We start from the raw sequence: 57,671 nt of genomic DNA, 5'->3' as shown, positions 1-57,671 counted from the left end.
GTTGCCGGGTTGGAGCGCGGCGTACGGCCGATCGGCGACTGGTCGATATCGATCACTTTCTCGACATGCTCAAGTCCCTTGATCTCACGGTACTGACCCGGGCGTACTTTTGCTTTGTTCAAATCCCGAGCAAGCGTCTTATACAGAATCTCGTTCACCAAGGTCGATTTCCCTGAACCGGACACGCCCGTTACCGCCGTAAAGACGCCAATCGGAAACTTGACGTTGATGTTCTTGAGGTTATTCTCCTTCGCTCCCTTGATTTCGAGCCAGCGTCCATCCGGCTTCCGGCGCTCCAGATTAACCGGGATGAACTTGCGGCCGCTCAAGTATTGGCCGGTCAGAGAATTCGGGTCCTCCATAATTTCCTTCGGCGTTCCTTGGGCAATAACCTGCCCGCCATGAATACCTGCACCCGGGCCGATGTCAATAATGTAATCGGCAGCCATCATCGTGTCCTCGTCATGCTCAACAACGATGAGCGTGTTCCCGAGATCACGCATATGCTCCAGCGTGGAAATCAGGCGGTCATTATCCCGCTGGTGCAGACCGATGCTGGGCTCGTCCAAAATATACAGTACGCCCATCAAGCTTGAGCCGATCTGCGTCGCGAGCCGGATCCGCTGCGCTTCGCCGCCGGAGAGGGTCCCTGCCGAACGGCTGAGGGTCAAATAATCCAGACCCACGTTGACGAGGAAGCCCAACCGGCTATGAATTTCCTTCAGAATCAGATTGGCGATCTGCCGCTCTTTCTCGGACAAATCCAGCGATTCGAAAAACTTCAGCGACTCTCCGATCGACAGGCTGGTAACATAAGCCATGTTACGGTCATTGATCGTAACGGCCAAGCTCTCCTTGCGGAGACGGTGCCCTTTACATACATCGCACGGCTTGCTGCTCATGTAGCCTTCGATATATTCGCGAATGCCCTCGGAATTCGTATCGCGATAACGGCGCTCCAGGTTCGGGATGATACCCTCGAAGGTGACATACGCTTCCTTTCGCTGTCCGAAATCATTCTCATAACGGAAGTGCACCTTCTCGTTGCCCGTTCCGTACAGCAGCTTATTCATCTGCTCCTGGCTTAATTCGCTCACAGGCACATCCTGCGGAATGCCGTAATGCTGGCATACCGATTTCAGGAATTGCGGGTAATACGTCGATGTGCCGCCGCTCCAGGCCAAAAATGCCCCTTCCTCGATGCTCTTGCTCGTGTCCGGCACCAGCAGCTCGGGATCAACGATCATCTCCACGCCCAAGCCGTCGCAATCCGGACACGCACCGAACGGGGTATTGAAGGAGAACATTCTCGGCGTCAGCTCTTCCATGCTGAATCCGCAGATCGGGCAGGCAAAGTTCGAGCTGAACCGCAGCTCCTCCTGGCCGATAATATCGACCAGCAGCTGCCCGCCGGACAGGTTAAGCGCGGTCTCGATGGAGTCTGCCAGGCGCGCCTCGATATCCTCTTTAACGACGATGCGGTCAACGACAACCTCGATGGTATGCTTCTTGTTCTTCTCGAGCTCAATACTCTCGGACAGGTCGCGAAGCTCGCCGTCGACCCGCACGCGGACGAAGCCCTGCTTCGCAATGTCCGTGAACAGGTTCTTATGCTCGCCTTTGCGTCCGGAAACGACCGGGGCCAAAATTTGCAGCCTTGTCTTCTCCGGGTACTGCATAATGCGGTCCACCATCTGCTCTACCGTCTGGGACGTTATCTCCACACCGTGCTCCGGACAGTGGGGATGCCCGATCCGGGCAAACAGAAGCCGCAGATAATCATAAATTTCGGTGACCGTACCTACGGTCGAACGCGGGTTGCGGCTGGTCGTCTTCTGGTCGATCGAGATGGCCGGGGACAGACCGTCGATCGAATCCACATCCGGCTTCTCCATCTGCCCAAGGAACTGCCGGGCATATGCGGAGAGCGATTCGACATACCGGCGCTGCCCCTCGGCATAAATGGTGTCAAACGCGAGGGAGGATTTGCCCGAGCCGCTAAGTCCGGTCAGCACAACAAACTTGTCGCGCGGGATCGTGATGTCGATATTCTTCAAATTGTGTGCGCGTGCGCCTTTTATCACAATATTCTCACTGGCCAAACGATATCATCTCCTACTCCGTGCATAAAAATATAAGCCTGTATATATGAACCAAGAAGAACGACCTCCTTGGGCCGTCCTCCTTGTTATCCAAATCCAAAATCCAGCATAATCATAATGCCCGCGGGAAGCTAATTGCCGGGCATGACTCGCCTAATACGGAGCTCCGATAAGATAAGCTTCTTACTCGGCTTGCAGCTCCAGCAGCGCATCACGAAGCTCTGCCGCCCGCTCGAACTGGAGATTCTTCGCCGCGTCCTTCATCTCGGCTTCCAGACGCTGAATCAGGCTTTGACGCTCCTTCTTCGACATCTTCTGCTTGTCGCCGGCCAAATAGTCCGCTTTGCCCTCGGCCACCTTCGTCGCTTCAATGACGTCCCGCACCTTCTTGCGGATCGTCTGCGGCGTAATGCCGTGCTTCTCGTTGTAGGCAACCTGAATGCTGCGGCGGCGCTCCGTCTCCTTAATCGCCCGATCCATCGAATCGGTGATCTTGTCTCCGTACATGATGACCTTGCCGTCCGAGTTCCGGGCGGCGCGGCCGATCGTCTGGATCAGGGACCGGTCGGAGCGGAGGAAGCCTTCCTTATCCGCGTCCAGAATCGCTACGAGGGACACCTCCGGCAGGTCAAGGCCTTCCCGCAGCAGGTTAATCCCGACCAGCACGTGGAATGTCCCCAGGCGCAGGTCGCGCAGGATCTGCATCCTCTCCAGCGTCTTGATATCGGAGTGCATGTAGCGGACCTTGATGCCGATCTCCTTGAGATAATCGGTCAAGTCTTCCGCCATCTTCTTCGTAAGGGTCGTAATCAGCACACGTTCGTCACGGTCAACCCGCTCCCGGATCTCGCCGATCAGATCGTCGATCTGTCCTTCCGTCGGCCTCACGTCAATGATCGGATCAAGCAGCCCGGTCGGCCGGATGATCTGCTCGACCATCGTATCGCAGTGCTCAAGCTCATAAGGTCCCGGCGTTGCGGACACATAGATGATCTGGTTGACCTTCTCCTCGAACTCCTCGAACTTCAGCGGACGGTTATCGAGCGCCGACGGCAGACGGAATCCATGCTCCACGAGCACTGTCTTCCTGGCGCGGTCCCCGTTGTACATAGCCCGGATCTGAGGCAGCGTCACGTGCGACTCGTCGATCACGATCAGCATATCGTCCGGGAAATAATCGAGCAGCGTATACGGGGTTGCCCCCGGCTCCCGGAATGTCAGCGGCCCCGAATAGTTCTCGATGCCGGAGCAGAATCCGACTTCCTTCATCATCTCGATATCATAGCGCGTACGCTGCTCCAGCCGCTGCGCTTCGAGCAGCTTGCCCTCGGAACGGAGCTGCTCAAGGCGCTCCTCCAGCTCCCGCTCGATATTGATCAGCGCAACCCGCATCGTCTCTTCGCGGGTTACGAAGTGGGAGGCCGGGAAGATCGCAATATGCTCGCGCTCTCCGACCAGCTCTCCCGTCAGGACGTCAATCTCCGTGATCCGCTCGATCTCGTCGCCGAACAGCTCGACGCGAACCGCATGCTCGCCCTTCGAGGCCGGGAAAATCTCGATGACGTCTCCGCGGACGCGGAACGTGCCGCGGACGAAATTGATGTCGTTGCGCTGGTACTGAATATCAACAAGCCGCGCCAGAATCTGATTGCGCGGCTTCTCCATGCCTACCCGGAGCGAGAGCAGCAATTCCCCGTACTCCTTCGGCGATCCCAAGCCGTAAATGCAGGATACGCTCGCAACGATGATGACGTCCCGCCGCTCGAACAGCGAGCTGGTGGCCGAGTGGCGAAGCTTATCGATCTCTTCGTTGATGCTGGAATCCTTCTCGATATACGTATCGGAAGAAGGGATGTACGCTTCCGGCTGATAGTAATCGTAGTAGCTGACAAAGTAATCAACCGAGTTGTTCGGGAAAAACTCCTTGAATTCGCTCGCCAGCTGTGCGGCAAGCGTCTTGTTATGCGCAATGACAAGGGTCGGCCGGTTTACTCTGGCGATGGTCTGCGCGATCGTAAACGTCTTGCCGGTTCCTGTTGCGCCCAGCAGCGTCTGGTGCTTCTTCCCCTGGCGCAGCCCTTCAACCAACTGCTCGATCGCAGCCGGCTGGTCGCCTTGCGGCTGGAACTCGGACTCAATCTCAAAGGATTTGGTACTGACAACTAAATCGCTCATTGTCCATCATCACCCTTATGCTCTAAAATGTAATTCGTACTAAAAGATATGTCGAAATTTCCCGATGATATAGATATTGGGAAATTAGTGGTGTCGGTTATCAGGAATAAGAATATCTGTTCCCGTCTCATTATACCCTTTACGTTTTTTTGATGCAAACAATTTCACGGAATATTCGGCAGCCCGCGATCCGGTAAATCGAGCGCGGGCACACGCGCCCTTTTCGGCTGTTTTTTAATTGCCTTAAACGGTTTCCAGCGAGTTCAATCATGTTTTAACTATACATAAAGGAGATGATAACTGCATTATGGACATAACCATTATTATCGGCATCCTGGCCGGACTCGCGGCGCTCATCGGAGGCTTTCTCTGGGAAGGCGGGCATATCGGCGGTCTCATGCAGGGCGCGGCAGCGCTGATCGTGTTCGGCGGAACCCTTGCTGCTGTGCTCATCAGCTTCCCGCTCTCCCGTCTAAGAACCATCCCCGCCGCCCTCCGGCTGGCCTTCGGCCGCAGCGTACGTTCACCGGGGGAGCTTATCGATTCGCTGGCCGATATGTCGGTCATTGCCCGAAGAGACGGCGTTCTGGCCCTGGAAAGCGTATCGGACGGGCATGCCGATCCTTTTCTGAGAGAAGGGATGCAGATGGTCGTCGACGGCACCGACCCCGAAATGGTCCGCCAAATCCTTGAGCTTGAGATTCAGGCCGCCGAGCAGAAGCACGAGGGCTATGCCAAAATTTTCGAATCCGCCGGAGGCTATGCGCCCACGATGGGGATTATCGGAACCGTCATGGGATTGATCCATGTGCTCGGCAGTTTGCAGGAGCCCACGAATCTCGGCCCTTCGATTGCCGTCGCGTTCACAGCCACTCTGTACGGTGTTGCGAGCGCCAATATTATCTTTTTGCCCATTGCAACGAAGATTAAAGCACGTTCCGAAGAAGAAATTGTAAATATGGAGCTCTTGTTGGAAGGGATACTGGCCATTCAGAACGGAGAGCACCCGCTTATCGTCCGCAAGAAGCTGGCCTCCTTCGCATCGGCGGGCCGGACCGATGGACCGGCATCAAGGGGGTTCGCCCATGAGTGGACCGAATAGACGGAGGCGGCGCTACCGTCCGCAGGCGGGCGGCGATCAGCGCGACCGCTGGATGATCACCTATGCGGATCTGATTACGCTGCTGCTGATATTTTTTGTCGTCATGTACGGGATGAGCCGTTTGGATCCGGAAAAATATCAATTGGTCACCGAGTCGCTGCAGGCCACCTTTCAGAGCGGGGACAGCATTCTGGAGATGGGCTCCGGCATCACCGGCACGGCCGATACGGAGAACCACAAGAACCCTCCTTCCAAGGCTGAGGAAGACAGCAGCGATGATGCCGAAGACGCCGGGCCGTTAAGCGAGCGTGAGCTGGCCTTCCGGGCTCAGGAGGAGGAGCTGGCGAGCTTCATGGGACTCATTCAGCAATATGTAAAGGACAACCAGCTCGAGGACGAGATTTTCATCTCGGACGAGCCCCAGGGAATCGCCATTACGCTCAGCGACCGGTTCCTGTTCGATGTCGGCCGGGCGGAATTGAAGCCGGGCGCCGCTCCCGTGCTCGGCAAGCTGGCGAGCCTGTTCGAGGATTTGGATTCCACCGTCAGCATCGAAGGCCATACGGACGATGTCCCGATCGGACGCGGCTCCATCTACAAGGATAATTGGGAGCTTTCCGGCGCACGCGCCATGTCGGTGCTCCGATTCTTCCTGGAGAAGGAGGGGCTCGATCCTGCGGACTTCCAGTATGCGGGATATGCGGATACAAGACCGGCTGCGGATAACGCCACTCCTGAAGGCCGACAGAAAAACCGCCGGGTCGAGATCACCGTGCTGCGACAGCTTCGCCAGTAGCAGCCAGACCCCGGCTCTCGACGTCAGCGCGGCATTCCAATCTGGCGAGCTGCCGGTAAAGCGCCGCCTTTCACATCATCATCAAAGGCCAGGCCGCAGGTTGCGGTCTGGCCTTTGATTTTACTAGCTATCATGATCGGTACTCGTCAACGAAGCTCGACTAGATGAATCATTACAAGAACCCGCTCTAAGCGGCGGTTCCTGTCCCGCTCTCGCTTGGCCGAAGAACGGCAGAGCCCACGGCGAGCAAAATGATCGCCATCAAGCCGAGGACCGCGAGCGGCAGGCTGATATCAGCGAGCGTGCCGCCGGTCGCGGCGATCTCCACCGCTTCAATCGCCCACTTTTGCGGAATAAAGTTGGCGAGCTTCTGCATGAACTCCGGCATAATGGCCAGCGGCCAGAAGCAGCCGCCCAGCATGCAGCTCGGCGTAACGATCATGGAATTGATCATCGCGGCATTCTGATCGTTGCGGATGAGTCCCGCGATCGTGCTGGCAAGCCCGAGCGACACCAGCATGAAGGCCATCAGGATAAGAAAATGCAGCATGAACGGAATGCCGTACTCGTAACGCAGCACATACCGGCTGAGCAGAAGCACGATGATTACCTGCAGCGAACCGACGACAAGGCTGCCCAGAAAGTTACCGAGCGCGATCTCGTATGCCCGGACCGGTGCCGTATACATCCGCGACAGCGTGCGCTGCCTCCGGTCGTCCAAGATCATCGCCACGACGCTCGAAATCAGGGTCATCATGAACATAAGCGTAAATCCCGTCACATTCGACAAGCCCGGCTTGGCGTACAGGTTCAGATCCGTGACTTGCGTATCCACCCGCTTCTTGGCGGATTGCTCCAGCACCTGGCTCAGCGCTTGCACGCGATCGGCACCCGAGTCAGACATTTCCCGGATTGCCGCGGCCGACCCGTTCAGACGCTTAACCGTAGAGTCGGCGGTCATGCGGATCATGACCGATGCTTCCGACGTTGATACTTCATACACCTTGACGCTCGGCGATCCCCCTTCCATGATTCCATCGCTGAAGTTCCGGGGGACATAAACGCCGACCGTGCTTTTATTCTGAAGCAGCTCCTCGCGCAGCACCTCCTCGGAAGCCGACTCCTTCAGCACATATTGTCCGCTTTGCTGCAGCTGCTCCATCAAGTATTTCCCTGCAGGACCTTCGTCCTCATTTATATAGGAGACAATAATGCCGGCTGCCGTCGTCCTGCCCAGCAGAAACACCGTCAGCGTGACGACGACGCAGGGCACCAGGACAAAGACAATCCAGCCCCGTCTCCGCCCAAGCGTCCGTTTCACCATATTCCAGGCGATAATCAAGCTAGGCATGGTATCCCACCTTTCGGTACGTGATCATGGCAAAGGCCGAAAGCACGGCCGTTATGAGCGCCAGCATCCCGATGCAGGAGAGGACGAGGCCGGTCTCGCTGTCCAGCATCATCCGCAGCATGCTCTGCATCGCCCAGTGGTTGACCGTAAAGGCTGCGATCTTCTGAAAAAACTCCACCGGCAGCGGCATAAAGCCTCCGCTGACAAACGTCATGGCGATGACCAGGGCCTGCATCAAGCCCCTGGCTCCGGCCGCCGTCCGGGACACGAACGTAATGAGCGCAGCAATCGTCATGGACGACAGGGTGAGAAGGACACATACCGTGATCAACAAGAGCGGATGCCCTCCCCACTTCACGCCATAAAGCCACATCGAACCAAGCACAATGACAGCGGCTTTCCCAAACGTGATCAGACTGCATCCAATGATTTTGCCGGCAAAAATCGAGCCGGGGGATACCGGTGCACTTTGCAGCCGGTGCAGGGTCCGGCTCTCCCGCTCGCCCAGCAGGCTGCTGCTTGCCATCAGGCCCGAATACAGCAGAAACATGACCAGCATGGAAGCCGCATAGTATTGAGCGGCAGAATAAGACCCGCCCTTTTCGCTCAATTGTCCAACCTCCACGCTGGCTCCGCCTTCTTCTCCATCTGATGCCGAGGCGGGTACCGCCAACGGCGGCGCGCCGCCGAACACGATCGCCTCCGCCTGTTTATGATTCGCGTCCGCCATAAATGTTGTAAAGACGGTATCCGCCACGAGATTCAGATTATGGTCTCTGCCGGGAAGCAGCTCCAGCTTCACCGCTTCTCCCCTTCCCATCCGCTCGTCGAACGCTTCCGGGATCACAACCGCATAATCCAGCTCTCCCCGGCGGAGCTTTCCTACCCCCTCCTCGCGATTCGATAGGATGTGCTGGATAACAATATCCTGAATTTCCGGCCCATTCACGAGTCCCTGCATGATTGCAGGAAGCTCCCCCTGCCCTTCGGGCAATATGAAGCCCACATTCACCGGCGGCTGCTCAAATTCCTCTTCGTTGCCGAACCAGCCGGATAGCGCGTTACCTAATATAAAGATCAGTATAAGCGGCAGCAAAAATTGATTGATCAGCACGGTCCGGCTCGTAGCCATTCGCTTGAGCTCAAACCAGGCGATAATCGCAGTGTTCATGGTTTGTTTTCTCCCTTCATGTATCCGGAGACCTCCGGCCTGTTCAGTCCCGCAGCTTCCGTCCGGTCAGGCTGAGAAACAGTGTCTCCAAGTCAGGCTCCTCGCACTGCAGCGATCGGAGCGTCGTGCCGTGCTTGCCGCAAATGAACAGAATATCCTGCAGCTCCTCTTGCGCCGATGGAACATAAATCTCCAGCCGATGATCATATTGCGTAACGCGCCCGACGCGCGGATGAAGCTTCATCTCCTGGATAAGCTCCTCCGTGATCCCGTCTGCCGTGAGGATAATGCGCTCCTCTTGAGCCACCCTAGCCCGCAGCTCCTGCTGCGTACCGCAGGCGATGACATGGCCTTGGTCCATAATGGCCACCCGATCGCTGATCGCGGCAACCTCCTCCATATAATGGCTGGTATAAATGACCGTCGAGCCCATCTCATTCAACGTCCGGACAGATTCAAGGATATGGTTGCGCGACTGCGGATCGATGCCGACCGTCGGTTCATCCATGATGATGAGCTTCGGACGATGGGTAATCGAGCAGGCGATGTTCAGCCTTCGCTTCATCCCGCCGGAAAAGGTCGACGGCCGGTCCTTGGCCCGATCCTGCAGTCCGACGAACGTTAATGCCTCCTCCACCCTTTCCTTCAGCTGCTGTCCCCGAAGTCCGTACAATTTTGCAAAAAAGGCAACGTTGTCCATCGCCGACATTTGCTCGTACAAGGCGAGATCCTGCGGAACCAATCCGATTCTTCGCTTCACCTCAAGCGGCTGATCTTCAATCGATATGCCATCGACTTTGATGCTCCCTTGATCCTTCGGCAGCAGGCCGCAGATCATGCTGATGGACGTGCTTTTGCCAGCCCCGTTCGGGCCGAGCAGTCCGAAGATTTCCCCCTCCTGCACCTCGAGATTCAGGTGATCCACCGACAGCTTGCTTCCATATCGTTTCACGACATCTTTCATTTCCAGAAAGACCGCCATACGTACCATCTCCGTTTCCTCATTTCAGCTTTCTGACATTCATTGTATACAAGTTCGTCGTTCCTTTCAGGTAGAGTAAGTCACCTTACGGGGTGACCAAAGTCATCTCCTTGCGTTCGGATGTCCTGTGATATAATGAAGCCACTGATCGACCGGAAGATATTAGTTTATGAAAAAGGTTGCTGATCGCCCATGTCTTCTCCTCTCGCTTATCTTCGTTACGGCTTGATTCTCCTTCCGGCCGCGGCCGATATGTTCCTTCAGCAGCTGGATGACTACGGGGAATATATGGTGTTCGTCCTCCTGTTTATCGCGGTGACGGTGCTGAGCCGTTTCCTGCCCACCCCGTCCGCGGCCAAGGCGGCTGCGGTGGTTGAAATCGCGTTATCCTTGTGGCTGTGCCATCAATACGGATTCATGATGGTGTTCTTGTCCATGTCGACGATGTGTGTCTATCTGCCCCTGCTGGAGCGTTCCTGGCGGTGGTGGTTTGCGTTCGCTCACCTCGGGCTGCTGAACATCGCCATTGCCGGCTGGGATCCGCTCTTGACGACAACGGCCAATTTGTTATTTTTGTTCTTCGCGGCGGCTTTCGGCCAAATCCATCAGCTGTTTGAAAAACAAGCCGATCACATCAAGCTGTACGATGAGCTCAAGCGGCTGCATTTCCAGCAGGATGAAGCGGGCAGACAGCTGCTGCAATTCGCGCACCAGGTGGAACGGGCGGCGCAAGCCGAGGAACGGAACCGGATCTCCCGCCAGCTGCATGATGATATCGGCCACCGGCTGATCCGCATCAAAATGATGATGGAGGCAGCCGTCCATACCGTCCCCCGCGATTCCGCCCGCGGCATGGAGCTGCTGCACCAGATCCGGGATCAGCTGGGGGACAGCATGGAGCAGCTGCGTTCGGCCGTTAAGCAGATGAGCCCGCATCGGCGCATGGCCGATGATTACTCCCTGGACCGGCTCCTTGAGGAGACCGGGAAGGAGACCGGCATCGAGACCGAGCTTGAGCTGCAAGGAATGCCTTATCCGCTCTATCCGAGCCAGCAGGTGGTATTATATAAAAACGCCCGCGAGGCGATCACGAATGCCCTCCGCCACGGGGGAGCCACCCATGTCCGCATTTACCTGCATTACGGGGAAGATGAGGTTCGCATGGAGGTCTGCAACAACGGCAAAGTGCCGGAGCCGGCCGATGGAGCGGAGCCGGGCCGAGGCAGGCAGGGCATCGGCTTCAGCGGCATGCTGGAGCGAACCAAGGTCGTTGGCGGAACGCTTACGGTGCAGCAAAACGCTCCGTTTACCGTGATCACCCGGCTGCCGGTTTACCGAAAGCGTGAGATCGTATAAATGTATCGATGAAGGAACAAGCGTCAAATTTAACGAAAAGGTAGTGCTTACATGATTTCCGTACTGATTGTCGATGATGACCCGTTCATTCGGGAGAGCTTGAAGCTGCTCGTAGGGATGGATCCGGATATCGAAGTAACCGGAGCAGCGGCTCACGGCGGGGAGGCGCTCGCCTTGCTGGAAGACGGCCTGGCTGCCGACGTCGTGCTGATGGATATCCGCATGCCGGTGTGCGACGGCGTCGAGGGCACCTTGCGCATCCGGGAGAAATACCCCGACATCCGGGTGCTGATGCTGACCACGTTTGATGATGAGGATTATATTGCGGAGGCTTTGCGAAACGGGGCAAGCGGCTATCTGCTCAAGAACATCCCGCCCGACCGCATTATCCAGGGCATCAAAACCGTCCATGACGGCAATATGCTGATTCATCCCGATATTGCCCGCAAGCTGACCGGGATGCTCCGCCCTGCCGCGCAGCCCGCTCCCCAGACGCCGGCCAGGCTGGAGGCGTTTGGTTTGACGCCGGCGGAATGCAACATTGTTACCCTCATTGCCGACGGCCTGTCCAACAAGGAGATTGCCGGCCGGCTGTACCTGAGCGAGGGCACCGTCAAGAATTACGTGACCGATATTTTGGGCAAGCTCAGTCTGCGCGACCGGACGCAAATTGCGATCTTTTATTTGAAGAAAGTTCAGAGCTGACTAATGATCGATTTAACCGTCAATAAGGCCTGCAAAGCGGAGTCTTCCTTCATGGAAAGCCGCGCTTTGCAGGCCTTGGTTATGATACGGTTATGTTGGGTTACGCATCTCTATGCTTCAGCGCTGCTCGGCAGCTCTCAGATTGAACCAGCGCTGCAGCTCTTTCACCGATTCGGTACGAAAGAGCAGGTCTTCGCGGTCGAACACGAGATAGGCCAGCAATCTATCGAGTCCGAGCTCCAGCTTATAATCGACAGTATCTCCCTCACGGTATTCGATGGCGGAATAACCGCCATATAAAGCTCCAGGCACTTGTGCCGCAAGCTCATCCCATTGCTCGCTTGCGTCACTTCCCGCTTGATCCATCAGGACCGTATGGATTCCGCCCGGTCCTTGGGCAATCAACCTCCGGAGCTTTTCCTTCCGCGTCTGCTCCAGCCTTATGATCCGATCTGCCCGCAAAGGCTGTTGGCCGCCATCCCGGTCATACCGGTAGCTTCCTCCCGCCGGCACAACATTCAGTTTATCTCCAGTCTTGATGAAGGACAGCTTCAGCTTTCTCTCCTGCTCGTCACGCAGCACCGTCTCTTCATCGATATTCACCCTTATCACGTGCCCGATGTCTTCAATAGCACCCTTCTTATCCCGGTTCACCCACGCCGAAATGTCCAGCTCGATCCGCCTTTGATTGGCGTCCAGTGAACGAACCGTACCCGTTATGACATCATCCAGAAATTTAAAATGGAACGGTTCTTCCGGTTCCTGCAGAATATCCACGGTTTGTGCCGCGCGAACGGGTGGACGCATATCCAGCTGCTCGTTCGTCGATACCACCTTTACGCGCTGCCCGCGCCGGATGAGATCAAACTGCTCCCGACTCACCTCATACCACGCTCCATTTGAAGCTATCGCCAGCTGCTCCAGATCGCGCTGCATGCCGTTCACTGCTGTCTGTTCATCGACCTTGCGAAGGATCAGAATGCGGTATTTGATCTTATTCGTGCCCAAGATCGTATTTTTTCCGGCTACCAGCCCTTCATAAACGACCGCTTCCTCCGGCCCTGCCGCAGTTTCGGCATCTCTCGTGTCTGCATGGCTCGCGGCAAACCCCTTTGCCGGATCCCGCGGGGCTTCGTACGCTGTCTTCGGCGGGGAAGATGATTCTCCCGGCTCACATCCTATGATCGATAGCACCCCTGCGGCCACAACCGTCCAGATCACAGCTGCTTTAGATAATGAAGCCACTTCATTTCCCCCTCTACGCCTTCACCGGCTATTTGTGGATACAGACGCACATGGCTTCCATTAAGTTGCAAGTAACTTGAAGTACACCCTGAAATGAAAAAAAACGATGCTTGTCCCTTCGACAAGCACCGTCATTCCCATTTATGAAGGAAATCCCGCTTCTTCCGATCGGCGAGCCTTCTCGCCCGCCGGATCCTTGCGAAACTTTTGGACATGCAGCTTGTTCGCCAGCAGCGTAATAAGACTTACCGGCTTCAATCGGGCGGCAATGCCATCGCGCGGATCCGGGGCTACGATCGCTCCCAGCTGATGATGGTCCCCGGCATAGATGGCGCGCTGCAAAAACTTGCTTTCGCCCTGATGGTTCCGAACCTCCAGCTTGCAAAAAGCCGGGTTCTGCCGGAGGGCGCCGTGAAGCTGCTCTTTGCTGTGAACCAGGATCCCATTCACCTTCAGAATCGTCTCACCCGGCTGAATGCCAAGCTCATGGGCCGGGCTATCCGGCAGAACAGCCAGCACGCGTAATCCGCGTACGGGATGCACAAATACCGGACTGCGCTGCTGCTCTTCATACCGGCTGTACCATACCAATCCTTCATGCAGCAGCAGAGCGGCCAATGCCGCAATCAGGGACAGCGGCGACCACCATTCGGCAAGCATGCTCAATGCGAGCACGACCGCGGCGTAAATGATCAGCCGCTTGGAGGTGATCGCCGCCTTCTCCTTGGGCAGCATGCTCTGCGTCATCTCGCCGAAGCCGATGACGACCGGCAGCGCCATCATCATAAATCCGCCGCTCCACGCATCCCCGCCAAAGAACGGCGTCCACGGAAGCACGGCCCCTCCGCCGGCGGCAGGAACGAGCATGAACAACGGCAGCGGCCAGAAGCTCTGCATATGATAGCCGCCGACCAGCTTGCCCCGCTTCCCTTCCAGGAACAGCGGCGTCGCAAAGCCTGACCCCTGCAGCTTGACCAGAACGGCTTCGGCGAAATGCAGCACGGCGGCCAGCGCCAGCAGGGCAGGAATATCCAGACTGCGGATGGTGGACAGCACCGTATGGACCCAGCCCTCCGCTGCCAGATTCGGAAACCAGCTTAACACGAACTGGAGAATGCCAAGCAGTCCGATGGAATAAGCAAAGCACAAATACCGGATATGAAACAGCATCAAGATCAATGAGGTGACCCAGATGCAGATAATCGCCCCCAGGCTTAGGCTTACCCCCAGGAAGGCGACAGCGACAGACACCGCAAGCCCTGCCAGCAATCCGCCGAGAAACGTCCGCCAGGTCTGCAATCCCCAGGAATGCAGGCGTACATGAAACAGCTTACGCTCCAGGAGTACCTGCCTCCGGTAGAGCAGCATTACGAATAGGATCGAAATATAATAAAAGGGCTGCGTCAGAAGTTGCAAGCCTGCATCCATCCCACGCATCAGCAGTTGTACCAGCGTTTCCAACAGCCAGCCACGCTCCTTTCTCGAATCAAAGAAAAAAGAAGGCTAAGTTGCAGCCTTCTTATGGTTTCGACGCTCTTGCCGCGATTTCCTTCCGAACTTCGGAAAGTCCGCGATTCAGTTGATTATCCACTTTCGGATCCTGAATCTTCTCGATCAGTGCTGCCTCAAGGCTTTCCGCCGTCGCACTGTTAAGGACGCCGTCGGATTTCAGCTTATGCTTGCTCTGGAAGCTCTTGACGGCCTTCTCTGTCGCCCGGTCGAAATATCCGTCGGTGCGTCCCGGATCAAAGCCGAGCGCCTCCAGCATGATTTGGGCATTCTTGACGTCGCTGCTGTTCGCGTCATACTTGTAGGTCTTCTTCTTGTCGATCGGGGCGACCGTAAAGTATTCCGGCTGGTCTACTTTAATATCCGGTTCAATCCCCTTCTCATGAATCCAGGTGCCGTTCGGCGTGAGCCACTTCGCAATGGTGACCTTCAACAGGCTGCCGTCGCCAAGCTGCTTCTCGAAGCTGGTCTGAACGGTCCCTTTGCCGAAGGAATGCTCGCCGACCAAGGTCGCACCTGCCGATTCCTGAAGCGCTCCGGCCAAAATTTCAGATGCGCTTGCGCTGCCCTTGTTCATCAGAACGGTGATCGGATAAGGCTTCGCCTGTCCGTTCGACACATGCTTTTCCCGTTTCTTGTCTTTGTCTTCAACTTGAACGATCAGCTTGCCTTTCGGCACGAAATTCTCGGTGATCCCGATCACCTCGGACAGAACCCCGCCGGGATTGTTCCGCACGTCGATCACAAGGCCCTTCATGCCCTGCTCCTCCAGCTTCTCAAGCTCTTCCGTAAAGCGTTCACCGGTATTGGATGAGAATTGGGTAATCTCGATAATTCCGATGCCGTCCTTCTCCATCCGGGCGGTCACCGTCTCCAGGCTAACATCATCCCGAACAATGACAAGCTCGATCGGCTCGTCGGAGCCTGCGCGCTTAATCTTCAGTACGGCTTTGGAGCCTTTCGGACCGCGGATCTTGGCTACTGCCGCATTCAGGTCCAAGCCCTGCAGCGATTCGCCGTTCACGGACAATATGGTGTCCTTGGCCCGAATGCCTGCTTTATCCGCGGGCGAGCCCTTGATCGGCGATACGACGACGACATTGCCGTCCTGCGAAGATACCTCGGCGCCGATCCCGCTAAAGGATCCTGCGATGCTCTCCGTGAATTGCTTCGCGGATTCCTCGCCCATATAGTTGGAATATGGATCGCCAAGGGCTTCCATCATTCCGTTAATCGCCCCGTCAACCAGCTTCGACCGGTCGACGTCCTTATAATAATTGTCTTCGATCAGATCCAGCGCCGTGCCGAGCTTCCTTGCCTCGGCATCATCGAGCCCGCTGCGATTTGAAATGCTCGCCAGAAGACCTTCACCGTCTCCGGTCTGCTGCGCAGCCGGCAGCTGGGTCAATGCCATGGTTATGAGTACACCGCACAGCATAGCGGCAACCATTAGAAAGACAACCGTTCGTTTTTTCAGCATGTACTTCACCGCCTTTGTACATTTCAACTGCTCTTTCGGGAATCCCGTCCACCTAGTATATGATAGGCTTACCGGGAATATTTATACAGCGGTACGAAGCATGTGCGGCGCAGATTGCCCTGCCGTTACAGGTAAGGCCCGGGATTCACCGGCGATCCGTTAACCCGTACTTCGAAGTGAAGATGCGGTCCGGTGCTTTGACCGGTCGAACCGACCTCGGCAATCTTCTGGCCTCTGGACACCTTGTCGCCCTCACTCACCATGATGCCGCCGTTGCGGATATGTCCGTACAGCGTCCATACACCGCCCCCATGATCAACAATAACACAGTTTCCGTAACCGCTCCACCATTCGGCCAGAATGACGGTGCCGCTCTCGGCTGCCCGGATCTCCGTTCCTTGCGGAGCAGCAAAGTCCTGACCGGTATGCATCTTGCCGACCTCTCCCGTTACCGGATGCACCCGCGGGCCATAGCCCGATGAGAGTCTTGCCCCCGATACCGGAAGCGCAAACGGACCTCCGTTGCCGGTAAATCCGCCTCCCTTGCTTCCGCCAAGCTTGGTCGCCTTCGCCCGTTTCGCCGCCGCTGCCGCCGCCGCTTTCGCGGCAGCCGCTCTGCGTGCAGCCTCTTCAGCCGCCAGCTTGTTCTTCTCTTTCTGCAGATCCGAGCGCTTGCTGGCCAAGGCCACCAGCATCTGGTCCTGCTCCTTGGTCAAAATCTCCGCTTCCTCGATCTCTTGGTCATACTGGGCGAGAAGCACGCGCTTCTCTTTTTCTTTCTCGTTCAGTAGGCTCTTCCGATCCTCCATCTGTTCGTAAAGATCCTTGGCCGTTGCGTACTGGGTCTCGAGCTCTTTCTTCTTCTCGATGACAAGCAGCTTGTCCTGTTTATGCTGTACGAGCAAATCCTGGTCCTGATTGACGATCGTCTTTAAAGAATCCGCCCGCTCCAGGAAATCGCTGAAGCTTGTGGAGGAGAGCAGCACATCAAGATAGGATGGCTGCCCGTCCATATAAATCAGCCGGATGCGGGATTCCAGCAGCTTCTCGCGGGAAGCGATGCGCTCCTCGGCCGCTTCCAGCTCCTTCGTCGTCGTTCTCAGGTTATCCTCGGTTTCCTCGATCCTCATCGATATTCTCATCAGCTCGTTGCTGACGATGCTGATTTGTTCCATGACATATTTCAGGTTTTTGGTCGTCTTTTTCTTATAATGCTGCGCTTCCTTCTTCTCCTCGGCAGCCTTGCTCTTCTGGGCTCTGGCCTTCCGGACCTGCTCCTGCAGCACTTTCAGCTCACGGTCGACGTCAGCTGCGGTCTTCTTCTCAGCTTGTCCGTCAGAGGGTTGGATCATAACAGAGGCCAATAATAAGGCTGCTACTCCAGCGGCGATTTTCTTCAACGTTCGCTCCCCATCCTTTTACCTGATTTAGACTTTCAAAAACTTACGGATCGACATGGTACTGCCCCAGACTCCGATCGCAACGCCGAGCACAATGATGATTCCGCCGAGCCACAACCACAGGTCTCCAAGCGGGATCATGCTCTTGGCAAGCGTCATATCAGTCTGGGCGGCCGCATACAAGCGACCGTATCCGACAAACAACAGGGTTACCGTGACAATCGAGCCGACGAGGCCGATCAATGCCCCTTCAATGAAAAACGGCCAGCGAATGAAGCTGTTGGTCGCTCCGACCAGCTTCATAATGCCGATCTCGCGTCTGCGCGCCAGAATCGTAACACGGATCGTATTCGATATCAGGAACATCGACATCAGCCCCAGTCCGGCTACGAATACGAAGCCGATATTCCGGACCGTCCGCGTGATTTTGAACAATGTTTCCACCGTTCCTTCGCCGTACTTGACGCGCATGATCGGCTCTTCCGCGTATTTCTCGTTCAGCGCGCTAATCTTGTCGGCAACGAAGCCGACGGTCGTAGGCTCGATAACGGATATCTCAAACGCATCCGGCAGCGGGTTCTGGTCCTCTTCGCTGAAGCCCTCCAGCCATTCCGAGCCGAGGCTTTCCTCCAGCTCCTTCATCCCGTCTTCCTTGGATACGAATGTAACCTTGCTGACCTCCGGCATCGTTTCGATCTCGCTGCGGATCTTCTCCCGAAGCTCCTCGTCGACGTTCAGATTCAAGTAGGTGTTGATCTGCACATTACGATCTGCTTTATCGGCTAACGCGTTTACATTCATGACAAGCAGCATGAACACACCCAATATAAATAAAGACACCACGATGGAAGTTACCGATGCGACCGACATCCAGCCGTTGCGAAAGATACTCTTCGCCCCTTCCCGCAGGTGCCGCAAGAAGGTTCTAAAACTCATACCCGTATTCTCCTCTCAGCTGGTCGCGCACGATCTGTCCGCGTTCGATGGCAAGCACGCGCTTGCGCATGGTGTTGACGATTTCCTTGTTATGTGTGGCCATGACAATCGTTGTGCCGCGGAAGTTGATCTCGTCCAGCAGCTGCATAATTTCCCAGGATGTCTCCGGATCCAGGTTCCCGGTAGGCTCGTCCGCAATAATGACCGATGGATTATTCACGATCGCCCGTGCGATTGCAATCCGCTGCTGCTCGCCGCCGGAGAGCTGGGAAGGCTCGCGGTTCGCCTTGGCCTTCAGCCCGACAAGCTCCAGCACCTCCATCACCCGTTTCTTGATGATGCGCTGCGGCGCTTCGATGACTTCCATGGCAAAAGCTACATTTTCGTAAGCAGTCAGCTTCGGCAGCAGGCGGTAATCCTGGAAAACAACCCCGATATTGCGCCGAACATAGGGAATTTTGCGCTGCTTCAGCTTCCCGATATTGAATCCATTCACGGAAATTTGTCCCTTGGTAGGTACTTCTTCTCTATAAATAAGCTTCATGAATGTCGATTTTCCCGCACCGGACGGTCCGACGACATAGACAAATTCATTACGGTTGATCTTAACCGACACGCCTTGAAGCGCATGGGCGCCGTTCGGGTAAGTCTTCCATACATCTTGCATCTCAATCACGCAGAATCACTTCCCAATCCATAATTAGCCTTTATAAATTCGACAGTTTCCATTGAATTCCTTTAAAATTCATGAAAAATCCTCAGAACACCACCTATTGTAACAAATTTGTTACCTTTTGAGTACCCGAAAGTTTATCAACCTCGTGACATATACATGAAGAAGCGCATGAACGTCGGCCAATACGAAGTAAAAAGGGTGGTTTTGCATGAAAAAAATTCATCTTGGTCTCATCATTGTCAGCTGTTTCGTGCTGATCCTCTCCGTAGGATTCGGCATGCTGACCCTGTACGTCAATCAGAAGGAGCTTCCGGAGGGGGTTGTCGTGTCCGGATGGGATGTCGGCGGCAGGCCCGCCGATGAGGTGCTGGCCGAGCTCGATCAGCGGCTGGCTGCCATGGCCGGCATGAAGGTCAAGCTGCAGGCTGCCATGCTGAAGGGGAGGACGGAGACCTTCACGCTGAAGGAGGCTGGGGTTCAATATGATGCGGAATCGTTCCGGGAAGCTGTTACCAAGCTCCATGATAACGCCGGCACCTTGTGGGAGCAGGTGTGGTACAGGCATAACTTTCGGTCAGAATGGGAGATTTCCGCCACGTGGAACCGGGACCTGCTGAAGAAGCGGCTTAATGAGGAATGGGAAAAGGAGCGATTCGGAGAGCCCGTCAATGCCGTCCGGAGCATTTCCGAGGATGACATCGTCAGATACATGCCGGAGAAGACGGCTTACCGCATCGATTGGGCCATGTTATATGATCGGCTGGGGGCAGCGCTGCCAAGCGACCTGTCGGCGGCCGGGAAGCAGGCGGACACCGAGCTGGTCCTGGAATTGCCTTTAAACCTTGAGAAGCCCCCCGTAACGCTCGAGTCGCTGCAGTCGGAAGGCATAGCGCGCAAGATTGTCGAGTTCTCAACAAGCCTTGGGGCCAGCGGGCCCGGAAGGGTTCATAACGTAACCGCCGCGGCCAAGGCGGTGGACGGCATGATCTTGAAGCCGGGCGATGAATTCAATTATGCCCACGTCATCGATACCGCCAAGAAAGAATACGGCTTCAAGGAAGCTCCTGTTATCGTAAACGGCAAGCTTGTGCCAGGGATTGGAGGCGGCATCTGCCAGGTATCGAGCACCGTATATCACGCCGCTCTCTTGATCGGGCTTGACATCACCGAGCGCCGGAATCACTCTCTGCCGGTCAGCTATATGCCGAAGGGGCAGGATGCAACCTTTGCCGAAGGGGCGATTAACTTCCGGTTCCGCAACAGCACGGGGAAGCATCTGCTCATTCTCTCGGAAGTGTCGGACGAAACGCTTACTGTCAAATTGTTCGGAACTTTTCCTAAAGATACCGTCTATGAGCTCGAGTCCTCCACGATCGAAACGCTGCCATCGCCGGAAAAGGTCATTCACAACAAAGCGCTCCCGCCAGGCTTCAAGCAGGTCATTCAGCAGGGCAAGCCCGGCTATGTGGTCGAAACATACCGGACCAAAAAGGTGAACGGCAAGCTTGTGGAACGCGTTAAAATATCCACGGATACGTACCGCGCGCAAGACAGCATCGTTGCCATCAATCCGACCCATGACGGCGGGATGCCGATACCGAACGAAACGCCTAAGAAGGAGGTGGTCGAGGACGGAATTACGGCCGCACCATGACATGCTGAACTAGCTTCACGCGATATACGGGACACTTCTGTACGTGCGAAGGGATTATGGAGGACATGAAAAAAGAACTGCCCCACAGTAGAAAAATCTACTAAGGGGCAGTTCCCTGCGTATGATATCAGCATGCCAACCTTGCCGGCTTAAAATCTGTGCGCCGTTCCGATCTCCGCTTCCGGATCCCGGCTCAGCTCATCCCGGAACTCGACCTGCCGCACCTTGCATCCCTTGCCGAGGATAACCCGATTGCCGCGAACCATATCGGCTTCAACGTATTCCAAATCCAGAACGTCTCCCTCAATCACCCGGGCCTCCAGCCTCGGCCCGCTTAAAGAGAACGACAGCATCTCCCACAGCCGCTTGCCCTTCCGGCGCACCGTTATCCGGTCGCCGATAACCTCCAGGGCCTTGCAGCGGCCGAATAGGCGGATATCTCCGTTACCGAGGTGCAGCCGGCCGCTGATGTTAAAGCTTCCTCTTAGCTCTGCCCATTCGCTCCGAACATCGCCATGTCCGCGGAGATTGCCGCTTAAGGTGAGCCGTTCGGATTCCGAATCGCCATGAATGCTGCAGTGACCCCCGATCTCGATGAAACGGCTGCGCAGCTGATCCTTCAGGTTCAAGTTGCCGGCCACATTTAAGCTTTCCGCCTCAACGGCCCCATGAACGGTGCCGGATCCGTTCACGCGAAGCTTCTGCGTCATCAACGATCCGTTCACGTTCACATTCCCGTTCGCAACCAAGTCGACGCATTCGATATCGCCGTTGATTTGACCCGAGCCGTCGATGCGGACTTTACCGTACCGGCCGCCCGTTGCATTCCCGGTGCCTGCAATTTTCAGATCGGACAGCTTCTCTTCATAGGGTATCATGGTAGTCCTCCTCCAATATAATACATAGGGTGAAATCACCTTATTTGTCGTTATAGTCGTTTATTATAAATCGTCTAATGGTATCTTCATTCTATCGTTATATTAGAAATTCAACCCTTGTCGGCGGAATCCTCCACCGGATCACAAAAGGAGCATCAGCTATACGCTGATGAGCTCCGTTCTCTTAGCAGATTATCACAACAGCATCCGTCGCTAAACCGCCTGATGGCTGAATCTTTTCTCGGTCTTGAGACCGAGGCGTAAAAGAATGGCTGGGAAATTTTACAGCGGAAGCCTGCTAAATTATGATATGATCCCTTATGTAAACGCATTAGCTATTTCTGATCCTGATGATGAAAGGGGATACATACCATGGCTCTGATTCAATGTCATTTCTTCTCCGAAGTGCTTGGGCTCAGCACGTCCATGACCGTCATCTTGCCGCAGCAGACCTCCGCTCAGATCGGCATGACCAATACGGCGGGCAATGGCCTGCACCCAACGCTGTACCTTCTGCACGGCTTGTCCGATGATGATTCGATCTGGCTTCGTCGCACCTCCATCGAGCGCTACGTGGCCTCTATGGGATTAGCGGTCGTCATGCCGCAGGTACACCGCAGCTTCTACACCGACATGGAGCACGGCGGCAAATACTGGACCTTCATCAGCGAGGAGCTGCCGGCTCTCGCCCGCTCCTTCTTCCCGTTATCCCATGCCAGGGAGGATAACTTTGTCGCCGGCCTGTCGATGGGCGGCTACGGTGCGTTCAAGCTCGGACTGCGCTGCCCGGATCGGTTCGCGGCGGCTGCCAGCCTGTCCGGTGCGCTTGATATGGTTAGCCGGATCGGCCCTGCCGAAGACCGGCTCTATGACAACAGGCTCATCTACGGGGACCGCGACATCTCCGGAACGGACGACGACTTGCTGCATTTGGTGCGCAAGGTGGACACCGGCGATGGTCCGAAGCCGATGCTGTACCAGTGCTGCGGAACCGAGGACTTCCTGTATGAGGATAACCAGTCCTTCCGCCAGGTCTGCGAGCAGACCTCGCTGGACTACACCTATCAGGAAGGGCCGGGCGGTCATGATTGGGGCTACTGGGATACCCATATTCAAAATGTGTTGAAGTGGCTCCCTCTGAACAAGCAAAACCAGTAAAAAAAGATGCACTCCTGAGCGAGGGCCGCTGCGGCTGCAGCCGGCGCTTTCGCCCCATGAGTGCATTTTTTTCGTTATTGCATGTATTCAGCTGATTGGATTACTCCACATTGCCTTGCCGAAGGGCAAGCCATTCCTCGGTCGCCTGCAGCAGCTTCACGCTGCGCTCGATCGCATCCTTCACCTGAGCGGTTGCCGTGCCGCCGTATACGTTCCGGGCGTTAACCACCGTCTCGGGCTGCAGAACGCCGTAAATGCTGTCATCGAACAGCTCCGAGAACTGACGGAATTCCTCCAGCGTCAGGTCCAGCAAATATTTGTTATTCTGGATGCAGTACAGCACCGTTTTACCGATCACCTCATGCGCCTGCCGGAACGGCAAGCCCTTGCCGACCAAGAAATCCGCGATATCCGTCGCATTCGAGAAGTCCGTATTTACCGCTTCGCGCATGCGCCCCTTGTTGACCTTCATCGTGGCAATCATCGGCGCGAACAGCTGCAGCGCGCCTTCCAGCGTGGCGACCGTATCGAACATGCCTTCCTTGTCCTCCTGCATGTCCTTGTTGTAAGCAAGCGGAAGCGACTTCAGCACGGTGAGCAGGCCCATCAGATTACCGTATACGCGTCCGGTTTTGCCGCGAACCAGCTCCGGCACGTCCGGATTCTTCTTCTGTGGCATAATGCTGCTGCCGGTGCAGAATGCATCGTCAAGCTCAATGAAATTAAACTCCGTGCTGCTCCACAGCACCAGCTCTTCGCTTAAGCGGGACAGATGCATCATGATGATCGAGGCGTCCGCCAAAAATTCGAGAATGAAGTCGCGATCGCTGACCGCATCCAAGCTGTTTTCGTACACGCCGTCGAAGCCGAGCTGCTCGGCGACAAAGTGGCGGTCGATCGGGAATGTCGTGCCGGCAAGCGCTCCCGCGCCCAACGGCAAGATATTGATCCGTTTGTAGCTGTCGATCAAACGGTCGATATCGCGCTGGAACATCGATACGTACGCCATCAGATGATGGGCGAACAGAATCGGCTGCGCCCTCTGCAGATGCGTATAGCCCGGAATGATCGTATCCAGATTGTCCTTGGCCTGTCCGATCAGCGCCGTCTGCAGCTCATGCAGCATACCGGTCAGTGCAACGACACGGTTGCGCAGGTACAGATGCATATCCGTCGCTACCTGATCGTTCCGGCTCCGTCCGGTATGGAGTTTCCCCCCGACCGGCCCGACTTCCTCGATGAGGTTTTTCTCGATATTCATATGAATGTCCTCGTCGGATACCGAGAACTCGATGCTTCCTTCGCGGATGCGCTCAAGCACCTTGTTCAAGCCGGCTTTGATCGTCTCCACATCCTCGGCTGGCACGATGCCGCACTTGCCCAGCATGGATACATGCGCCAGACTGCCTTGGATGTCCTCCTCCGCCAGCTGCTTGTCAAAGCCGATGGAAGCCGTGTACTCCTCCACCAGCGCGTTGGTCTGCTTCGTAAAACGTCCGCCCCATAACTTGCTCACAACACTTGCCCCTCTCTGTTTGAAGGCAGAGGGCCGTTTCCCGCCGGGGATCGCAGCAAGAACACCTGCTAATAGGCTGCTCTTCTGCGCGAGTCCCAAGCATGAAAACGGCCTTCAGCCCCTTCATTACTTGCATAGCTTGCATGGCTTACAATCCTTATCTTGCTTGCATTTTATAAAATGAACGATTGAACTGGATGGCTTACTGATTCTGGTTCACGCCTGCCGCTACTTTCAGGCGCAGGGCGTTCAAGCGGATGAAGCCGGTGGCATCGCCTTGATCGTAGGCTTGCGTCGGATCGGCCTCCATCGTAGCGATGTCCGGATTGTACAGGCTCACCGGACTCTTCACGCCGGCTCCGATCACATTGCCCTTGTACAGCTTCACGCGCACCGTGCCGGTGACGTTCTTCTGGCTTTCCGTTACCAGAGCCTGCAGCGCCAATCGCTCCGGCGCAAACCAGAAGCCGTTGTACACGAGCGTGCTGTAACGGGTGATCAGGCTGTCGCGCAGGTTCATCACTTCGCGGTCCATGGTAATGGACTCCATTTTGCGATGGGCGGTGAACAGAATCGTTCCGCCCGGCGTCTCGTATACGCCGCGGCTCTTCATGCCGACGAAGCGGTTCTCCACCATATCGACACGGCCGATGCCGTGCTTGCCGCCAAGCTCGTTGAGCTTCTCCATCACCTGCAGCGGGCTCATCGCCTCTCCATTAAGAGCGACGACATTGCCCTGCTTGAATTCGAGCTCCAGGTATTCCGCCTCATCCGGCGCATCCTCAGGCGACACGCTGAGCAGATACATGTCCTTGCTTGCTTCCGCGCTTGCGTCGTACCAAGGATCTTCCAGCACGCCGCTCTCATAGCTGATATGAAGCAGGTTGCGGTCCATCGAGTACGATTTCGCCGCCGAAGCCGTGACCGGAATGCCGTGTGCTTCCGCATAAGCGATCATCTCGGCACGTCCCGGGAAGGAGTTCCGGAACTCCTCGAGGCGCCATGGCGCAATCACTTCAATATCAGGAGCGAGTCCGGCTACGCCAAGCTCGAAGCGCACCTGGTCGTTACCCTTGCCCGTTGCTCCGTGAGCGATCGCCGTAGCGCCTTCCGCGCGTGCGATCTCCACCATGCGCTTGGCGATAAGCGGACGCGCGATGCTTGTGCCGAGCAGGTATTGCCCTTCATACATCGCTCCCGCTTGGAACATCGGGAAGATGAAATCTTTAGCGAACTCGTCGCGCAGATCGTCGATGTATACTTTGGAGGCGCCGGTAGCGAGCGCTTTTTCCTCCAGGCCGTCCAGCTCTTCTTTCTGGCCGATATCCGCCGTGAACGCAATGATCTCAGCGTCATACGTTTCCTTAAGCCACTTGAGGATAACGGACGTATCCAGACCGCCGGAATATGCCAATACGATTTTTTGCTTTGCCATGGTTAAACTCCCTCTCCTTGTAACTAACAAATCCTATTCTTGCGTCTTTCCAAAAGCTAGACCGACAAACGGGCCAAACTTCGTATTTTATGATTCGATGCCGTTTAATTATATCATTCGCTTCGCGATCCAAAGACGGCAATTCGATCAACTTCAATTATGCCATTAATGCGACCATTAACGCCTTTTGCGCATGCAGCCGGTTTTCGGCCTGATCGAAAATGACGGAGTTCGCGCCGTCGATCACGCCTTCGCTAACCTCTTCGCCCCGATGCGCCGGCAAACAGTGCAGGAACAAGTAATCCGGCTTCGCCGCCTTGACCAGCTCCTCGTTCACCTGAAAATCCGCAAAAGCAGCCTCCCGTTCGGCTTGCTCCTCTTCAAAGCCCATGCTCGCCCATACATCGGTATAGATGACATCGGCATCCTTGGCAGCTTCGATCGGATCATGCGTGATCGTGATTTTTCCACCGGTTTGCGCCGCAATCTCTTCGCTCAGCTTCACAATGCCTTCATCCGGCATATAACCCTCAGGGCTCGCTACCGCCACATGCATCCCCATCTTGGCTCCGCCGATCAGCAGGGAATGCGCCATATTGTTGCCGTCCCCGATAAAGGCCATTTTCAGCCCCTTCAGCTTGCCCTTATGCTCCAGCACCGTCTGCAGGTCAGCCAGCACCTGGCAAGGATGCGCCATGTCGCTCAAGCCGTTGATCACCGGAATGGATGCGTGCTTCGCGAGGTTAATGACATTGTCGTGCCCGAAGGTACGGATCATGATGCCATCGAGATAACGGGACATGACCTGCGCCGTATCGCTGATCGGCTCCCCGCGTCCGAGCTGAATATCGTTCTTGCTCAAGAAGAGCGCATGGCCGCCCAATTGGAACATGCCGACCTCGAAGGAGACCCGGGTCCGTGTCGAAGATTTCTCGAAAATAAGTCCGAGCGTCTTCCCCTTTAACGGCTGATACACCTCTCCGTTCTTCTGCTTACGCTTAAGCTCGATCGCCGAGTCCAGCAAAAACTGGATCTCCTCGGTGGAGTACTCGTCCAATTCGATCATATCCCGGCCTTTCAAGCTGATTTCCTGTAGTTGTCCGCTTGCGGTCATACCCCTTGTCCTCCTTGCTGTTTGCTGTATTTTTCTATTGTATCATGACTTTCTATGCTTGGTTAACCGCCGTATGGGCATGAATGATATTGATAAGGATCGACACCGCCTGATCGATTTCCTCCCGTGTGACAAGCAAATTCGGAAGGAGGCGGATCACACTCGGACCTGCGGTCACGAACAGCAGTCCGCGGCGCTGTCCTTCCAGCACCAGCTCGCCGACCGGCTCCGCGCATTCGATGCCGATCAGAAGGCCTTTACCTCTAATGCTTTTCACAAAAGGATTTCCCGCAAGCTTCTCTTGCAGCTGAGCCGTCAAATATTCGCCCGCTTCCGCTGCGCGTTGAGGCACGTTGTCCTCCAGCATCGTCTCGATCGTAGCGGCTACCACCGCGCTTGCCAGCGGCGTTCCGCCGAAGGTCGATCCATGGCTGCCTGCCGTAAAGGCATCGCGCAAGTAGCCCTTTCCGAGCATCGCGCCGACCGGGAAGCCGGAGCCAAGCCCTTTGGCTACCGTGAAAATATCGGGCTCGATGCCGTAATGCTCATGCGCGAACAGCTTGCCGGTCCGGCCCATGCCGGTCTGCACCTCGTCAACGATGAGCAGCAGCCCATGCTGCTTGCACAGCTCCGTAACAGCCTGGAGGAATTCCGGCTCGACCGGATGCACGCCGCCTTCGGCCTGCACCATCTCGATCATGATGGCCGCGGTGTTGTCGTTAATCGCCGCTTCCAGCGCCGGCAGGTCATGCAGCGGAACGCTCAGGAAGCCGGCAGGGAGCGGAAGGAAGCCTTCCTTCACCTTGTCTTGTCCCGTAGCGGTCAGCGTGGCCAGCGTCCGGCCGTGGAAAGACTGCGTAAAGGTAATGATCTCATAACGGCCGGTGCCCTTCACCTTCTGGTGATAGCGGCGAGCCAGCTTGATCGCGGCTTCGTTCGCCTCCGCTCCGCTGTTGCAGAAGAAGACGGCATCCGCGCAGGTGTTTGCGGTCAGCAGCGCTGCTGCTTTTTCCTGTCCCGGAATATGAAACAGATTCGAGACATGCCACAGCTCATCCAGCTGGGCCTTCAGCTTCTCCTTGACCTTAACCGGGGCATGCCCGAGATTGGTTACCGCCAGCCCGGCCATAAAGTCCAAATATTTATTGCCTTGGTCGTCCCACAACCAGCTGCCTTCCCCCTTGACGAGGCTAAGCGGGTATCTCGCATAAGTCTGAAACAATGAGCTCCCCTTGCCTTCCGCTGCCGCATTAGCCGCTGCGCTTCCGCTTCCTTGTGCATCTTTCCCCATGACCTGTTACACTCCTTTACTTATGAATTGAAGAGGTGGTTCAAAAAGACGCCTTTTGATCACGAAGTGAATCAAGAAGTAATTCGGCATCGAATCAAAGGAGCCTAACGTAAACCCCGTTCTATGATTGTGATTCTTCAGCTATCCGTACGGTATTGACGGCTACATCCGTACAATGCGCGTTCCGAGCACTTCGCCCGCGACTACGCGGCTGAGCACATTCGGCTCGCTGCCGTCGACAATGACGACCTCGCGCACCTTGCCGTGAATGCAGGCAATGGCTGCCCTGACCTTCGGAATCATGCCGCCGTAGATTTCACCCGTTCCGATCATATCCTCGATTTCCTGTACCGTAACGGTCGGCAGCACCCGCTTCTCGCCGCCCGCACTCTTCATGATGCCGGGCACGTCGGTTACGACGATCATCCGGGCTACGCCGAGATGAGATGCGACAGCGCCTGCTGCCGTATCCGCGTTAATGTTGTAGCGCTGCCCTGACGCATCGACGCCGATCGGTGCTACAACAGGCATGTAGCCCATCTCCATCACGCCGTTAAGGATGGAGGACTTCACATGCGTGACATCGCCAACCCAGCCGACCTCTGCGCTGTTCGCAACCGGCCGGGCTTCAATCAGGCCGCCGTCGGAACCGGACAGACCGAGGGCAGACCCGCCGACGCTCTGAATCCGGCGGACGATCTGTTTGTTGATCGTGCCGGCCAGCACCATCTCCACCACATCCAGCACGTCCTCTGTCGTCTTGCGCAGACCGTTCACGAACTCGGTCTCGATCCCCAGCTTCTCCAGGTTTCCGGAGATCGCCGGCCCGCCGCCATGCACAATGACCGGCTGGACCCCCTTCTCCTGCAATCCCTTCAAATCTTCAAAGAAGCTGTCCGGCAGAGCGGCCAGCGTGCTGCCGCCGCACTTCATCACAAACATGTCTCCGCCCGCCTTATTGCCGGGCATGGTCTCCTCCTGGTTCAACGTGCTGTTCACATCCGTCTCCTCCCGTCACTGCTTGAAGTATTATGTGCGGTAAGCCGCATTGATTCGTACATAGTCATAGGTTAAGTCGCATCCCCAGGCGGTGGCTGATCCACTGCCAGTATGGAGCTTCACTTCGATATTCACTGTATCTCCCTGAAGATAGGCAAGTGCGGCATCCTCGTCAAAAGCCACCGGCCTTGACTGCTCCAGCACCGAAATCGGCCCGAGCTTAATATCGACCGTCTCGGGATTCACCGGCCGGCCGGCCCGGCCTACGGCTGCAATGATACGTCCCCAGTTGGCATCGGCGCCGAACACGGCCGATTTGACCAGGCTGGAGCCGATAATCGTCTTCGCGATGGCCTGGGCGTCCTCGTCGGTCTCCGCTCCGTCGACATGGACCTCGATCAAATGCGTTGCCCCTTCGCCGTCCCGGGCAATCGCCATCGCGAGCATCCGGCACACATATTGAAAGCCGGAAGCAAAAGCTTCCCAATCGGGGTGCGCCGGCGACAGCTCATCATGCCCGGCCAGACCGCTTGCCATGGCAACCAGCATATCGTTCGTGCTCGTGTCCCCATCGACGGTAATCATATTAAAGGTCAAATCGGTCGTCTGGCGGAGCAGCTGCTGCAGCGCTGCATGCCCGATGACCGCATCGGTGGTGACGAAGCCGAGCATGGTTGCCATGTTCGGATGAATCATGCCGGAGCCTTTCGCCGAACCGGCTATCGTTACGTTTGCCCCGCCGACCGAAACGGTTACGCAGGCTTCTTTTTTCACCAAATCCGTTGTCAGGATCGCCTGGTTAAAGGCTTCCGCTCCGTCGCGCTCGCCGCTCAGACGACCCGGAAGACCCTCGATGCCCGCAATCACGCGGTCCATCTTGAGCAGCTCGCCGATGACGCCTGTGGACGCCACCGCAACGTCGCTCTCCTCCACGCCAAACTCAGCGGCCGCCCTTGCACGCATCGTATATGCATCCTCTTCACCTTGCTTGCCTGTACACGCATTGGCATTCCCGCTGTTGACCACAATGGCGCGGAGCCTGCCGTCTTCAAGGCTTTCCCGCGTCACCTTCAGCGGAGCCGCTTGAAATACATTCGTCGTGTAGACAGCTGCCGCAACAGCCGGCACCTCGCATACGATGGCGCCCAGATCGTGGCGGTCGGTCTTCTTCAGTCCGCAGTGGAGACCGGCTGCCTTGAAGCCTTTCGGCGTCACGATGCTGCCTTCCTCCAAAATCGCAAATAAGTTATCTCCCATGTCCGTCTCCCCCGTCTGTTACGGATACACTGGCGTAAACGTAAGACCGAGGCTTTCCTCCCATCCCATCATCAGGTTCAAATTCTGGATTGCCTGCCCGGCCGCGCCCTTCACGACGTTGTCAATGACCGATATGACGGTCAACCGGTTCGTTCGGGCATCCACCACAAAGCCGATGTCGCAATAATTGGAGCCGCTAACCTCTTTGGTCGCCGGCCATACTCCGTTATCCCGAACGCGAACAAAACGGCGATCCTTATAATACTCGCGATACAATTCGATGAAGTCCTCTTCGGTATACGATCCCTTGAGCGCTGCATACATCGTGCTCATGATGCCGCGCGTCATCGGTACGAGATGAGTCGTAAAGGTGACGGTAACAGACTCTCCCGATACTTGGCTGAGCACCTGCTCGATCTCCGGGATATGCTGATGCTTGTTGACCTTGTAGGCCTTGAAGTTTTCATTGATTTCCGCAAAATGCGTCATGAGGCTCGTTCCCCGTCCCGCCCCGGATACGCCGGACTTCGCATCGATGATCAAGCTGGCCGGATCAATCCAGCCGGCGCTAATCGCCGGAATCAGTCCAAGGAGCGTAGCGGTCGGGTAGCAGCCGGGATTCGAAATGAAATCGACGCCCTTCACGTCCTCTCCGAATACCTCGCACAAGCCGTATACGGCTTTTTCAAGAAGCTCGGACGAAGGGGCCGGATGCTTATACCACTGCTCGTACGCAGCACCGTCCTTCAGCCTGAAATCGCCCGAGAGGTCGATAACCTTCAGTCCTGCCGCAAGCAGCTCCGGAACGAGCTTGGCGCTTACGCCGGAAGGGGTTGCCGTGAACACAAGATCCGCAGCCTGCGCAATCTCCGCAGGATCGACGCCATCCAGATTCTTCGCAACAATATTCGTCAGATGCGGGAAGCCATCCGATATCGGGACCCCGCTGCTCGATGATGAAATCACCGAGGCAATCTCGATGTAAGGGTGCGCCTGCAGCAATCGGATCAGCTCCACGCCTCCATAACCGGTGGATCCTACAATGGCAACTCTCAGCTTGTTGTCTGTCATTTCTTCATCCCTCTCCCATGGAACATCCGATAGACCGCAGATGGAAAGGCGCCTGCTTGTTCGTAAGCGTCCCTGATCGAGCGGTCTTATGCACGGTTGCATGATTCCAAATCCATTATCCGTCTCATAAATATGTATTATTATACGACTCTATTCATATAAATACAATGGATTCTCATAAATTGGCTGGAAATGGGTTCATCTTCCGCTCTTATGAGTCGGATGCCGGCTCATATTCTTCTTTTAATATCGAGAATACTTTAAGGTTCCAATGCCGCTCCTTCACCTTCATCGCTTGGCGCAGCGTCCCCTCATAACGCATGCCGATCTTCTCCATGACGCGCTGGGAGGCGATATTGTCCTCGAAGCAGCGGGCCTGGATCCGAATCAGTTCCATTTCCTCAAAGCCAAGCTTCACAAGCGCGGAAGCGGCTTCGGTCATGATCCCCCGGCCCCAATATTCCCGAGCAAGCACATAGCCGATTTCCGCGCTCTGGTGCTCAGGTCTCCACCATACGAAATCGACCGTGCCAATCAGCCTGCCGTTCTCTTTCAGTTCTATTCCCCAGGGTGCGATATCGTGCTTGGCATATTGGGCTAATATGTATTGAATAAATCGCTTGCTGTCCTCAATCGAGCGGTGAGTTTCCCATGTTACGTATGGGGTCACCTCATCATCTGAGGCATAGGCGTACATATCCTCCGCATCGCGCATGGATATTCTCCGCAAGCGCAGACGATCGGTTTCTAGTTCCGGCAAGTTTGTATAGATCCGTTCAATCCCCATCCTTCATAGCCCCCTCCAAGATATTAGTTTCCATTATAGGCGCTTCCCCGGAAAAAGGAAGAAGAAATTCCCTGTCGTTAAGCCAAGCATCTTTCGTCTGCAACGCCCATAAATAGAACCTCCCGCTAACAGATGCCGGCTCAAGGAAACAAGCGAAGTCCATAAAAAAAAGAACGGCGCCTATGCACCGTTCTTACGTAAGATTATATGCTTTATGTCCTAATATTCCGAAATCCTTCTCCCAGCACCTCATGTGCATTATGGATAATGACAAACGCATCTGGATCCACCGATTGGACCACCGTTTTTAGCCGGGGAATCTCGCTTTGCCCTACGACAACCATCAGAACGGTCCGGTGTTCGCCGGTATATCCGCCCTCGGCCGTCAGCTTGGTCAAACCCCGGTCGAGATCCTCCAAAATCGCCTTCGTAATCGGCTCCGTATGATCGGAGATAATGTAAGCGACCTTGGTGAAGCTGAAGCCGAGTTCGATCGTATCAATCACCTTGCCCGTCACATACAAACCGATTAAGGCATACAGCGCTTGCTCCAATGACAACACCATAGCTGCCGAAGAAATAACGATCGCATCCAGAATGACGATGCATAAGGAAAAGGCAAGACCGCTGTATTTATGCAGCAGCTGCGCGACAATGCTGAGTCCCCCTGTCGAACCGCGGCCGCGGTAGACGAGCCCCATGCCGACGCCGACGCCGATCCCTCCATAGATGGAGGCGAGCAGCGGATTGGAAAGCGGAATCACCCAGTCCTTGGTCAAAAACACGAATAGCGGCAGCACCACGCTTCCCAGCAGAGAGCGGACGCCATATTCGCGGCCGATCAGCCCGAAGGCAAGAAACAGCAGCGGGATATTGAGCGCCCACTGCGTGAAAGCCGGTTCAATGCCAATCCATGCTTGGACAAGGACGGATAGCCCGGACACGCCCCCCGAGGCAATGTGGTTCGGCAGGAAAAACAGATTGAACGCCAGCGCCATAATGAAGGAGCCGGCGATAATAAAGATCGTATCGACGGTCTGCCGGAGCGGGCCGTTAATCGGAATGATAGGCTCCCGCCTTCTCTTGCTGGCGGATGGTTTACGAACGGACTGCGCCATGTTCTTCAAATCTCTCCTCGAATCCTATTCCACTTCCTGTTTGATTTGACTGCGCAAATATCCGTCGATAAAAGCATCCAGGTCGCCATCCATCACGGCGCCCACGTTCCCGGTCTCCACCTGGGTCCGATGGTCCTTCACCATGCTGTATGGATGGAACACGTACGAGCGGATCTGGCTGCCCCAGGCGATGTCGGACTGCTCACCGCGGATTTCAGCCAGCTCCTTTTGCTGCTCCTCGATCTTGCGCTCATAGAGCTTGGAGCGGAGCATGGTCATCGCGCGCTCCCGGTTCTTGATCTGCGAGCGCTCGTTCTGGCACGTAACGACGACGCCGGTCGGAATATGCGTGATCCGTACGGCCGAATCGGTCGTGTTAATGTGCTGGCCGCCCGCGCCGCTGGCACGGTACGTATCGATCTTCAAATCCTCAGTCCGGATTTCGACCTCAACATCATCCGTAATCTCCGGTACGACATCGCAGGATACGAATGACGTATGCCGGCGTCCCGAGGAATCGAAAGGCGAGATGCGCACGAGTCGGTGCACGCCTTTTTCCGCCTTCAGATAGCCGTATGCATTAAAGCCTTTAATCAATAGCGTTACGCTCTTGATGCCTGCCTCATCACCCGGCTGGTAGTCCAGCGTCTCCACCTTGAAGCCGCGTTTCTCGGCCCAGCGGGTGTACATCCGGTGCAGCATCTGGCCCCAGTCCTGCGACTCGGTGCCGCCCGCGCCGGGATGCAGCTCGAGGATGGCATTCATTTTGTCATAAGGCTGATTCAGCAGCAGCTGGAGCTCAAACGCCTCCACGCGTCCGACCAGTTCCTTAATGGTATCCCCGATCTCGCCGGCGAGGGAATCGTCTCCCTCTTCATCCGCCAGCTCGATCATCACCACAGCATCGTCATAGTCCTGCTGCAGCTTCTGGTAAGAATCCACGGCGGATTTGACCGCGTTCATCTCCGCAATAATGCCCTGAGCCTTCTCATTGTCGTCCCAAAAATCCGGAGCCGCCATCTTCTCTTCAAAATTCTCGATTAACTCCTGCTTGAGATCTAAGTCAAAGAGACCCCCTAAGATTGGTTAGTTTCTTGCTGATTTCACGCAGGTCCTGCTTTACGCTTGGATCGATCATAAGTCCTCGTCCTTTCTGTCTTTGCATCTTATCTTCTTCTAGTATACCCTCTCCGCCCGGGAAATCGTTCCATTTGGAGGATAAATTTAGCTGTTGCTTGCCGAACTTCTCGACTAAGCAAACGCCTTTTCGCTCGATTCCTTCAGCAGCCGTCTCGTTACGGATACATGGGCGGTCTCGTTATGGGAGCATGTGCCGTGCCCTCAACCGGGATGTCGATATGTTCAGATAAACTCCCTTAATCGCTGCCGGGGCTTTGGAGTCATGGCCTTAGCCACCACCCCGACTGCCCATGCAGCTCTTAAGGGAGTTCAATGAATGCCGGTCCATCGACACGACCGACCGGCATGATATGCGGTTACCATTCTTTAAGATTGACTATACCGGGATGTTGGACAAGTACGTAAAATGTTCCTACGATCACTGTTGCTCTCGGATTTCTTGATCAAATGAATTCATAGGTTGAAATCCGATCACAAAGGCGACCGCTGCCGCTTCTTCGAAATCATTTTACTCCCTTGTCCTACTACCCGCTCTTTAATTCGTCCTATATCGAATGTTATGCGTTCTGTCCATGGCAGTGCTTGAACTTCTTGCCGCTGCCGCATGGGCAAGGATCGTTGCGGCCGATCTGTTCACCGACCTGAACCGGACGCTTCTCGGCAGGCTCGCTGCTGCTGTTCGTGGATACCTTGTTCTCGTCCACTACCGCTTGGCGCTCCTGGTTCGTGGCGATTTGAGCTTTCATGATATACGTGGCGACTTCCTCTTGGATCGTCGCAATCATGGCGTTAAACATCTCAAAGCCCTCGAATTGGTATTCGCGAAGCGGATCGGTACCGCCGTAAGCACGGAGGTGGATACCCTGACGCAGTTGATCCATTGCGTCGATATGATCCATCCACTTGCTGTCTACCGCACGGAGCACGATAACCTTCTCGAACTCGCGCACCATTTCCGGACCGATCGCCTGCTCGCGCTCGTCATACTTCTGCATGACACGCTCGAAGAGGTAATCGGTGATCTCTTGGGCTTCCTTGCCCCAGAGATCCTCGCGCGTAACCGCGCCTTCGTCCAGCAGCTTGCTGTTGATGTAATCGGCAACGTCCTGCAAATCCCAGTTCTCCGGAATATCGTCGCTGCAGTGAGCTTCAACTACACGCTCGATGACCGGCTTGATCATATCAACAACGATCTGTTTGATATCCTCGGACTCCAGAATCTCCCGGCGCTGCTTGTAAATGATTTCGCGCTGTTGGTTCATCACGTCGTCATACTGGAGTACGACCTTACGCATATCGAAGTTATTGCCTTCTACCCGCTTCTGCGCGGATTCGACCGCACGGGTGATCATCTTGCTCTCGATCGGCTGATCTTCTTCAAAGCCAAGGCGTTCCATCATGTTCAGCACGTTGTCCGTACCGAAACGCTTCATCAGCTCATCGCCCAGGGACAGATAGAACTGCGTAGAACCCGGGTCGCCCTGACGGCCGGCACGACCGCGCAGCTGGTTATCGATCCGGCGCGATTCATGGCGCTCGGTACCGATAATATGCAGACCGCCGATCTCTTGCACGCCATCACCCAGCAAAATATCGGTACCGCGACCCGCCATGTTGGTGGCGATCGTAACGGCTCCAGGCTGGCCTGCGCGCGAGATAATCTCAGCTTCCTCCGCATGGTATTTCGCGTTCAGCACTTTATGCTGAACCCCTTTGCGCTTCAGCATTTCGGACAGGCGCTCGGAGTTCTCGATCGAAACGGTACCCACGAGCACCGGCTGATTTTTCTTATGGCGCTCGACGATCTCGTTCACGACCGCTCTGAACTTGCCTTCCTCACTCTTGTATACTACGTCCGGCATATCAATCCGCTGGTTCGGCCGGTTCGTCGGAATTTGCAGCACTTCAAGACCGTAGATCTTCTTGAACTCCTCTTCCTCTGTCTTCGCCGTACCGGTCATGCCCGCCAGCTTGCGGTACATCCGGAAGTAGTTCTGGAAGGTGATGGTCGCGAGGGTCATGCTCTCGTTCTGTACCTCGATGCCTTCCTTCGCTTCGATCGCCTGGTGCAGACCGTCGCTATAACGGCGTCCGGCCATCAGGCGGCCCGTAAACTCGTCGACGATAACCACTTCATCGTCCGTCACGACGTAGTCAACGTCACGGCGCATGATGACATTGGCCTTCAGTGCCTGCACAATATGGTGGTTCAACGTGACATGGTTATGGTCGTACAGGTTGTCGATACCGAAGATACGCTCTGCGGTAGCCACCCCTTTTTCCGTAAGGGATACGGATTTGACCTTGATGTCCACCGTGTAGTCTTCTTCCGGAACGAGACGCTTCACGAACCGGTCAGCTGCATAGTACAGCTCGGTGGATTTCTGAGCCTGCCCCGAAATAATCAGCGGCGTACGCGCTTCGTCGATCAGGATGGAGTCCACTTCGTCAATGATACAGAAGTACAGCGGACGCTGAACCATCTGTTCCTTGTACAGCACCATGTTGTCCCGCAAGTAATCGAAACCGAACTCATTGTTCGTTCCGTAAGTAATGTCGCAGGCGTAAGCATGCTGTTTCTCCGGGTGCTCCATGCCGCTCAGGTTGAGCCCGACGGTCATGCCCAGGAAATTATATATCTGCCCCATCTCTTCGCTGTCACGCTGCGCCAGGTAATCATTGACGGTAACCACGTGAACTCCTTTGCCAAGCAGGGCATTCAAGTATACCGGCAGGGTACCTACAAGGGTCTTACCTTCACCGGTCTTCATTTCTGCAATTTTACCTTCGTGGAGGGCCATCCCGCCGACCAGCTGCACGTCGTAATGACGCTTGCCGAGCACCCGTTTGGAAGCCTCGCGGACTGTCGCAAACGCTTCAGGAAGCAACTCCTCAGGCGTCTCACCTTTCTCGATCCGCGCACGGAACTCTTCGGTTTTCGCTTTAAGCTGCTCGTCTGAGAGCGCCTCAAATTCCGGTTCCATTTTGTTGATTACATCGACCGTCTTCATGAGACGTTTGACATCACGTTCATTGGTGTCGCCGAAAATCTTTTTGACAAGTCCTAGCATGGTTAACCCCTTTCGTGCAAAACAAGTGATAGAATCAACTTCATTAAATGCCAAAGGGTTAAATGATGAAATCGATTCATTGATTCCTTATGATGGTCCCATTCCTGGCAGGATCACAGCCTGTCCCAAAGAATGAGGGTTTGCCTAAATTGTAACAGTTTGTAAGGGATGCCGCAACAAGTTGCTGCTTCTGCTGCCCGCATTCGTCCAGCGCGAATCCCTACTATATAAGACGAAACAGCACGCTTAAAAGTTGCGTGGAGCATTTACCCAGTGCCTTTTGACCCCGGCAGATGGCCTCGACCCGGTACCGCTTGATCCGAAATGCGTTAGCGTTGACCCTACGAACCAGGAATTCTGTATAGTGACAGGCCTGCAGTGCAGCTATATCCAAGCATACTTAAGGCCACGCACCATCCATTTGCCCATTTTTAGTATCTAAACCACAATTATTAAACTCGGCCGGATTTCATTATAGAGTCATCCCATATTATCGACAAAAGGAGAGTTCCTATTTAGTACTGAACGGCCTCCAACCAAATAAAGAGCCCCACCCGCGGGTGAAGGCTCATCTTGCATGTTCATTTCAACTTAATGGGTTCATTCATTTCCAGTGTGATTCGTTCCGGTCGCTGTAAGATAACATCCGCTGGCCCCAGAGACCCGCGCCGTCGCCTTACTCGCGCTCGATCAATCCGTACTTGCCGTCATTTCGCTTGTAGACGACGTTTACTTCCTGCGTGTCAATGTTGGAAAATACGAAGAAATTATGACCAACCATGTTCATCTGCAGAATCGCTTCCTCAACGTCCATCGGCTTCATCGTGAAGCGCTTCGTGCGGACCACTTCATAATGATCCTCATACTCGTCCTGCTCGACTTCCGTCTGAGTCGCCGTAGCTGCGCCGTTCCCGGCAACGAGCGACTTCAAGCCGCCCTCTTGCTTAATCTTCCGGTTCAGCTTGGTCTTGTGCTTGCGAATCTGGCGTTCCAACTTGTCCACAACAGCGTCAATGGAAGCGTACATGTCATCGCTTCGGTCTTCCGCACGCAGAACCACGCCTGTGAGCGGAATGGTCACTTCCACCGTGTGCAATCCTCGAACGACACTTAATGTAACGTATCCTTCAGAGGTGGGGGGTGCTTCAAAATACTTATCAAGCCTGCTGAGTTTCTTGTCAACATAGTCCTTCAAAGCATCGGTCACTTCAATTTGTTGACCTCGAATACTGAATTGCATAGGGCACTCCTCCTTTGCACCTTTAGTATACCATTTTGTTAACGCTGTGTAAAAAGACAAATTCGTGAATTTCGTCACAAGTGTTCGCTCGTAGCGGGTAAAGCCCATTGCTGGGATAAGAAAGGCCGTTTCAATGATCTTAGGGGACTAAATCCCTGATCGGAATTTAGACATAGGCAAGGACATCAAGCTGACCACCGCCATGTAACGCACAGCACAGCACCGAATGTTAAGCCCGCAGTCCGTCCAGAAGGGATAGCCGCTTCTGAAGCCATCCAAGAAGAAGCATCTCCCGCAAACAGAAAAAGACCCCGGGATTAACCGGAGTCTCCTCGCTAGCGAATTCAATTCTTAACCATCGATACCGTTTATGTAGGTCGGCTATGCCGGGATGATTATAATTTGATTACGTTAGCTGCTTGCGGGCCACGTGCACCTTCAACGATTTCGAATTCAACGGATTGTCCTTCTTCCAGCGTCTTGAAGCCTTCAGCTTGGATCGCGGAGAAGTGTACGAAAACGTCGCCGCCTTCTTCAGTCTCGATGAAGCCATAACCTTTCTCTGCGTTGAACCATTTAACTTTACCTTGCATGCCCTAACATTCCCTTCATTGTCAAATAAAGTGTGACACTAATTGTCCACATTTCCGACTATAGCACCCGGCCTTACTAGTGTCAATCGCCCAGAAGACGGTTTTCTGCTGAAGAAAACGTCTAATCTTGTCGACATGGCTTAAACACTGAGCTCGTGGGTACTGCGGAAAAATGCTTTATCGATAATTACCCAGCAGGGGAGGGGGTGAAACACTATTCATTTACTAATACAATAAGTAATGCATGTAAATCGAGCTCAACACTCTTAATAAAGTCAGTAATTCTTTTTAAATACAATCCGTCATGTTCAATATTCTTAACACATGCTTGAATAACAGCTACCGCCTCTTCTGCTGTCATCCGCTCATTAAATGCTGCCACTCCCTGAAGATAAAACCTAATTGTGCTATACATAGCCACGAGCAATATATAGTCATCCATTACACTAAAATTGGGGTCAAACAAAAATAATCTTTCAAACACGAGATTCACAAGATAATTTTCTAGTATATAAGAGTGCTGTACCATAAAAGGCCGGTAATATTTCACTTGCCCCAATTTAAAACGCTCTTCTATACGTCTTTGATCCAACGAATCAAGTAAGAACGCTTCCTTCAATTGGTTTGTATATTCGTTAAATCTCGCATGATTAGTTCTTCTATTCTCCATTAGTTCCATCAACAACTTAATCTGGACGTGATTGGCAGTTGGTAATTTGGAAATTTGCTTACGCATTTGAGGGTTATCTATCTTAATTGAATATTCAGATATCAGCTTGTTTATTGCGGACTTATCATTAAGAATTGAAGCCTCATGCAATCTATTACAAAACATTCCTAACAAAATCATCCGTTCAGAAATGGAATACTTACGATTCTGGAGCAGGTCTATTACAAATGTACGGATATCCCAAAAAGAGCTCCTCCAAGAATCCCCCTCGGTATTTACTGCTCTGGATATATTATAACGAGAATTCAAATTACACTCGACTATATCAAATTCCATAATATCTTCATTTAGTAAGGATAATTTTGCTGCTTCGGGACACGATAGTTTAGCAGACATCTCCAAACGATCATCAACGTGATTTAGTACCCTTGGATATACAAGACATGTTTTAGATAAGTACTCTTCTCCGTAATTCAATTGCAACCCACATAAGCCTTGATCTAGAAAACCACATCTATCATCATTGAGTTTTATATATGCAAAAGCCTCTTCGGTTGGATTATCATTTTCAACTAAAAAATTCGAAACCTTCTCTGCAATACTGCGATCTTTTATTTTACGATATTTTTTATAAGTGGGTCGATCGATGGAAACCTGCCATCCTGAACAGCAGGTATCTGTGCAAGCTGCCCCAATACACTGAAAATCCCTCATATATTGGGGCTGAAGTACGACAAATTTCTTTTCCATAATTAGTCTCTTTTCTGAACGCTGATTGTGTTTGGCTCGTCATTTTTTGTCGATAATACACTTCTCAGCTCTTCATAAATTATTGGGCTGACCTCATTTAATCTGCTCATGAATACCTTAGACTGTTCAATTTCACCAATCACCTGCAAAAAGTAACTGAGATTATACAACGTATCAGCATCTTCTTGATTTAGATAATAACTTTGTTCAAAATATGGCAAAACCCTATCATATTTCCCTAATTCAAAATTAGCAATCCCAATTAAATTGAGCAATTCCACTTTGTCTGTGTTTTTTTCTTTTCCGAATACAACTGCCTTGATGATTTCATCGTAGGAATATGGTTCAAGTTTTTGAACTATCGAGACTGCTTCAAGTGTCTGTTCCATAAATGAAGCAAACACTTCATCCAAGTTATGTTTTGAAGCACTAACAATATACTGGTAAGCATTAAATTGTACCAGAACATTTTCGTCGAGAAATGGAGCTATCTTATGAATAAGAGAATCTTCACTTAATTTTGTTACAGACTTTGCAAAAATGTTCAGTCGATAATACCCAGCCTGAAACATCATCTTCCGTATGCCGTCTAATGTAAAGAATCTAATATGGGTCTGGTCTAAAATTCCTGATTTGGTATAGTCCCATGATCCTCTCAATAGACTGTCAATAACACTATGATGCATAACATTCGGGATGCTTGCAATTATCTTTCCATTAAATTTCAGATGTTTTTTAACTCGTTCTAAAACACCCCAAGGATCGTGCAAGTGTTCTAAAACATCACCGAATATAATGTAGTCAAAATAATCTTCGGGATAGGACAAACTGTTTGATTCAATATCGTCATTCCGAACATCGGCTATCAGTGAAGCGATCTGGGCTGAAGCCTTGTTTAGTTCTATGCCGTATAACGAGCTATTTTTATAGATACTTTTAATTTTCAACAATGTTCCGCCACATGCACAACCGATTTCTAGAACTTTGATAGGATCCATTGGGTCATTGTCTATTACAGTGACAATATCGTTTCTAATAAACTGGGAATAATCAGGGTTAAACCCCCATTTTTCTTCGAATTTTTTTGCATTCTCTGCGAGTAAATGATTAAAGGACTTGGAATTACTACCAAAGGATACACTTCCATAATGATGAATAAATGTATCTTTACACAAGATTAGTTTGTATCCAGCAAGACGAATTCTTACGGATAGATCGTCATCCTCGTAATTTCCTGGTGTGAATCTTTCATCCAAAGTACCAACTTCTTTAATTACGCTTTTCTTAATTAGGTAACAGAAACCTACTAGTTTCAGCCTCTCTTCCCACTTCGAAGAATCCAGGTTATTATATTCCCTTGAAAAAGAATGCATTTCTTCTAACGAATTATATGAAGTGGGAATAGATTGCGCATACGAGCTATTGTTGGTGACACAACTTACAGCACCTATCTTTTTGTCACTGTTAAGACAAGCAGTGAGATTATCCAGCCATTTTTCTGTTACAATCGTGTCATTATTCAATAATAGTATTGCCTCACCGGTAGCTATCTCTATCCCCTGGTTGCATCCCTTTGGAAAGCCAAGATTCTCTTTATTTAAAATCGAAATAATATCATCTTGGTCCATCAGCCATTGTTGCGTTCCATCAGTTGATAAATTATCGATGACAATTAGTTCATAAGTACCTGGGGTTGTAAACTGACGAATACTTTCAATACACTGAATCGTATAATCCAATTTATTGAAGGTGAGAATAATAATGCTCGTTTTCATTTTTAGACTCCTAAAGTTTTATAGTGATTTAGCGTATTCGGAAGTAGGTACCGCTCTTTTCATTAAATGAGCCATTTCCTCTGCCTTTGAAGCTTCGCCGTTCCGCAAATAAATCTCGTAACAATCTTCGAGAACATTAAATGTAATCCCTTGATTCAACGCCATTTGATAAAATTCGAGACTTTCCGCATCATTGTGTTCCTTCTTTAAACACTCTCCTATCCAAACCATGCCATCTCGGTCTAAATTTCTAAAGCAAGATTCTATCAATTGAAAGGCTACATCTGTAAAACCATGCTTGTATAAATGTCTTGCAAATCCGAACCGAAGATAATATTCGGGCATGGTTTCGACAAAATAATCTATTAACTCAAATTCTCGTAAAATTATTAATTTCTCAAACCAGTCGATAAATAAATCTTTAAGAGATTCGGCGCATTCAGACAAAGCAAACTTTTTTCTTTCGATTATTCGATCAATGATCTCCAAGCCTAGCTCATCGAATGAGTAAGATGCTTTGAATTTGTTAAAAGTCCTTTTTGAACCGAGCAATACTCCACATAGCAAGAGATCTGTCTCCTGTTCACTCTCGAAAGTATACTCATCGCTAATCCATAAATCTTCAGCCACTTGATATTGTCCGTCATAAAGATACATAATCACTTTAATGTTATTGTCAACGTTATGCTTATACATCTCACTGTAAGTAATCAATGCTGGATGTCTTAACTTGTATAGAACCCCTATCATTTCTTTCAAATCATCTATGGATTCAATTTCCCACATGCCAGAGATAAAAGAAATCATATCTTTGGAATTAAGTGTTTTTGTTATATCAATCATCAGCTTTACGGCAGGCATGTATTTTTTATTTATCTTCAGAGCCGATTTCAAATTACTAACGGCTTTATCAAGCTCCCCTCTCTCAAATTGAATAGAAGCTAGAGAAGTAAACGCCATATAACTCCCAACTCCGTAGAACGTCATTAACTCAGGGTTTCTAACCTCCCCCAGCTCCAAGCACTTTTTAAAACATTTAATAGCGTCATTTCTATACTTCAGCGCTTCGTAAATTTGTCCTTGGAGATAATAAAGGTCAGTGTAAGAGTTATACGCTTCTATGGCTTGAGAACAAATGATCAATGCATTTTCATATTGCTTTAATTCAATATGACACTGAATCATACTAGAGATTAATTTTGTAATATAGCTATACTCTATGCTTAGAGGGAAAGCTTTCTTATACATTTCTATAGCTTTTTCATACTCTCCCATCATTTTGTATTGCATTCCTAAATTAAACAATCCAAATCCTGTCTCATTCTCTTGTAATTCTGCTTGTAGAATATCTAAATTTCGTTTCTCTTTGTTTTTCTCAGCTATGACCTCCCTCAAATATCCATCATGGTGAATTGTAATATTAGAGTATTCTTGGCTATGACCTGCTGATTCTGAGATTAAAATCTGCTCATGTATCTTTCCTGTAAATCGAAAACCTATATGATTTCTGAATAACCTAATAACAGGATGTACAGTGCTTATTCCACCCCTTAGTACACTTTTTATATTCAGAAAGTACACGTCCTTTATTAGCTCATCAAAACAATGAGCACTGGTAGGATCAATATATTCATCTGCATCAAGAACTAAAATATATTCACCTGTCGCATGCTTTAAGGATTCATTTCTTGCTAGAGAGAAATCATTTTTCCATTCTGTAAAATGAACCTTAGCCCCGAAGGCTTGGGCGATCTGGGGTGTTTGGTCAGTGGACCCAGTATCAACAACAATTATTTCATTAGCAATTTCCTTCACACTATTAAGGCATCGCTCCAAAAAACGTTCCTCGTTCTTCACAATCATACAAAGACTTATAGATTTTCTAGTCATAATGCCTCCTTAGTTATTCAATGCTTCAAGCCGATTAATTGCATTAAGAAAACCTTCCTTTGCCGACTGTTCATAATGATTTATGGCCTTCCCTAAATCACCAATAACTTCCCAATAGACACCTAAGTTGTAATGTGCTTTGAAACTTCCGACCCCCCTAGATGTTTCATACTTCGTAGGGTCTGATTCTCCTAAAGCTAAACAATGGTTAAATACTGCAGGGATCATCGCTAAAGCATCAGGGTGGTTCATTGATGTCAGTGCTAAACCGTATATAAAATATAGATCGGTATAATCACTAAAAAACTCAATCCCCGATTCAATATATTTTGTTAAAAGATTAAAATTTCTCATATGATATAAACAATAGCATAAGGCTAACCATGCGTCTGAAGCATATGGAACCATCACTTTATTTGTTTTTTCGACATAATCCGTTACTTTTGATAAATATTCAAATGCCATTTCATATTGATGACCGACATAGTATGTCTTCCCGATTTGATACGAAATGTAAAGTCGATCCCCATCCTCATGTTTCATTTTAAACAAAAGCTTAAGATTTCTATCGATTTTATTTTTTTCTTGAATGTTCACATCCATGTAGCCAAAATGGAGCAAAGTAATGCCGGTATTTACACTCTGAGGAGTCCGACCTTTATATTGAAGCTGTTCATGAATTCTACCTTCATAGCGGTAGTCATGGTTATTAGGGAAAATTCTGTTTGCCTGACTAGTGGAATATTCATCTGTGTCGGTATAATTCTTGATCATCACTTTACCCGATAAACCGGTGCCGCTATTTATATAGTTTTTTAAATTTTCAAATCCTCCTTTGTCAAATCTCTCATCAGCATCCATCATGAAAATATAAGGTTTAGTTGCAGCTTCAATTGCCCGATTACGAGCTGCAGAAAAATTATCGCACCATTTAAATTGGATAACGTATGCCCCTAGACTCTCTGCGAGTTGAATTGATCGATCATTTGAACCTGTATCTACTACAATAATTTCAGTTATTATGTGTTGTAATGATTTTATAGCAGCTTCTAGTGAATGTTCTTCATCCCTAATAATCATGCACAATGATATCGGTAGGGTCATTTATTCTCATCTACTTTCTATGCTAAATACAATCAGGGTACCTTTAGGTACCCTGATTGCTAGTTTAATTATTGATATTGATAGGCTAAAACATTACTTGCCTTTCCATCAGGATTCGTGACCATCACGGTTACAGACTGTGAAGAGGCTACTGCAGGAACACGTATGCGTAACATCGTTGGATCCAAGTATGTCGCATCTAATGTAACCGTACCAATTGTTACTCTAGCTCCAGCCTTAAAGTTTGTTCCGTACAAGTACAACAAATTATTACCACTTATTGGGCCACCTGTAGCACTTAAAGAAGTAAGAGTAGGGACAATAACCGGTGGAGCATCATAAGTATAACTTGCAGTAGCTGATTGGTTATCCGGATTAGTCAACTTAAGCTCCACGGGTCCTGCGACAGTACCTGCAGGGACACGGAATCGAAGCATTCCTGGGTCCAAGTATGTGATAGCTAGAGGTGTGCCTCCCCAAGTAGCGGTAATTCCATCACGGAAGTTACTACCGTAGATGTAAGTCAACCCTCCACCAGCTAAAGGTCCATGATCTGGGCTTAATGAACTAATGGATGGCGCAGGAAGCGCTGGTGGGGCCTCATACAGATAAGAAGCCGATGCCGTTGAACCGCCAGAGGCACTAGTCAGAACGATCGGCACGATGCCAGGGGAAGCAGCGGCTGGAGTTCGGAAACGTAAAGTTGAAGTATCCAGCAATTCGTAATTAGTGATATTTCCATTAAATTGGAATGTTAGACCTGCTTTAAAATTCGTACCATAAATATACACTAATTGTCCACCAGCCAGTGGCCCTTTTGCCGGTGAGATGCTATTAATCGTAATTGGTGATTCTTTGTAGGTATAGGCACTAGTCAGTGTAGCTAATTGAGAATCTGGATTAATTACAGTGACATCAACCGTTCCCACGACGTTGGAAGCTGGAGCCATCACACGAATTTGTGTAGCATCCAGTAAGGTAACTTGTTTTGCTTCAGCAGAACCAAACCGAACTTTTACCCCAGCTTGATAATTCTGACCACGAATATATACATAATTATTTCCTTCAAGTGGGCCTTCAACGGGATCGATACCCGTAATTGTAGGGGCCGGAGGCTTTGGCGGCTCGGTAAAGGTAAATGCAGCCGCTGCAACAGCTTCTTGTAAATCCGGATTTACGATCTTAATATCTACAGTTTCTGCTGATGGCCAGACAGGGGCTCTGAAACGTAGCATATTGTCCGCCAATACAGTAACTGGAACCTCAATATCATTCAAATAAAGTTTCGCTCCGTATTGGTAATCAGTTCCGGTAATATAGACTAAAACTCCTCCTGAAGTAAGACTGGTATTCGGACTGATCTCATTAATTGTTGGTGGATTAACAACAGGTGCTTCATATGTGTAAGCATCGATTAATACTGACTCTCCACCATCCGGATTCACCACCTTCACATCGACCGCTTCAGCAACTGGCCATGAGGGCGTTCTGAATCTGAGTGTTGTATCCGATATAAAGCTAGCAACCACTTGGGTATTATCCAAATAAACTTTTACTCCGGAAACAAAGTTTGTCCCAGTGACTGTGATTAAATCTCCGCCGGTTGTAAGTCCTGTAGCTGGAGTGACACTCGTTACAGTTGGCTCAGGAGCTTTCGGAGGCTCTTCATAGGTGAATCCATTGAAAGAGACTACTTCCTGCTTATCTGAATTGATAACCTTGATATCTATGGATTCAGCAGCAGACCAAACTGGAGTCTTCACTCGTAATTCCTTATCAGAAAGATACGTGACAGGAACTTCCTTAGAATCAAAATACACCTTAGCTCCTGGATCGAAGTTTTCCCCACTAATCAAAACCAATGTACCACCCGAAATAAGACCTTTATTAGGCGTAACACTGTTTATGACTGGTCCAGGTAATGGCAAGTACTCAAAACCATCGGGAAAGATTGCTTCTTGACCATCTGGATTTACAAGCCTTACATCCACCAGTTCAGACAAAGCCCAAGACGGATTTCTGAACCTCAACTGTTTGTCAGAGATAAAGGTTACAGGGACTTCCACACTATCAAAATACAATTTGGCTCCATTTTGAATGTATTCCCCGGCCAAATTAATAAGATCATTCCCGCTAATTAGGCCAGAATTTGGAGACAACGAATTGATAATAGGTGCCGGAGGTTTTGGTGGTTCAAGATACGTAAACCCATCTGTTAAAGTAAATTCTTCCCCACTAAGATTTACTATTCTTACATCGACCTTACCGGGGGTAGTCCAAGCAGGTGTACGAAACTTAACCTCAGCATTAGAAACTAGTGTTATGGAGACTTCTCTATCATTAAAGAAAAGCCTAGCCCCTGGTTCTATATTCGTCCCCGTCAGTGAAACTAACTCATCACCCTGCAATTGTCCTTCATTTGGGGTAAGGCTTTCAATTGTAGGTTTAAGCGGCGCTATATAAGTATATCCATCGCTAAGTATACCACTTCGATTGTCTGGATTCTCAACAGTTATTGTTACAGGACCATCAATAGCCGATTTTGGAACTGTAACAGTCAGTTTGGTGCTACTGTTATAAACAACCTTCGGTGCGTATTGATCTCCAAACTTCACTTTAACACCATTCAAGAAATATTGGCCAGAGAGTGTGACTGTTCCCCCTCCCGACATAGGTCCACTAGATGGTGTTACCAAACTAACTATTGGATCAGCATAGTAGGTATACTTCGCTTTGGCTAATTGTCTGTCATCGTTTATAACGGTCAGATCGACAGTTCCCTGTTCCCCAGGCGGTGCTACTACGCGGAGCTCTGTTGGGCTCACAAATTCAACTTTCGAAGCTTGTATCGGTCCGAATTTTACAATAGCTGCAGGCCTAAAATTAGAACCTGTAATAATTACAGTTTCTCCCCCTTGTACAGGACCGTTATCCAATTCAACCCTTTCAATAACAGGTTTCGGATATGCAACTGTAAGATAAGTTGCAGGTAATGGTAGTTTTCTTTGAGTTCCTGTGTAGTCCTTATAAATAATAGAAGAATCTATTGTCGATGTAGGGAATGTACCTGTTGGTTGTCCTTCTTTATGCCGAATCTTATATGTAAATGAAAGAACATCTGTTTTTAACTCCAGGAAATTCCATGTCAATGTGTTACCACTGATCACAGGTTTTGGAATATTATTATCATATGAACCAGGCACAATTTCAAATTCAGGAGAAATAATATCCTTCACCACTACATCATATGCACTTGCCAGGCCGATCTCTTGAACGATCGCTTCGTATATTGCTTCGAGTCCCACAGATCCTAGCACGAAATGATGATGATGTGAAGTTGTAGCCATCTCTTTCAATAAGATATTAGGGCCACTGGTTTCTGGATTATCACTAGACAACAATAAGGCAATTGTATAGAATACAATTCCCTCTTCCTTTGCTAATGTTGCGTTTTCTAGTGCATACTCATAAGCTCTTCCAGTAGGCTGGGTAGCGTCGCCATCAGTCATCAGAACTATCACAGGTTGGGCGTCTGGTCGATGATTTGCAAGTAATTCTCTCGCATACTTGATTGCATCGCCGGTAGCTGTAGATCCGTTTGCTTTGAGGCCATTAATGTAATTTTTCACAGCGTTCGCATCGGTTGATAGTGGGAAAGTTCCAATACTCGTTTCCGAACTAAAATCAACTACACCAACTCGGTGTTTAGTCAAATCCATAAGGTCGACAAATTTCTTAGCTGATTGAATCGCTGCACTCATTTTATTCTCGGTACTCATACTGCCTGAGCGATCAATAATCAATATTACATCATTAGGCCGAATCACATTAACCGGTGGCGTGCCTGTAATATTTAAGGTTACTTCTGCCTCTTCAGGTGTTAAAATTGAAGAAGGGTTAACACTTTTTGTTACGGAGACATAGTTATCTGCTGCTTGAGAAGTGATTGGAAAGCCTCCGAAAAATAGTACAAGTACACACAAAAAAACGATTCCCTTTCTTACTCTAACCACTTACAGCCCTCCTTTGAGTTAATTACCGTTTCTTATCAATAAAATAGGAATCATATTGAGTAGCGGGATTCGAGTACTGGACAGAAGCAATCTTCTTTCTTTCAAAAATGTCCTTTTCCCGCATCAAAAGAGCCTTCTCGTTGTTCATTCGTTCAACCAATTGCTGATTTAGTTGATGAATTTTTTCAAGGAACGGTTTGATTTTTGAGTCCAACTTAATTTTCTGAAGATCAGAATATAGTTGTTCCAACTCCTCCTCATGCTCAAGGTAGGAATCAAACTGATCATCTCGAAGTATTTGAGAATAGATTTCCTCAATCGACAACAGTATTTCTTCAGCTGTAAGGCTCATAAGGTATTACCGCTTTTCACAATTTGTAACACCTGCTTCCATGTATCGAGCATCCCTTTTGCGAAATCCAGGACTTCATCAAGCAAATCTCCATCATGCTTAATGATAACTGTTGCTATACATTGAGCATAAAAGCTGTACAACTCATACAAGTCTTTAGAAAGATCGTATTTCATATCCAGCGTAGACATAAGCTCGAATAAGATATCTCTTCCTTTATGAAGTGGCTCAACACTATTAAACCATTCACCTTGTGTACCAAGCTGACGCGCTTTATACAAGGTTCTAACAAGTTCTTGATATAGTAAAAGAGTCAACTCACCTGGAGAAGCAGTCTCGACCTGAACTTTTAAATACTTATCTTGTATGCTTGTCTGCATTGCGAAGTCCTCACATTCCATTCACTGAATTTTATATTTTAATATTTTATAGGGAGCTAAGTTGAGAAGAAATCCATGACCCTTTATTATTTAAAGATTGCAACGCGGTTTCCATAGCCGTAAACTTTTTATAATACCGATTTTCTATCATAGTAATTCGATCTTGTAAAGTTATAGCTCTGGCATTTAATTGTTTTAACTGCTCTCCAAGTACGCTGTCATCAATGGACTCAGCAGAACCAAAACCAATTTTTTTGTTTATCTTACTAATTTGATTATTTATGGACTCATAAAGTCGTTCTGCAAATCCCATTCCCTCAAATCTCTTTTGAGGATCGGCTTTAGCTGATTCGCTAGGAAGTTTCATAAAAATGTTCTTTACTGCTTCCGGGTCCGAAGCTAATGCACTTTTTAGCTTCTCCTCGTCAATTTGTAGCTTTCCGTTCTGCTTAGGATCCATCATTACAGTAATACCAATCGAGCTCAGTAGCCTCTTATCGTCAGACCCATCTGATTTTTGGCCAACCGTGACTGGCTCTCGGAACGCCTTACGGAAATCGTCTAACGCCCCTTTTAAAATTGAATCGTTATATAGCGATCCTTGCCGAGCCTTCGATTCCCATTTCTCAATTTGGGAATCCTTCATTGCCTCCTTCTCTTCATCAAGAAGAGGCTGATAATTTTTATCAGGACGAGTAGAAGTGGCGCCCATAAACTTGTCAATAATATTATTATATTGATTAACAAACTCCTTGATATTTTCCACAGCGGTATTATTCGATTTAGTAACCATGATCGAAACAGCCTCGGAGGTGGGGGCCTTTAAAGTGAATGTTAGACCATTAAGAGTAAAATTATTAGTGGCACTCTCAAGATAATTATCTAGTCCATTTACATCGTTGTATTCAAATTTCGCATTTTTCCCTTCCGCCGACAAAGCAGATAATTTAAAGATCTCTTCTAATGCACCATCGTTATCATTAATTGAGATTTTAGATTCCGCCCCAGTCGTATCCGTTGTCAAAAAGATCCGTCTAGTATTTGCATCATAATTCGCTTTGACACCCGTCATATATGATTGCGCATTAATGTCGGAAATAATGGAAGAAATCGTTGATGTCCCTGAAGTAATATTAATTGGAGAGGATGTACCCTTAGGCCCCGTAATTTCGAAAGTCCCATTTACACCTACAACATCTTCCGGTTTCGTACCAATAGGGAGTGCCTGTCCTGTTATAGAGGCCGAGGTTGCGAGATTCAGTACTTTTATTGAGTTATATCCCGCTCCTGCACTATTTGATCCACTAACTTCTACAGCCGCTGGGTTACTAGAAGTTACTTGACTACTCTCAAATCCACTGCTCAATCTTAATTTTTCTGCAGCACTACGAAACGAGGAAAGGGCGGTATTCATACTTCTATAATCTTCCCTCTGCCATATTAAACTGGTTCTTTGTCGGGTAAGCTTTTGTAGCGGCAGTCGTTCAACATCCATTAGACTTTTGACAATACTATCAATATCCATTCCAGATCCAAGACCCGTGTATCTAATTGGATTATACAACGATGATATGTTACTCACTTACTATTCACTCCCTTCAACGTTTTTCATCAACAAAGATCCCTAGGCTCTGACATAAATTATAGACCAGATCAAGCATTTTCTCCGGCGGAATCTCCTTTATTACCTCATCTGTGTGGATATCAACTATTTTAACAACAATAGATTGTGTCTTTTCATGTATACTGACCTTTAGCTCTGTCCCATTCTCTTGTAACGCTTTGTTGTATTTCTCAACAAGCTGATTTAACTCCTGTCTATTTACGGAATCCAGTTCAACGTGAAACTCCAGTTGGTCGGATCCATTCTGTACAGGCATCTGGTTGTCCGTTCGTCTATAAGAAGAAATGGAAGCCCGGGTCTGTTCCCCAGAAATTTGCACACCAATTCCCTCCAGTTAATAAGAAAAACCGGCCGGAAAACCGGCCGGCCCTTCAAAAAATAGATTAACGAAGCAATTGCAATACACCTTGAGGCTGTTGGTTAGCTTGGGCGAGCATAGCAGTTGCAGCTTGTTGAAGAATGTTATTTTTGGTGAAGTTCGACATTTCTTTAGCCATATCAACATCGCGAATACGGGATTCAGCAGCCTGAAGGTTCTCAGCAGTAGTACCCAGGTTGTTGATTGTATGTTCCAAACGGTTTTGAACAGCACCGAGATCGGAACGAATTTGAGAAACAGTATTGATTGCAGTTTGAACTTTAGTCAGAGCAGTAGATGCTGTTGCGTTGGTAGGAGTAGTTGCCAACGAACCAAGCGCTGTCATATCCACACCTAAAGTAGCCGCATCTGCTTTTTGAAGAGCAACTGTAATTGTTTCTCCACTGTTAGCCCCAACTTGGAAAGTAAGATTACCAGTAACGTTAGCGGCAATCAGTTTCTTACCGTTAAATTGTGTTTGTGTAGCGATGCTGTCAATTTGAGCAGACAGTTGTGCAATCTCAGCATCAATCTTTTCTGCATCAGATGTGGTCAAGGTTTCGTTACCGCCTTGTACATATAGCTCAGCCATACGTTGCAACATTGCATGAGTTTCGTTCAAAGCACCTTCAGCTACTTGGATTAAGGAGATGCCATCCAGTGCATTTTTGTTTGCTTGCTCTAACCCACGAATTTGGTTACGCATTTTTTCGGAAATCGCCAGACCAGCAGCATCGTCAGCTGCACGGTTGATTCTGTAACCGGAAGACAATTTCTCCAGGGATTTACCTTGTTGTGTGTTGTTGAAAGTCAATTGGCGTTGCGTGTTGTAAGAGCTGATATTGTGGTTAATACGCATGATAAAACTCCTCCTTGGAATATGTTGGTGATTCGCATCCATGCTTCACCCTTTTGTGATCAAGACCATAGCATTCGGCCGTCACTGCTACGTCTTTGACCCACTACTATATTTATCGGCGTTTTAACCTTAATGTTTATAGCAGATTGATTTTTTTAATAGATTTTTTATTCCTTTTTTTGTGCTGCTACTTGATTTAAAATATCCTGAATGTCTGTATTAAACTCTATGGCGTGCTGATTCTGCTGTTTGATTGCCTCATAAATTTCTTCTCGATAAATCGCCACATTCGAAGGCGCCTCGATACCGATCCGGACCTGATCTCCGTTGATCTCAATAACGGAGAGGACGATATTATCATTAATCATGATTTTTTGCCCCTTATTTCGTGACAGGATTAACATCAGACCCTTCTCCTTTCTTCCCTCCCAACGGTTGTTTTGTTGTATAGTTTCCATGATCCAAAATGATCTGGGCAGCGATGTTTCTATCCCTGTTCAGTACAATCGGAGCTTTTAAGTTACAGGTAATATCCTCAGCAGAACGAGCCGTTACAATCGCCATCACCTGAACCTCTTCCACGCTTTGCACCCCCAAAACCTCAATCCAATGAGGATCAAGTTGAAATTCATATTCTTTAAAAAAGATAAACGGATCCGTAACGATAAACGTCAAATTTTCATCCTCAATGGATTGTAAAAATTCAAACGGATGCTGCTTATCTTCAGATTGAATGATCACGTACTTATCCAAGCCATTAAAGCCTAGTACAGGCCCTATAAAAGTTATTACTTGTTCTTCTGTAATATGGATAGGCCCAAATCTCTTTGTATTGACAATCATGCCCTTCCGATCCTCCCTTTCTAACAACAATAGCTATAATGACACCTGTCCATTATAGCTATTGTATACCTGTCGTTAGACAACTGCATCCAGCTGCTTGCCCGTCGCAGACATAAATATAAAATTTTGATGAACCAAATACGGATTGACCTTGCCAGGATAGTAATCAATGACCGGCTTGTAGATCTCGGGATTAAAAGTAACGCCGCCCGGCGTGTAATTTGTATGTACTTGGCCCGGTATAAAAGTGACATCCACATTGTCGTATCCCGGCTCCCCCGTAACCTCGACTCTAGGCCGCTCTCCAAATACGTTGTCCCTTGCAATCTCTGCAAATACGTTGCCGCCTTCATGAAAAGCCATCATCCGATCCCCGTTACGGGCAATATCTGCAATATTGTGCATGGAGATCTGAAGAGAAGATTGCGACACACGGTCCGTCATTTCCTCGAATCGGGCCTTGCCGAGTGCAGACCAAGCTCTTCTCGAATCAACTTCTAATACAGGACTAGTCCTCTCCATCTCAAGTTGACCGTGCCGCTGTCTCATGTTAAGTGATGGTCTTGCCTGCTCAATGCTTTGTTGACCTTTTGTTGTTTCAAGCCCTATTTGTGAATACCCTTGCTGAATTTGAATACGGGGGATATTCATTCATATTCCCCCTTATCTTAGGAAATCCATCAAGCTCGGACGAATGATCCGGGCAATTGTATCCAATGAAGCCTGATAAATGCTCTCCGATGTTTTCAGATCAATAATGACCTTTGAAATATCAGCGTCCTCCACCTTAGATTGAAGATCCATATAATTAATATTCAAATCGCCAAGCCTGCTGAGTGTAAATTCCAATCTATTCTGCTTGCCACCCATTTCAGCCTGTTTTGTAACGGTGGTCTCCAGGTTTTTTTGTAAAGCAGGAATTGCATTCTGAATACCTGTGGTATCATCCGCAAGTAAAGCTTGCTTCAAATTATTTACCACAACAAAAATGCCGGAGGCATCTCCATGTGCACCAAATACCTGCTCCCCAAGAGTGTTTACAGTAACAGTTATTCCAGCCCCTACCTGATATCGCACTTCACCAGTATCCAACTTGTACGCCGTCCCCACAGGATCGTCCGGAAAAGGCTTCTGGTCCGTCCGTTCTCCGTTAAATATATACTTCCCCTTAAATTGAGAGTTCCCTAATGAAACTAGCTGATGAAATAGTTGATCCACCTCGGCCGCAATATTCTCACGCGCATCCTTAGGAACCGTATCCGTTCCACCTTGAACGGCCAGCTCCGATAAACGCTGAATGATTTGCGTAACCTCGGTCATGACCGTGTCCCCATACTTCAGCCACGAGTCCGCATCTTCCGCGTTTTGCTCAAACTGCGTCGTCGCCGTAATTTGGCTGCGGTATTGCAGAGCGCTGGCAACGCCGACCGGATCGTCGGAAGGACGATTGATCCGGCGCTGGGTCATCATCTGCTCCTGGTATTTGTCCAGGCGTTTGTAGTTACCCTGCAGGCCGCTCATCATGGTGCTGGTCATCATGGATTGCGTAATCCGCATCATTCATTCCTCCTATCTGCCGACAATGCCGGTGCTGTTGATTAATTTATCCAGCATCTCGTCGATTGTCGTAACAACGCGCGCGGATGCGCTATAAGCATGCTGGAAGCGGATAAGATCGGACATTTCTTCATCGAGCGAGACACTGCTGATTGACATGCGGAGCGTGTCGGCGTGCTCTACAAGCAGCCCCCCGTTCTCCACCATTTTCTTAGCGTTACTGCTGTCCGTACCTAATTTGGAAATGACCGACTGCAAATATCCTTCAAAACTTGTTATATCCGTTACGCCGCCGTTATTGTTGTTCGGGTTAAAGCTGAATGTGCGTTCCGACAAGCCGGCAATCAATAAGGCCATGCCGCCATTCCCTTTTAGAACGACTTCGGCCGTACTGCCGTCCGGGTTTGTCTTCATCTCCGTACGTAGGGACGCTGCGATATTTTTCAAATCCGCCTGAATGGTGGTGCTTAATCTCATGTTCCCCGCAGTAATCGGTCCGCCGTCTGCCGATACGAAGAAATCTGTCCCTGCGGTTGCCGGTTCATTCAATGTATAACCCAGCTTATGCAACCCGTTTAGACCATCCACCGTATGCTTCGTGTCTTGGGCCAGCTTGCGCGGATTGGTTGGATCCATCACCGCATTCGGGATGGAGACGCCTGGAGGCAGAATCGTGCCTGCCGGAAGCGTTACTTCCACTTTACCGGTCGCGAGCGTATTTGCCATAATGTTAAGCTGGTTGATGTACGTTTCCACATGAACGTCGCGGGACGTCACGTAGCCGGCAATCTCACCGCCCGTTAACGCAGTGGCAATCGCTGCGGTCACCGGGGTAGACGCCATATCATCAACTACGACCTGGTTTCCGAACGTCACCTGATATACATCGCCCGTTTCGGTCACGCTGACATTACCGAGAACGGAGAGCTGATCGACCAGTAAGTCCCGCTTATCTCTCAGGTCATTCGCATTGTCGCCAAGACCCTCGATCCGTTTAATGCTTCGCGTCAGCTCCGCAATCTGATCGATATAATTGTTAGCTTCCTCCACCTTGGTGTCGATGCGGGAAGTCAAATTGTTGCGAAGCGTATCCAGCTGGGAGTATATGTGGTTAAACGTCTCCGTCAATGCGATCGCCTTCTGCTGAACGGCCATGCGGGCCGATAAATCCGTATCGCTCGGATTTTTGCTCAGCGTCTGCCATGCTGTCCAAAACTCCGCAACACTTGCGCTTAAACTGCTCTCCGAAGGTTCGTTGAATATCCCCTCGATATTCGAAAGCGTCTCCTGCTGAACGTTCCATGTTGACAAATTCGTATTTTGATTCCGATATTCAATATCCAGTAGATAATCGCGTACCCGCCGGATGCTCTCCGCTTCCACGCCCATGCCGAGCTGGCCCGCTGCCTGCGAGCGCTGCATTCCCGGGAAGGCAATCGGGCTAGATGCAACCAGACGCGTGGTCTGCCGGGAATAACCAGGGGTATTCGCATTCGTTACGTTATGGCCGGCCGTGTTAATCGCAGCCTGCTGGGCAATCAAGCCCCGTTTTCCGATTTCGAGCAAATGAAATGTTGATCTCATCGTACCTATTCCTTTCTTCTTATGCCCTGGTATCAAACATGCTTCGGCCTTTGCCTGCCGTACTCGGCTGGTTCGGATTCTGATATAGCATGTCATCTTCTGGACGGCTGACCAGCAGATTTAGGCTGTAGTCTATAAATGCAAGGGACTGTTCAATCAGTTCCCGGTTGATCTGATTCAATTCCTTAAGCTCCGTCAGCCTGTCCATTAATTGACGTTGCACATCCAGCAGCTCCGTCTTCTCCTCCGGGTTAAATACAAGACGAGTCATTTCAGTAACCGTCAGCTGAAGCTGGGAGCGGATGCCCTTCTCGCGCAAAAACTCCTCTGCAGCGCCTTGTCGCAGCGCTTCCGTTTCCGCCACCTGCTTCAGCAGGCGGTTCTCCCTGTTCATGACTGCTGCCAGGCGTTCCACATCGTTCGCTATAATGGCTTGCTTCTTATCATTCCCCGCCTCGATCAGCTGCCGGTGCAGCTCGTCCTGACGCTTCATATAATCGATAATGGATCTTGCACTCACTTGGATTCACCCGATTTATTGTAGGTTTGAAAATACGGGAGCAATTTATCTACAAGACGATCTGCCGGCACTTCATAGGTGCCG

The 57,671-nt window shown here is 50.8% G+C and carries 48 protein-coding genes (2 of these 48 running past the window's edge); 6 read left to right on the top strand and 42 right to left on the bottom strand.

What is annotated here, in order from left to right:
• Both uvrA and uvrB read right to left on the bottom strand, forming a co-directional pair.
• Positions 1 to 2,102, bottom strand: partial view of an excinuclease ABC subunit UvrA gene (gene uvrA / locus BBD41_RS16940; RefSeq protein WP_099478288.1) — the 5' portion only. 766 nt of this gene lie to the left of the window's left edge; the window shows 2,102 of its 2,868 coding nt (coding positions 1-2,102); the start codon lies at positions 2,100 to 2,102; the stop codon falls past the left edge of the window.
• A gap of 183 nt (positions 2,103 to 2,285) precedes the next feature.
• Complete coding sequence (gene uvrB, locus BBD41_RS16935; protein ID WP_099478287.1) at positions 2,286 to 4,277, bottom strand: excinuclease ABC subunit UvrB; 1,992 nt, start codon at positions 4,275 to 4,277, stop codon at positions 2,286 to 2,288.
• 307 nt (positions 4,278 to 4,584) lie between these two features.
• On the opposite strand from uvrB, the gene BBD41_RS16930 reads away from it, so the two are divergent.
• Together BBD41_RS16930 and BBD41_RS16925 are read left to right on the top strand one after the other, a co-directional pair.
• Positions 4,585 to 5,379 (top strand): flagellar motor protein, encoded by a 795-nt coding sequence (locus BBD41_RS16930; protein ID WP_099478286.1) that lies wholly within the window; start codon positions 4,585 to 4,587, stop codon positions 5,377 to 5,379.
• Positions 5,363 to 6,175, top strand: coding sequence for a flagellar motor protein MotB (locus tag BBD41_RS16925; RefSeq protein ID WP_099478285.1), 813 nt, complete (start codon positions 5,363 to 5,365; stop codon positions 6,173 to 6,175). The genes BBD41_RS16930 and BBD41_RS16925 overlap by 17 nt, the downstream gene beginning before the upstream one ends.
• Positions 6,176 to 6,362: 187 nt before the next feature.
• On the opposite strand, the gene BBD41_RS16920 is transcribed toward BBD41_RS16925, so the two are convergent.
• Genes BBD41_RS16920 through BBD41_RS16910 form a run of 3 tightly spaced genes read right to left on the bottom strand, consistent with a single transcriptional unit; the run spans position 6,363 to position 9,688 of the window.
• Positions 6,363 to 7,526 carry an ABC transporter permease gene (locus BBD41_RS16920; RefSeq protein WP_099478284.1) on the bottom strand — a complete coding sequence of 388 codons (1,164 nt, stop codon included), beginning with the start codon at positions 7,524 to 7,526 and terminating at the stop codon, positions 6,363 to 6,365.
• Entirely contained in the window at positions 7,519 to 8,697 is a 1,179-nt protein-coding gene (locus BBD41_RS16915) for an ABC transporter permease (RefSeq protein WP_099478283.1), read from the bottom strand. The genes BBD41_RS16920 and BBD41_RS16915 overlap by 8 nt, the downstream gene beginning before the upstream one ends.
• A gap of 43 nt (positions 8,698 to 8,740) precedes the next feature.
• Entirely contained in the window at positions 8,741 to 9,688 is a 948-nt protein-coding gene (locus BBD41_RS16910; protein WP_077568381.1) for an ABC transporter ATP-binding protein, read from the bottom strand.
• Positions 9,689 to 9,871: 183 nt separating this feature from the next.
• On the opposite strand from BBD41_RS16910, the gene BBD41_RS16905 reads away from it, so the two are divergent.
• Both BBD41_RS16905 and BBD41_RS16900 read left to right on the top strand, forming a co-directional pair.
• Entirely contained in the window at positions 9,872 to 11,035 is a 1,164-nt protein-coding gene (locus BBD41_RS16905; protein ID WP_099478282.1) for a sensor histidine kinase, read from the top strand.
• A 51-nt stretch (positions 11,036 to 11,086) separates the two neighbouring features.
• The gene (locus BBD41_RS16900) at positions 11,087 to 11,740 is read left to right on the top strand and encodes a response regulator (RefSeq protein ID WP_099478281.1); all 654 of its coding nucleotides are present in this window, start codon (positions 11,087 to 11,089) and stop codon (positions 11,738 to 11,740) included.
• Between the two features lie 117 nt (positions 11,741 to 11,857).
• Here the strand turns inward: BBD41_RS16900 and BBD41_RS16895 are convergent, their stop codons facing one another.
• The 6 genes from BBD41_RS16895 to ftsE form a co-directional block, all read right to left on the bottom strand.
• Positions 11,858 to 12,985, bottom strand: coding sequence for a hypothetical protein (locus tag BBD41_RS16895; RefSeq protein WP_099478280.1), 1,128 nt, complete (start codon positions 12,983 to 12,985; stop codon positions 11,858 to 11,860).
• A gap of 141 nt (positions 12,986 to 13,126) precedes the next feature.
• Positions 13,127 to 14,446, bottom strand: a complete 1,320-nt coding sequence (locus BBD41_RS16890) for a PDZ domain-containing protein (RefSeq protein WP_099478279.1) — start codon at positions 14,444 to 14,446, stop codon at positions 13,127 to 13,129.
• Positions 14,447 to 14,504: 58 nt separating this feature from the next.
• Positions 14,505 to 15,974 (bottom strand): S41 family peptidase, encoded by a 1,470-nt coding sequence (locus BBD41_RS16885; protein ID WP_077568385.1) that lies wholly within the window; start codon positions 15,972 to 15,974, stop codon positions 14,505 to 14,507.
• 125 nt (positions 15,975 to 16,099) lie between these two features.
• Positions 16,100 to 17,374 (bottom strand): murein hydrolase activator EnvC family protein, encoded by a 1,275-nt coding sequence (locus tag BBD41_RS16880; RefSeq protein WP_099478278.1) that lies wholly within the window; start codon positions 17,372 to 17,374, stop codon positions 16,100 to 16,102.
• A 27-nt stretch (positions 17,375 to 17,401) separates the two neighbouring features.
• Positions 17,402 to 18,310, bottom strand: coding sequence for a permease-like cell division protein FtsX (gene ftsX, locus BBD41_RS16875; protein ID WP_099478277.1), 909 nt, complete (start codon positions 18,308 to 18,310; stop codon positions 17,402 to 17,404).
• Positions 18,300 to 18,986 carry a cell division ATP-binding protein FtsE gene (gene ftsE / locus BBD41_RS16870; RefSeq protein ID WP_007132274.1) on the bottom strand — a complete coding sequence of 229 codons (687 nt, stop codon included), beginning with the start codon at positions 18,984 to 18,986 and terminating at the stop codon, positions 18,300 to 18,302. The genes ftsX and ftsE overlap by 11 nt, the downstream gene beginning before the upstream one ends.
• Positions 18,987 to 19,194: 208 nt before the next feature.
• On the opposite strand from ftsE, the gene BBD41_RS16865 reads away from it, so the two are divergent.
• Positions 19,195 to 20,640, top strand: a complete 1,446-nt coding sequence (locus BBD41_RS16865; protein ID WP_099478276.1) for a VanW family protein — start codon at positions 19,195 to 19,197, stop codon at positions 20,638 to 20,640.
• A gap of 149 nt (positions 20,641 to 20,789) precedes the next feature.
• On the opposite strand, the gene BBD41_RS16860 is transcribed toward BBD41_RS16865, so the two are convergent.
• Complete coding sequence (locus tag BBD41_RS16860; RefSeq protein WP_099478275.1) at positions 20,790 to 21,518, bottom strand: polymer-forming cytoskeletal protein; 729 nt, start codon at positions 21,516 to 21,518, stop codon at positions 20,790 to 20,792.
• A gap of 372 nt (positions 21,519 to 21,890) precedes the next feature.
• Here BBD41_RS16860 and BBD41_RS16855 point away from each other — a divergent pair, with 372 nt between their 5' ends.
• On the top strand, positions 21,891 to 22,676 hold the full coding sequence (locus BBD41_RS16855) for an alpha/beta hydrolase (protein WP_099478274.1): 786 nt from the start codon (positions 21,891 to 21,893) through the stop codon (positions 22,674 to 22,676).
• A gap of 100 nt (positions 22,677 to 22,776) precedes the next feature.
• Here the strand turns inward: BBD41_RS16855 and argH are convergent, their stop codons facing one another.
• From argH to flgM, 30 genes are all read right to left on the bottom strand, one after another.
• The gene (gene argH / locus BBD41_RS16850) at positions 22,777 to 24,192 is read right to left on the bottom strand and encodes an argininosuccinate lyase (protein ID WP_099478273.1); all 1,416 of its coding nucleotides are present in this window, start codon (positions 24,190 to 24,192) and stop codon (positions 22,777 to 22,779) included.
• 202 nt (positions 24,193 to 24,394) lie between these two features.
• Entirely contained in the window at positions 24,395 to 25,627 is a 1,233-nt protein-coding gene (locus tag BBD41_RS16845; protein WP_099478272.1) for an argininosuccinate synthase, read from the bottom strand.
• 157 nt (positions 25,628 to 25,784) lie between these two features.
• Positions 25,785 to 26,741 carry an ornithine carbamoyltransferase gene (argF, locus tag BBD41_RS16840; protein WP_077568393.1) on the bottom strand — a complete coding sequence of 319 codons (957 nt, stop codon included), beginning with the start codon at positions 26,739 to 26,741 and terminating at the stop codon, positions 25,785 to 25,787.
• A 52-nt stretch (positions 26,742 to 26,793) separates the two neighbouring features.
• Positions 26,794 to 28,032 (bottom strand): acetylornithine transaminase, encoded by a 1,239-nt coding sequence (locus BBD41_RS16835; protein ID WP_099478271.1) that lies wholly within the window; start codon positions 28,030 to 28,032, stop codon positions 26,794 to 26,796.
• A 162-nt stretch (positions 28,033 to 28,194) separates the two neighbouring features.
• Entirely contained in the window at positions 28,195 to 29,001 is an 807-nt protein-coding gene (gene argB / locus BBD41_RS16830) for an acetylglutamate kinase (RefSeq protein WP_189636131.1), read from the bottom strand.
• A 60-nt stretch (positions 29,002 to 29,061) separates the two neighbouring features.
• On the bottom strand, positions 29,062 to 30,288 hold the full coding sequence (argJ, locus tag BBD41_RS16825; protein ID WP_099478270.1) for a bifunctional glutamate N-acetyltransferase/amino-acid acetyltransferase ArgJ: 1,227 nt from the start codon (positions 30,286 to 30,288) through the stop codon (positions 29,062 to 29,064).
• Positions 30,289 to 30,306: 18 nt separating this feature from the next.
• Complete coding sequence (gene argC, locus BBD41_RS16820) at positions 30,307 to 31,359, bottom strand: N-acetyl-gamma-glutamyl-phosphate reductase (RefSeq protein ID WP_099478269.1); 1,053 nt, start codon at positions 31,357 to 31,359, stop codon at positions 30,307 to 30,309.
• A 211-nt stretch (positions 31,360 to 31,570) separates the two neighbouring features.
• Positions 31,571 to 32,146 (bottom strand): GNAT family N-acetyltransferase, encoded by a 576-nt coding sequence (locus BBD41_RS16815; protein ID WP_099478268.1) that lies wholly within the window; start codon positions 32,144 to 32,146, stop codon positions 31,571 to 31,573.
• 212 nt (positions 32,147 to 32,358) lie between these two features.
• A complete protein-coding gene (locus BBD41_RS16810; RefSeq protein WP_077568399.1) occupies positions 32,359 to 33,264 on the bottom strand; it encodes a YitT family protein in 906 nt (301 codons plus the stop codon).
• Between the two features lie 24 nt (positions 33,265 to 33,288).
• Positions 33,289 to 34,402, bottom strand: a protein-coding gene (prfB, locus tag BBD41_RS16805; RefSeq protein WP_099480668.1) for a peptide chain release factor 2 whose coding sequence is annotated in 2 segments (ribosomal slippage) — positions 33,289 to 34,329 and positions 34,331 to 34,402 — 1,113 coding nt in all. Because the reading frame shifts where the segments join, the coding sequence is not laid out codon by codon here.
• A 559-nt stretch (positions 34,403 to 34,961) separates the two neighbouring features.
• The gene (gene secA / locus BBD41_RS16800; protein ID WP_028406883.1) at positions 34,962 to 37,475 is read right to left on the bottom strand and encodes a preprotein translocase subunit SecA; all 2,514 of its coding nucleotides are present in this window, start codon (positions 37,473 to 37,475) and stop codon (positions 34,962 to 34,964) included.
• A gap of 676 nt (positions 37,476 to 38,151) precedes the next feature.
• The gene (gene hpf, locus BBD41_RS16795) at positions 38,152 to 38,715 is read right to left on the bottom strand and encodes a ribosome hibernation-promoting factor, HPF/YfiA family (protein ID WP_077568401.1); all 564 of its coding nucleotides are present in this window, start codon (positions 38,713 to 38,715) and stop codon (positions 38,152 to 38,154) included.
• A gap of 395 nt (positions 38,716 to 39,110) precedes the next feature.
• Positions 39,111 to 39,308 carry a cold-shock protein gene (locus BBD41_RS16790; RefSeq protein WP_009225364.1) on the bottom strand — a complete coding sequence of 66 codons (198 nt, stop codon included), beginning with the start codon at positions 39,306 to 39,308 and terminating at the stop codon, positions 39,111 to 39,113.
• A 214-nt stretch (positions 39,309 to 39,522) separates the two neighbouring features.
• Complete coding sequence (gene fliB, locus BBD41_RS16785) at positions 39,523 to 40,728, bottom strand: flagellin lysine-N-methylase (protein WP_099478267.1); 1,206 nt, start codon at positions 40,726 to 40,728, stop codon at positions 39,523 to 39,525.
• Positions 40,729 to 40,730: 2 nt separating this feature from the next.
• Positions 40,731 to 42,503 (bottom strand): glycosyltransferase, encoded by a 1,773-nt coding sequence (locus tag BBD41_RS16780; protein WP_099478266.1) that lies wholly within the window; start codon positions 42,501 to 42,503, stop codon positions 40,731 to 40,733.
• An 18-nt stretch (positions 42,504 to 42,521) separates the two neighbouring features.
• Positions 42,522 to 44,393: a glycosyltransferase gene (locus BBD41_RS16775; RefSeq protein ID WP_099478265.1), complete on the bottom strand. Its 1,872-nt coding sequence runs from the start codon at positions 44,391 to 44,393 to the stop codon at positions 42,522 to 42,524.
• A 9-nt stretch (positions 44,394 to 44,402) separates the two neighbouring features.
• Positions 44,403 to 45,497: a glycosyltransferase family 2 protein gene (locus BBD41_RS16770; RefSeq protein ID WP_099478264.1), complete on the bottom strand. Its 1,095-nt coding sequence runs from the start codon at positions 45,495 to 45,497 to the stop codon at positions 44,403 to 44,405.
• Between the two features lie 68 nt (positions 45,498 to 45,565).
• Positions 45,566 to 49,510 (bottom strand): IPT/TIG domain-containing protein, encoded by a 3,945-nt coding sequence (locus BBD41_RS16765; RefSeq protein WP_099478263.1) that lies wholly within the window; start codon positions 49,508 to 49,510, stop codon positions 45,566 to 45,568.
• 22 nt (positions 49,511 to 49,532) lie between these two features.
• Positions 49,533 to 49,862, bottom strand: coding sequence for a hypothetical protein (locus BBD41_RS16760; protein WP_099478262.1), 330 nt, complete (start codon positions 49,860 to 49,862; stop codon positions 49,533 to 49,535).
• Positions 49,859 to 50,242: a flagellar export chaperone FliS gene (fliS, locus tag BBD41_RS16755; protein ID WP_099478261.1), complete on the bottom strand. Its 384-nt coding sequence runs from the start codon at positions 50,240 to 50,242 to the stop codon at positions 49,859 to 49,861. Before fliS ends, BBD41_RS16760 begins: the two co-directional genes overlap by 4 nt.
• Before the next feature lie 46 nt (positions 50,243 to 50,288).
• Positions 50,289 to 51,824, bottom strand: a complete 1,536-nt coding sequence (gene fliD / locus BBD41_RS16750; RefSeq protein ID WP_099478260.1) for a flagellar filament capping protein FliD — start codon at positions 51,822 to 51,824, stop codon at positions 50,289 to 50,291.
• 16 nt (positions 51,825 to 51,840) lie between these two features.
• Positions 51,841 to 52,185, bottom strand: coding sequence for a flagellar protein FlaG (locus tag BBD41_RS16745; RefSeq protein WP_099478259.1), 345 nt, complete (start codon positions 52,183 to 52,185; stop codon positions 51,841 to 51,843).
• Positions 52,186 to 52,249: 64 nt separating this feature from the next.
• Entirely contained in the window at positions 52,250 to 53,083 is an 834-nt protein-coding gene (locus BBD41_RS16740) for a flagellin N-terminal helical domain-containing protein (RefSeq protein ID WP_099478258.1), read from the bottom strand.
• A 167-nt stretch (positions 53,084 to 53,250) separates the two neighbouring features.
• Positions 53,251 to 53,451 (bottom strand): carbon storage regulator, encoded by a 201-nt coding sequence (locus BBD41_RS16735; RefSeq protein ID WP_418304235.1) that lies wholly within the window; start codon positions 53,449 to 53,451, stop codon positions 53,251 to 53,253.
• 13 nt (positions 53,452 to 53,464) lie between these two features.
• A complete protein-coding gene (gene fliW, locus BBD41_RS16730; protein ID WP_099478256.1) occupies positions 53,465 to 53,926 on the bottom strand; it encodes a flagellar assembly protein FliW in 462 nt (153 codons plus the stop codon).
• A 75-nt stretch (positions 53,927 to 54,001) separates the two neighbouring features.
• Positions 54,002 to 54,577 carry a DUF6470 family protein gene (locus BBD41_RS16725; protein WP_099478255.1) on the bottom strand — a complete coding sequence of 192 codons (576 nt, stop codon included), beginning with the start codon at positions 54,575 to 54,577 and terminating at the stop codon, positions 54,002 to 54,004.
• Positions 54,578 to 54,589: 12 nt separating this feature from the next.
• Positions 54,590 to 55,486, bottom strand: coding sequence for a flagellar hook-associated protein FlgL (flgL, locus tag BBD41_RS16720; RefSeq protein WP_237086818.1), 897 nt, complete (start codon positions 55,484 to 55,486; stop codon positions 54,590 to 54,592).
• Positions 55,487 to 55,495: 9 nt separating this feature from the next.
• Positions 55,496 to 57,067, bottom strand: a complete 1,572-nt coding sequence (gene flgK / locus BBD41_RS16715) for a flagellar hook-associated protein FlgK (RefSeq protein WP_099478253.1) — start codon at positions 57,065 to 57,067, stop codon at positions 55,496 to 55,498.
• Between the two features lie 19 nt (positions 57,068 to 57,086).
• Positions 57,087 to 57,587 (bottom strand): flagellar protein FlgN, encoded by a 501-nt coding sequence (locus BBD41_RS16710; protein ID WP_077568417.1) that lies wholly within the window; start codon positions 57,585 to 57,587, stop codon positions 57,087 to 57,089.
• Positions 57,584 to 57,671, bottom strand: partial view of a flagellar biosynthesis anti-sigma factor FlgM gene (flgM, locus tag BBD41_RS16705; protein WP_099478252.1) — the end only. The gene runs 209 nt beyond the window's last position; the window shows 88 of its 297 coding nt (coding positions 210-297); the start codon falls outside the window, past its right edge; the stop codon is at positions 57,584 to 57,586. Before flgM ends, BBD41_RS16710 begins: the two co-directional genes overlap by 4 nt.

The organism is Paenibacillus ihbetae (assembly GCF_002741055.1).
GTDB lineage: Bacteria > Bacillota > Bacilli > Paenibacillales > Paenibacillaceae > Paenibacillus_AQ > Paenibacillus_AQ ihbetae.
Note: the sequence above shows the minus strand (reverse complement) of the source record. Positions and strands in the feature narration are given on the sequence as shown.

Bases quoted from the DNA above. Each gene is read 5' to 3' on its own strand.
- BBD41_RS16860 (WP_099478275.1), bottom strand. From the start codon at position 21,518: ATGATACCCTATGAAGAGAAGCTGTCCGATCTGAAAATTGCAGGCACC.
- argC (WP_099478269.1), bottom strand. From the start codon at position 31,359: ATGACAGACAACAAGCTGAGAGTTGCCATTGTAGGATCCACCGGTTAT.
- BBD41_RS16810 (WP_077568399.1), bottom strand. From the start codon at position 33,264: ATGGCGCAGTCCGTTCGTAAACCATCCGCCAGCAAGAGAAGGCGGGAG.
- BBD41_RS16915 (WP_099478283.1), bottom strand. From the start codon at position 8,697: ATGAACACTGCGATTATCGCCTGGTTTGAGCTCAAGCGAATGGCTACG.
- BBD41_RS16865 (WP_099478276.1), top strand. From the start codon at position 19,195: ATGAAAAAAATTCATCTTGGTCTCATCATTGTCAGCTGTTTCGTGCTG.
- BBD41_RS16780 (WP_099478266.1), bottom strand. From the start codon at position 42,503: ATGAAAACGAGCATTATTATTCTCACCTTCAATAAATTGGATTATACG.
- argF (WP_077568393.1), bottom strand. From the start codon at position 26,741: ATGACCGCAAGCGGACAACTACAGGAAATCAGCTTGAAAGGCCGGGAT.
- fliS (WP_099478261.1), bottom strand. From the start codon at position 50,242: ATGCAGACAAGCATACAAGATAAGTATTTAAAAGTTCAGGTCGAGACT.
- uvrB (WP_099478287.1), bottom strand. From the start codon at position 4,277: ATGAGCGATTTAGTTGTCAGTACCAAATCCTTTGAGATTGAGTCCGAG.
- BBD41_RS16845 (WP_099478272.1), bottom strand. From the start codon at position 25,627: ATGGCAAAGCAAAAAATCGTATTGGCATATTCCGGCGGTCTGGATACG.
- argJ (WP_099478270.1), bottom strand. From the start codon at position 30,288: ATGGGAGATAACTTATTTGCGATTTTGGAGGAAGGCAGCATCGTGACG.
- BBD41_RS16760 (WP_099478262.1), bottom strand. From the start codon at position 49,862: ATGAGCCTTACAGCTGAAGAAATACTGTTGTCGATTGAGGAAATCTAT.
- BBD41_RS16905 (WP_099478282.1), top strand. From the start codon at position 9,872: ATGTCTTCTCCTCTCGCTTATCTTCGTTACGGCTTGATTCTCCTTCCG.
- flgL (WP_237086818.1), bottom strand. From the start codon at position 55,486: ATGATGCGGATTACGCAATCCATGATGACCAGCACCATGATGAGCGGC.
- BBD41_RS16815 (WP_099478268.1), bottom strand. From the start codon at position 32,146: ATGGGGATTGAACGGATCTATACAAACTTGCCGGAACTAGAAACCGAT.
- fliW (WP_099478256.1), bottom strand. From the start codon at position 53,926: ATGATTGTCAATACAAAGAGATTTGGGCCTATCCATATTACAGAAGAA.
- BBD41_RS16835 (WP_099478271.1), bottom strand. From the start codon at position 28,032: ATGGGGAAAGATGCACAAGGAAGCGGAAGCGCAGCGGCTAATGCGGCA.
- BBD41_RS16900 (WP_099478281.1), top strand. From the start codon at position 11,087: ATGATTTCCGTACTGATTGTCGATGATGACCCGTTCATTCGGGAGAGC.
- BBD41_RS16725 (WP_099478255.1), bottom strand. From the start codon at position 54,577: ATGAATATCCCCCGTATTCAAATTCAGCAAGGGTATTCACAAATAGGG.
- BBD41_RS16885 (WP_077568385.1), bottom strand. From the start codon at position 15,974: ATGCTGAAAAAACGAACGGTTGTCTTTCTAATGGTTGCCGCTATGCTG.
- BBD41_RS16920 (WP_099478284.1), bottom strand. From the start codon at position 7,526: ATGCCTAGCTTGATTATCGCCTGGAATATGGTGAAACGGACGCTTGGG.
- BBD41_RS16740 (WP_099478258.1), bottom strand. From the start codon at position 53,083: ATGCGTATTAACCACAATATCAGCTCTTACAACACGCAACGCCAATTG.
- BBD41_RS16790 (WP_009225364.1), bottom strand. From the start codon at position 39,308: ATGCAAGGTAAAGTTAAATGGTTCAACGCAGAGAAAGGTTATGGCTTC.
- argB (WP_189636131.1), bottom strand. From the start codon at position 29,001: ATGCCCGGCAATAAGGCGGGCGGAGACATGTTTGTGATGAAGTGCGGC.
- BBD41_RS16930 (WP_099478286.1), top strand. From the start codon at position 4,585: ATGGACATAACCATTATTATCGGCATCCTGGCCGGACTCGCGGCGCTC.
- BBD41_RS16855 (WP_099478274.1), top strand. From the start codon at position 21,891: ATGGCTCTGATTCAATGTCATTTCTTCTCCGAAGTGCTTGGGCTCAGC.
- secA (WP_028406883.1), bottom strand. From the start codon at position 37,475: ATGCTAGGACTTGTCAAAAAGATTTTCGGCGACACCAATGAACGTGAT.
- hpf (WP_077568401.1), bottom strand. From the start codon at position 38,715: ATGCAATTCAGTATTCGAGGTCAACAAATTGAAGTGACCGATGCTTTG.
- BBD41_RS16770 (WP_099478264.1), bottom strand. From the start codon at position 45,497: ATGACCCTACCGATATCATTGTGCATGATTATTAGGGATGAAGAACAT.
- flgK (WP_099478253.1), bottom strand. From the start codon at position 57,067: ATGAGATCAACATTTCATTTGCTCGAAATCGGAAAACGGGGCTTGATT.
- BBD41_RS16735 (WP_418304235.1), bottom strand. From the start codon at position 53,451: ATGATTAATGATAATATCGTCCTCTCCGTTATTGAGATCAACGGAGAT.
- ftsX (WP_099478277.1), bottom strand. From the start codon at position 18,310: ATGAGTTTTAGAACCTTCTTGCGGCACCTGCGGGAAGGGGCGAAGAGT.
- BBD41_RS16775 (WP_099478265.1), bottom strand. From the start codon at position 44,393: ATGACTAGAAAATCTATAAGTCTTTGTATGATTGTGAAGAACGAGGAA.
- fliB (WP_099478267.1), bottom strand. From the start codon at position 40,728: ATGGAAAAGAAATTTGTCGTACTTCAGCCCCAATATATGAGGGATTTT.
- BBD41_RS16925 (WP_099478285.1), top strand. From the start codon at position 5,363: ATGAGTGGACCGAATAGACGGAGGCGGCGCTACCGTCCGCAGGCGGGC.
- BBD41_RS16910 (WP_077568381.1), bottom strand. From the start codon at position 9,688: ATGGTACGTATGGCGGTCTTTCTGGAAATGAAAGATGTCGTGAAACGA.